Source organism: Micromonospora sp. WMMD712 (genome assembly GCF_029581295.1).
GTDB lineage: Bacteria > Actinomycetota > Actinomycetes > Mycobacteriales > Micromonosporaceae > Micromonospora > Micromonospora carbonacea.
This window is the reverse complement of the sequence record NZ_CP120743.1, coordinates 710,633-766,719: the sequence shown is the minus strand read 5'-3', so window position 1 is coordinate 766,719 and position 56,087 is coordinate 710,633. Positions and strand designations below refer to the sequence as shown.

Annotated in this window: 58 protein-coding genes, 1 tRNA gene and 1 riboswitch (2 of these 60 running past the window's edge); of the genes, 43 read left to right on the top strand and 16 right to left on the bottom strand. The window is 74.7% G+C overall.

The features are described from left to right. Together O7633_RS03045 and O7633_RS03040 are read left to right on the top strand one after the other, a co-directional pair. Positions 1 to 910, top strand: partial view of an S-(hydroxymethyl)mycothiol dehydrogenase gene (locus O7633_RS03045; RefSeq protein ID WP_074476366.1) — the 3' portion only. Its footprint begins 179 nt before the window's first position; only the last 910 of its 1,089 coding nucleotides appear in the window; its start codon lies beyond the left edge, outside the window; its stop codon occupies positions 908 to 910. Then, positions 907 to 1,536 carry an MBL fold metallo-hydrolase gene (locus O7633_RS03040; RefSeq protein WP_282325880.1) on the top strand — a complete coding sequence of 210 codons (630 nt, stop codon included), beginning with the start codon at positions 907 to 909 and terminating at the stop codon, positions 1,534 to 1,536. Before O7633_RS03045 ends, O7633_RS03040 begins: the two co-directional genes overlap by 4 nt. A 132-nt stretch (positions 1,537 to 1,668) precedes the next feature. Here the strand turns inward: O7633_RS03040 and O7633_RS03035 are convergent, their stop codons facing one another. Then, positions 1,669 to 3,084: an FGGY-family carbohydrate kinase gene (locus O7633_RS03035; protein WP_282325879.1), complete on the bottom strand. Its 1,416-nt coding sequence runs from the start codon at positions 3,082 to 3,084 to the stop codon at positions 1,669 to 1,671. 142 nt (positions 3,085 to 3,226) lie between these two features. On the opposite strand from O7633_RS03035, the gene O7633_RS03030 reads away from it, so the two are divergent. The 11 genes from O7633_RS03030 to O7633_RS02980 all read left to right on the top strand — a co-directional run bounded on the left by O7633_RS03030 (position 3,227) and on the right by O7633_RS02980 (position 14,831). Next, entirely contained in the window at positions 3,227 to 4,354 is a 1,128-nt protein-coding gene (locus O7633_RS03030) for a DUF3626 domain-containing protein (protein WP_282325878.1), read from the top strand. Between the two features lie 196 nt (positions 4,355 to 4,550). Then, a complete protein-coding gene (locus O7633_RS03025; protein ID WP_282325876.1) occupies positions 4,551 to 5,255 on the top strand; it encodes a hypothetical protein in 705 nt (234 codons plus the stop codon). Positions 5,256 to 5,350: 95 nt separating this feature from the next. Then, positions 5,351 to 5,659: a MazG-like family protein gene (locus O7633_RS03020; RefSeq protein ID WP_282325874.1), complete on the top strand. Its 309-nt coding sequence runs from the start codon at positions 5,351 to 5,353 to the stop codon at positions 5,657 to 5,659. A 119-nt stretch (positions 5,660 to 5,778) separates the two neighbouring features. After that, the gene (gene fdh / locus O7633_RS03015) at positions 5,779 to 9,117 is read left to right on the top strand and encodes a formate dehydrogenase (protein ID WP_282325872.1); all 3,339 of its coding nucleotides are present in this window, start codon (positions 5,779 to 5,781) and stop codon (positions 9,115 to 9,117) included. Continuing rightward, positions 9,110 to 10,042, top strand: coding sequence for a 4Fe-4S dicluster domain-containing protein (locus O7633_RS03010; protein ID WP_282325871.1), 933 nt, complete (start codon positions 9,110 to 9,112; stop codon positions 10,040 to 10,042). Before fdh ends, O7633_RS03010 begins: the two co-directional genes overlap by 8 nt. Then, positions 10,039 to 11,052 (top strand): NrfD/PsrC family molybdoenzyme membrane anchor subunit, encoded by a 1,014-nt coding sequence (gene nrfD / locus O7633_RS03005; RefSeq protein ID WP_282325870.1) that lies wholly within the window; start codon positions 10,039 to 10,041, stop codon positions 11,050 to 11,052. The genes O7633_RS03010 and nrfD overlap by 4 nt, the downstream gene beginning before the upstream one ends. Positions 11,053 to 11,098: 46 nt before the next feature. Continuing rightward, positions 11,099 to 11,194: transfer RNA gene (locus O7633_RS03000), tRNA-Sec, on the top strand. Positions 11,195 to 11,217: 23 nt separating this feature from the next. Further along, positions 11,218 to 12,516, top strand: a complete 1,299-nt coding sequence (gene selA, locus O7633_RS02995; RefSeq protein WP_282325869.1) for an L-seryl-tRNA(Sec) selenium transferase — start codon at positions 11,218 to 11,220, stop codon at positions 12,514 to 12,516. Between the two features lie 38 nt (positions 12,517 to 12,554). After that, positions 12,555 to 14,318 carry a selenocysteine-specific translation elongation factor gene (selB, locus tag O7633_RS02990; protein ID WP_282325867.1) on the top strand — a complete coding sequence of 588 codons (1,764 nt, stop codon included), beginning with the start codon at positions 12,555 to 12,557 and terminating at the stop codon, positions 14,316 to 14,318. A 59-nt stretch (positions 14,319 to 14,377) separates the two neighbouring features. Next, on the top strand, positions 14,378 to 14,575 hold the full coding sequence (locus tag O7633_RS02985; RefSeq protein ID WP_043969105.1) for a hypothetical protein: 198 nt from the start codon (positions 14,378 to 14,380) through the stop codon (positions 14,573 to 14,575). 70 nt (positions 14,576 to 14,645) lie between these two features. Further along, on the top strand, positions 14,646 to 14,831 hold the full coding sequence (locus O7633_RS02980) for a hypothetical protein (RefSeq protein WP_278136465.1): 186 nt from the start codon (positions 14,646 to 14,648) through the stop codon (positions 14,829 to 14,831). 24 nt (positions 14,832 to 14,855) lie between these two features. Here O7633_RS02980 and O7633_RS02975 read toward each other — a convergent pair whose 3' ends face one another. From O7633_RS02975 to O7633_RS02960, 4 genes are all read right to left on the bottom strand, one after another. After that, positions 14,856 to 15,506, bottom strand: a complete 651-nt coding sequence (locus tag O7633_RS02975) for a hypothetical protein (RefSeq protein ID WP_178065413.1) — start codon at positions 15,504 to 15,506, stop codon at positions 14,856 to 14,858. Positions 15,507 to 15,623: 117 nt separating this feature from the next. Then, positions 15,624 to 16,103, bottom strand: coding sequence for a hypothetical protein (locus tag O7633_RS02970; RefSeq protein WP_282325865.1), 480 nt, complete (start codon positions 16,101 to 16,103; stop codon positions 15,624 to 15,626). After that, entirely contained in the window at positions 16,100 to 16,309 is a 210-nt protein-coding gene (locus tag O7633_RS02965; RefSeq protein ID WP_178065415.1) for a phosphatidylethanolamine-binding protein, read from the bottom strand. Before O7633_RS02965 ends, O7633_RS02970 begins: the two co-directional genes overlap by 4 nt. Before the next feature lie 83 nt (positions 16,310 to 16,392). Beyond that, entirely contained in the window at positions 16,393 to 17,274 is an 882-nt protein-coding gene (locus O7633_RS02960; RefSeq protein WP_282325864.1) for a universal stress protein, read from the bottom strand. A 126-nt stretch (positions 17,275 to 17,400) separates the two neighbouring features. On the opposite strand from O7633_RS02960, the gene O7633_RS02955 reads away from it, so the two are divergent. The 17 genes from O7633_RS02955 to gcvP all read left to right on the top strand — a co-directional run bounded on the left by O7633_RS02955 (position 17,401) and on the right by gcvP (position 33,821). Further along, complete coding sequence (locus O7633_RS02955) at positions 17,401 to 18,147, top strand: SAM-dependent methyltransferase (RefSeq protein ID WP_282325863.1); 747 nt, start codon at positions 17,401 to 17,403, stop codon at positions 18,145 to 18,147. A 122-nt stretch (positions 18,148 to 18,269) separates the two neighbouring features. Continuing rightward, a complete protein-coding gene (locus tag O7633_RS02950; protein WP_074476382.1) occupies positions 18,270 to 19,457 on the top strand; it encodes a PP2C family protein-serine/threonine phosphatase in 1,188 nt (395 codons plus the stop codon). Positions 19,458 to 19,497: 40 nt separating this feature from the next. Then, positions 19,498 to 19,965: a MarR family transcriptional regulator gene (locus tag O7633_RS02945; protein WP_074476383.1), complete on the top strand. Its 468-nt coding sequence runs from the start codon at positions 19,498 to 19,500 to the stop codon at positions 19,963 to 19,965. Positions 19,966 to 20,320: 355 nt separating this feature from the next. After that, entirely contained in the window at positions 20,321 to 20,887 is a 567-nt protein-coding gene (locus tag O7633_RS02940) for a CDP-alcohol phosphatidyltransferase family protein (RefSeq protein ID WP_282328456.1), read from the top strand. Then, complete coding sequence (locus O7633_RS02935; RefSeq protein ID WP_282325861.1) at positions 20,884 to 21,852, top strand: DUF881 domain-containing protein; 969 nt, start codon at positions 20,884 to 20,886, stop codon at positions 21,850 to 21,852. Before O7633_RS02940 ends, O7633_RS02935 begins: the two co-directional genes overlap by 4 nt. Beyond that, the gene (locus O7633_RS02930) at positions 21,849 to 22,181 is read left to right on the top strand and encodes a small basic family protein (RefSeq protein WP_007071104.1); all 333 of its coding nucleotides are present in this window, start codon (positions 21,849 to 21,851) and stop codon (positions 22,179 to 22,181) included. Before O7633_RS02935 ends, O7633_RS02930 begins: the two co-directional genes overlap by 4 nt. A gap of 11 nt (positions 22,182 to 22,192) precedes the next feature. Further along, a complete protein-coding gene (locus tag O7633_RS02925) occupies positions 22,193 to 23,140 on the top strand; it encodes a DUF881 domain-containing protein (protein ID WP_282325860.1) in 948 nt (315 codons plus the stop codon). A 65-nt stretch (positions 23,141 to 23,205) separates the two neighbouring features. Then, positions 23,206 to 23,586 carry a glycine cleavage system protein GcvH gene (gene gcvH, locus O7633_RS02920; RefSeq protein WP_282325858.1) on the top strand — a complete coding sequence of 127 codons (381 nt, stop codon included), beginning with the start codon at positions 23,206 to 23,208 and terminating at the stop codon, positions 23,584 to 23,586. Positions 23,587 to 23,796: 210 nt separating this feature from the next. Further along, positions 23,797 to 24,249, top strand: a complete 453-nt coding sequence (locus tag O7633_RS02915) for an FHA domain-containing protein (RefSeq protein WP_007071101.1) — start codon at positions 23,797 to 23,799, stop codon at positions 24,247 to 24,249. A 50-nt stretch (positions 24,250 to 24,299) separates the two neighbouring features. Beyond that, complete coding sequence (locus tag O7633_RS02910; RefSeq protein ID WP_282328455.1) at positions 24,300 to 25,004, top strand: MerR family transcriptional regulator; 705 nt, start codon at positions 24,300 to 24,302, stop codon at positions 25,002 to 25,004. 224 nt (positions 25,005 to 25,228) lie between these two features. After that, positions 25,229 to 25,696 (top strand): bifunctional nuclease family protein, encoded by a 468-nt coding sequence (locus O7633_RS02905; RefSeq protein ID WP_074476389.1) that lies wholly within the window; start codon positions 25,229 to 25,231, stop codon positions 25,694 to 25,696. Positions 25,697 to 25,889: 193 nt separating this feature from the next. Next, the gene (locus O7633_RS02900) at positions 25,890 to 26,474 is read left to right on the top strand and encodes a MerR family transcriptional regulator (protein WP_178065420.1); all 585 of its coding nucleotides are present in this window, start codon (positions 25,890 to 25,892) and stop codon (positions 26,472 to 26,474) included. A gap of 352 nt (positions 26,475 to 26,826) precedes the next feature. Then, a complete protein-coding gene (locus tag O7633_RS02895) occupies positions 26,827 to 28,005 on the top strand; it encodes a nitric oxide synthase oxygenase (protein WP_282328454.1) in 1,179 nt (392 codons plus the stop codon). A 2-nt stretch (positions 28,006 to 28,007) separates the two neighbouring features. After that, positions 28,008 to 29,210, top strand: coding sequence for a globin domain-containing protein (locus tag O7633_RS02890; RefSeq protein ID WP_282325855.1), 1,203 nt, complete (start codon positions 28,008 to 28,010; stop codon positions 29,208 to 29,210). Beyond that, positions 29,207 to 29,827 carry a hypothetical protein gene (locus O7633_RS02885; protein WP_282325854.1) on the top strand — a complete coding sequence of 207 codons (621 nt, stop codon included), beginning with the start codon at positions 29,207 to 29,209 and terminating at the stop codon, positions 29,825 to 29,827. The genes O7633_RS02890 and O7633_RS02885 overlap by 4 nt, the downstream gene beginning before the upstream one ends. Before the next feature lie 53 nt (positions 29,828 to 29,880). Next, positions 29,881 to 30,765: an NAD-dependent protein deacetylase gene (locus tag O7633_RS02880; protein WP_282325852.1), complete on the top strand. Its 885-nt coding sequence runs from the start codon at positions 29,881 to 29,883 to the stop codon at positions 30,763 to 30,765. Between the two features lie 58 nt (positions 30,766 to 30,823). Next, positions 30,824 to 30,922, top strand: a riboswitch (glycine riboswitch). 76 nt (positions 30,923 to 30,998) lie between these two features. After that, positions 30,999 to 33,821 (top strand): aminomethyl-transferring glycine dehydrogenase, encoded by a 2,823-nt coding sequence (gene gcvP, locus O7633_RS02875; RefSeq protein WP_282325850.1) that lies wholly within the window; start codon positions 30,999 to 31,001, stop codon positions 33,819 to 33,821. 137 nt (positions 33,822 to 33,958) lie between these two features. On the opposite strand, the gene O7633_RS02870 is transcribed toward gcvP, so the two are convergent. Next, positions 33,959 to 34,159: a DUF5999 family protein gene (locus tag O7633_RS02870; RefSeq protein WP_043969126.1), complete on the bottom strand. Its 201-nt coding sequence runs from the start codon at positions 34,157 to 34,159 to the stop codon at positions 33,959 to 33,961. Between the two features lie 147 nt (positions 34,160 to 34,306). On the opposite strand from O7633_RS02870, the gene O7633_RS02865 reads away from it, so the two are divergent. Beyond that, positions 34,307 to 35,476 (top strand): chorismate-binding protein, encoded by a 1,170-nt coding sequence (locus O7633_RS02865; RefSeq protein ID WP_282325847.1) that lies wholly within the window; start codon positions 34,307 to 34,309, stop codon positions 35,474 to 35,476. A gap of 9 nt (positions 35,477 to 35,485) precedes the next feature. After that, positions 35,486 to 35,989, top strand: a complete 504-nt coding sequence (def, locus tag O7633_RS02860) for a peptide deformylase (RefSeq protein ID WP_282325846.1) — start codon at positions 35,486 to 35,488, stop codon at positions 35,987 to 35,989. Between the two features lie 44 nt (positions 35,990 to 36,033). On the opposite strand, the gene O7633_RS02855 is transcribed toward def, so the two are convergent. Both O7633_RS02855 and O7633_RS02850 read right to left on the bottom strand, forming a co-directional pair. Then, positions 36,034 to 36,852, bottom strand: a complete 819-nt coding sequence (locus O7633_RS02855) for a GNAT family N-acetyltransferase (RefSeq protein WP_282325844.1) — start codon at positions 36,850 to 36,852, stop codon at positions 36,034 to 36,036. Continuing rightward, a complete protein-coding gene (locus O7633_RS02850; protein ID WP_282325842.1) occupies positions 36,813 to 37,163 on the bottom strand; it encodes a helix-turn-helix domain-containing protein in 351 nt (116 codons plus the stop codon). Before O7633_RS02850 ends, O7633_RS02855 begins: the two co-directional genes overlap by 40 nt. Before the next feature lie 98 nt (positions 37,164 to 37,261). On the opposite strand from O7633_RS02850, the gene O7633_RS02845 reads away from it, so the two are divergent. Continuing rightward, positions 37,262 to 37,873 carry a malonic semialdehyde reductase gene (locus O7633_RS02845; RefSeq protein WP_282325841.1) on the top strand — a complete coding sequence of 204 codons (612 nt, stop codon included), beginning with the start codon at positions 37,262 to 37,264 and terminating at the stop codon, positions 37,871 to 37,873. Between the two features lie 174 nt (positions 37,874 to 38,047). Beyond that, on the top strand, positions 38,048 to 38,827 hold the full coding sequence (locus tag O7633_RS02840; protein ID WP_282325839.1) for an endonuclease/exonuclease/phosphatase family protein: 780 nt from the start codon (positions 38,048 to 38,050) through the stop codon (positions 38,825 to 38,827). On the opposite strand, the gene O7633_RS02835 is transcribed toward O7633_RS02840, so the two are convergent. Beyond that, positions 38,824 to 39,708: a tetrahydrofolate dehydrogenase/cyclohydrolase catalytic domain-containing protein gene (locus tag O7633_RS02835; protein ID WP_282325837.1), complete on the bottom strand. Its 885-nt coding sequence runs from the start codon at positions 39,706 to 39,708 to the stop codon at positions 38,824 to 38,826. The two genes, O7633_RS02840 and O7633_RS02835, sit on opposite strands and share 4 nt — an antisense overlap. 116 nt (positions 39,709 to 39,824) lie before the next feature. Beyond that, positions 39,825 to 40,832 (bottom strand): tyrosine-type recombinase/integrase, encoded by a 1,008-nt coding sequence (locus O7633_RS02830; protein WP_282325835.1) that lies wholly within the window; start codon positions 40,830 to 40,832, stop codon positions 39,825 to 39,827. 694 nt (positions 40,833 to 41,526) lie between these two features. Between O7633_RS02830 and O7633_RS02825 the strand changes: the two genes are divergently transcribed. Then, the gene (locus tag O7633_RS02825; RefSeq protein WP_282325833.1) at positions 41,527 to 41,856 is read left to right on the top strand and encodes a TraR/DksA C4-type zinc finger protein; all 330 of its coding nucleotides are present in this window, start codon (positions 41,527 to 41,529) and stop codon (positions 41,854 to 41,856) included. A gap of 74 nt (positions 41,857 to 41,930) precedes the next feature. On the opposite strand, the gene O7633_RS02820 is transcribed toward O7633_RS02825, so the two are convergent. Beyond that, complete coding sequence (locus O7633_RS02820) at positions 41,931 to 42,659, bottom strand: SDR family oxidoreductase (RefSeq protein WP_282325831.1); 729 nt, start codon at positions 42,657 to 42,659, stop codon at positions 41,931 to 41,933. A 114-nt stretch (positions 42,660 to 42,773) separates the two neighbouring features. Here O7633_RS02820 and O7633_RS02815 point away from each other — a divergent pair, with 114 nt between their 5' ends. Next, positions 42,774 to 43,235, top strand: coding sequence for a peroxiredoxin (locus O7633_RS02815; RefSeq protein WP_141723902.1), 462 nt, complete (start codon positions 42,774 to 42,776; stop codon positions 43,233 to 43,235). A gap of 66 nt (positions 43,236 to 43,301) precedes the next feature. Then, positions 43,302 to 44,015, top strand: coding sequence for a hypothetical protein (locus O7633_RS02810; RefSeq protein WP_282325830.1), 714 nt, complete (start codon positions 43,302 to 43,304; stop codon positions 44,013 to 44,015). A 103-nt stretch (positions 44,016 to 44,118) separates the two neighbouring features. On the opposite strand, the gene cydB is transcribed toward O7633_RS02810, so the two are convergent. Next, the gene (gene cydB, locus O7633_RS02805) at positions 44,119 to 45,117 is read right to left on the bottom strand and encodes a cytochrome d ubiquinol oxidase subunit II (protein WP_282325828.1); all 999 of its coding nucleotides are present in this window, start codon (positions 45,115 to 45,117) and stop codon (positions 44,119 to 44,121) included. A 14-nt stretch (positions 45,118 to 45,131) separates the two neighbouring features. Continuing rightward, on the bottom strand, positions 45,132 to 46,541 hold the full coding sequence (locus O7633_RS02800; RefSeq protein WP_282325826.1) for a cytochrome ubiquinol oxidase subunit I: 1,410 nt from the start codon (positions 46,539 to 46,541) through the stop codon (positions 45,132 to 45,134). Positions 46,542 to 46,732: 191 nt separating this feature from the next. Between O7633_RS02800 and O7633_RS02795 the strand changes: the two genes are divergently transcribed. The 5 genes from O7633_RS02795 to O7633_RS02775 all read left to right on the top strand — a co-directional run bounded on the left by O7633_RS02795 (position 46,733) and on the right by O7633_RS02775 (position 51,470). Next, positions 46,733 to 47,506, top strand: coding sequence for a lysophospholipid acyltransferase family protein (locus O7633_RS02795; protein ID WP_282325825.1), 774 nt, complete (start codon positions 46,733 to 46,735; stop codon positions 47,504 to 47,506). Between the two features lie 80 nt (positions 47,507 to 47,586). Beyond that, positions 47,587 to 48,354, top strand: coding sequence for a glycerophosphodiester phosphodiesterase (locus O7633_RS02790; RefSeq protein ID WP_282325824.1), 768 nt, complete (start codon positions 47,587 to 47,589; stop codon positions 48,352 to 48,354). A gap of 18 nt (positions 48,355 to 48,372) precedes the next feature. Further along, the gene (locus O7633_RS02785; RefSeq protein WP_282325823.1) at positions 48,373 to 49,761 is read left to right on the top strand and encodes an MFS transporter; all 1,389 of its coding nucleotides are present in this window, start codon (positions 48,373 to 48,375) and stop codon (positions 49,759 to 49,761) included. A gap of 166 nt (positions 49,762 to 49,927) precedes the next feature. After that, positions 49,928 to 50,536: a thymidine kinase gene (locus O7633_RS02780; RefSeq protein ID WP_282328453.1), complete on the top strand. Its 609-nt coding sequence runs from the start codon at positions 49,928 to 49,930 to the stop codon at positions 50,534 to 50,536. A gap of 136 nt (positions 50,537 to 50,672) precedes the next feature. Continuing rightward, on the top strand, positions 50,673 to 51,470 hold the full coding sequence (locus O7633_RS02775; protein WP_282325821.1) for an NPCBM/NEW2 domain-containing protein: 798 nt from the start codon (positions 50,673 to 50,675) through the stop codon (positions 51,468 to 51,470). A gap of 8 nt (positions 51,471 to 51,478) precedes the next feature. On the opposite strand, the gene O7633_RS02770 is transcribed toward O7633_RS02775, so the two are convergent. Further along, on the bottom strand, positions 51,479 to 51,937 hold the full coding sequence (locus O7633_RS02770) for a hypothetical protein (protein ID WP_282325819.1): 459 nt from the start codon (positions 51,935 to 51,937) through the stop codon (positions 51,479 to 51,481). Between the two features lie 120 nt (positions 51,938 to 52,057). Between O7633_RS02770 and O7633_RS02765 the strand changes: the two genes are divergently transcribed. Then, complete coding sequence (locus O7633_RS02765) at positions 52,058 to 53,764, top strand: acyl-CoA dehydrogenase family protein (protein ID WP_282325818.1); 1,707 nt, start codon at positions 52,058 to 52,060, stop codon at positions 53,762 to 53,764. Between the two features lie 4 nt (positions 53,765 to 53,768). Here O7633_RS02765 and O7633_RS02760 read toward each other — a convergent pair whose 3' ends face one another. Both O7633_RS02760 and O7633_RS02755 read right to left on the bottom strand, forming a co-directional pair. After that, positions 53,769 to 54,770 (bottom strand): tyrosine-type recombinase/integrase, encoded by a 1,002-nt coding sequence (locus tag O7633_RS02760; RefSeq protein ID WP_074476412.1) that lies wholly within the window; start codon positions 54,768 to 54,770, stop codon positions 53,769 to 53,771. Positions 54,771 to 54,783: 13 nt separating this feature from the next. Continuing rightward, positions 54,784 to 56,087, bottom strand: partial view of an ABC-F family ATP-binding cassette domain-containing protein gene (locus tag O7633_RS02755; protein ID WP_282325816.1) — the 3' portion only. It continues 388 nt past the right edge of the window; the window shows 1,304 of its 1,692 coding nt (coding positions 389-1,692); its start codon lies off the right edge, out of view — the gene reads right to left on this strand; its stop codon occupies positions 54,784 to 54,786.

Genomic DNA, 56,087 nt, shown 5'->3' with positions numbered 1-56,087 from the left:
GCTCGGCCACGAGGCCGCCGGGATCGTCGAGCAGGTCGGCGACGGCGTCACCGACGTCGCCCCCGGCGACTTCGTGGTGCTCAACTGGCGGGCCGTGTGCGGGGTATGCCGCGCCTGCCGCCGGGGCCGGCCGTGGTACTGCTTCGCCACCCACAACGCCGCGCAGAAGATGACGCTCGCCGACGGCACCGTCCTGTCGCCGGCGCTGGGCATCGGCGCGTTCGCCGAGAAGACCCTGGTGCACGCCGGGCAGTGCACGAAGGTCGACCCGGCGGCCCGGCCCGCCGCCGTGGGCCTGCTCGGCTGCGGGGTGATGGCGGGCCTGGGCGCGGCCATGAACACCGGCGGCGTCACCCGCGGCGACTCCGTGGCCGTCATCGGCTGCGGTGGGGTCGGTGACGCCGCCGTGGCCGGTGCGGCCCTGGCCGGGGCGACGACGATCGTCGCGGTGGACACCGACTCCCGCAAGCTCGACTGGGCCCGCAAGTTCGGCGCCACCCACACCGTCAACGCCTCCGAGGCCGACCCGGTGGAGGCGATCCGCGCCGCCACCGGCGGTTTCGGCGCGGACGTCGTCATCGACGCCGTCGGCCGCCCCGAGACGTGGAAGCAGGCGTTCTACGCCCGCGACCTCGCCGGCACGGTCGTGCTGGTCGGCGTGCCCACCCCGGAGATGACCGTGGAGCTGCCGCTGCTGGACGTCTTCGGCCGCGGTGGGGCCCTCAAGTCCAGCTGGTACGGCGACTGCCTGCCCAGCCGCGACTTCCCGCTGCTGGCCGAGCTGTACCTGCAGGGCCGGCTCGACCTGGACGCGTTCGTCACCGAGGAGATCGCCCTGGACCAGGTCGAGGAGGCGTTCACCCGGATGCACCACGGCGACGTGCTGCGTTCGGTGGTGGTCTTCCCGTGACCGCCCGCGTCGACCACACCGTCACCTCCGGCACGTTCTCCCTCGACGGGCAGACCTTCGACGTCGACAACAACGTGTGGGTGATCGGCGACGACAGCGAGTGCGTCGTCGTCGACGCCCCGCACGACGTCGACGCGATCCTGCGTACCGTCGGTGGCCGGCGGGTCGTGGCGATCCTGGCCACCCACGCCCACGACGACCACGTGCGGGTGGCCCCGCAGCTCGCCCGGGCCACCGGCGCGCCGGTGCTGCTGCACCCCGACGACCGGGTGCTGTGGGACATGGTGCACCCCGACGTGGCCCCCGACGGCGAGCTGCGCGACGGCGCGACCGTCGAGGTGGCGGGCACCGCGCTGCGGGTGCTGCACACCCCCGGCCACAGCCCCGGGGCGTGCAGCCTGCACGCCCCGCAGCTCGGCGTCGTCTTCACCGGCGACACCCTCTTCGCCGGTGGGCCGGGGGCGACGGGCCGCTCGTACAGCGACTTCGGCACCATCATCGAGTCGATCCGGACCCGGCTGTTCACCCTGCCCCCGGAGACGGTCGTGCACACCGGCCACGGCGACAGCACCACCATCGGCGCGGAGGCGCCGCACCTGGCGCAGTGGCTGGCCCGGGGCCACTGACGGTCACCTGACTCCTGCCGGCCGGTCATCCCGGCCGGCGGGAGTCAGCCCGTGTCGCTGCTGTCAGCCCGCGTCGGCCAGGCCGCCGCGCACCAGCTCCAGCAGCCGCGCCGGCCCGCGGCGGTGCCGCGCTCAGCCGGCGCGGTCGAGAACGTGCGCCCTGGCCGCCGCGTACCGTTCGCGGATCGCCGGCACGGCGTCGGCCTCGTGCGTCTCCACCTGCCCGATCGTCCACGGTGGCGGCTGTGGCCCACCGGAGAACATCCAGGCCGCCTGGCGGGCGGCGCCGTCGGCGACGTACTCCCCGGGTGGGGGGACGAGCACGGGGCGGCCGAAGACGGCGGGCGCGATCCGGCGTACCGCCTCCGAGCGGGCGCCGCCGCCGACCAGGATGACCCGGTCGACCGTCGTGCCCTGCGCGAGCATCGTGTCCAGCCCGTCGGCGAGCGCGCACAGCATGCCCTCCACCACCGCGCGGGCCAGGTGCGCGGGGGTGGCGGTCCGCAGGGTCAGGCCGTGCACGGCCCCGGTGGCGTGCGGGCGGTCCGGTGTGCGCTCGCCCTCCAGGTAGGGCACCAGGACCAGCCCGTCGGCGCCCGCCGGGGCGGACAGGGCCAGCGCCGACAACCCCGCGTGGTCCACCCGCAGCATGGCGGCGGCCGCGTCCAGCACCCGGGCGGCGTTGAGCGTGCACACCAGCGGCAGGAACCGGCCGGTCGCGTCGGCGAATCCGGCGACGGTCCCGCTCGGGTCGGCGGTCGGCACGGCGGAGACGGTGGACACGATGCCGGAGGTGCCGATCGACACGATCACGTCGCCCGGCCCGGCGCCGACACCCAGCGCCGCCGCGGCGCAGTCACCGGCGCCGGCGCCCAGCGGCGCGCCGGTGCGCAGCCGGCCGGCCCGCCCGGTCGGGGCGAGCACCTGTGGCAGCAGCACGTCGTCGCGGCCGAACGCCAACCCGAACAGGTCCCGGCGGTAGCCGCCGCTGGCGGCCGACCAGTATCCGGTCCCGCTGGCCTCGCTGCGGTCGGTGCGCAGCGCGTCGAGCCCCGGCGCGCCGGACAGCCGCCACGTCAGCCAGTCGTGCGGCAGGCACACCGCGGCGGTACGGGCGGCGTTGCGCGGCTCCGCCGAGGCCAGCCAGCGCAGCTTCGTGACGGTGAAGCTGGCCACCGGCACCAGGCCGACCGCCTCGGCCCAGGCCCGCCGGCCCGCCTCGCCGCCGCCGAGGTCGGCGATCAGGTCGACGGCGGCGTCGGCCGAGCGGGTGTCGTTCCACAGCACGGCGTCGCGGACCACCGCGCCGTCGGCGTCGAGGCACACCATGCCCTGCTGCTGCCCGGCGATCGAGGCGGCCGCCACGTCGTCCAGGCCGCCGGCCCGCGCGACGGCGTCGGCCAGCGCGGCCTCCCAGGCGGCCGGCGGCACCGCCGTGCCGGGCGGGTGCGGCGCGCGTCCCTCGCGCACCAGCTTCCCGGTCTCGGCGTCGCGGACGACGACCTTGCACGACTGGGTCGACGAGTCGACTCCGGCCACGAGCGGCACGGGCCCTCCTGCGCGGCTCGGGGACACGGGCGGGAATTTGTTCAGCAGATGAATTATTCGAATCGGGCCCGGTGCCTGTCAACCGGCCGGCGGCGCGAAATGCGCTTCAACCGCGGGCAGCGGCCCGGCACAATCGGCGCCTGTGCCCCGCCCATCCCGACCGGCGCGCCCCGCCGCCGGCCACCCACCGCTGACCCCGGCGCAGGCCGCCGCCCTGACCCACGTGCGCCGGTCGGCGCTGCGCCGACGCCCGGCGGCCCGCGCCGTGATCGCGCGGCACCTGGCCGCCTGCGGCGGCCACCAGCCGGAGGAGCTGACCGCGGCGGTCGGCGCGCACGGCCGGCTCACCGTGAACTTCCACCCCGACCGGCTGCTCGCCGACGGGCGGACGGTCGCCGACGCGCTGGCCGCGCAGGGCGTCTACCGCAGCCAGTTCGTCACGGGCATCTCCAACGGCGGCCTGACCGCGTTCCCCGGCGGCGACCGGGACCGCTGGGAGGAGGCGATGTTCGGTGGCGCGTACCAGGGGGTGGGCGTGCTCCCGGGCGACCGTCCGACGTACGGCGGGCTCAACCTGCTCGACCACCCCGACGGCGCGTGCCCCCGGTTCGGCTCCTGCCACCTGCGGCTGCGGCCGCAGGTGCTGGACCGCGCGACGTTCTGCTTCGGCGACAGCCACCTGGAGCCGCCGCACCTCGGCACCGTCGACGTGCCCGAGCCGGTGCTGGCCGAGCTGCTCGACGCCACCGCCGGCACGGGCGTCAGCCTCGGCGTCGCGGGGACGGACCCGGCCACCCTGGTCCGGGCCCTGCTGCGCGACGGGCGGGACGCCTGGCGCGCCGGCCCGAACGCCCGTGCGCTGGACGACTACGTCGAGGCGCAGATCCACGGTGAGGTCGTCCTCGGCCGCGACGTCGAGGCGTTCGTGCTCGACCCGTCGTTCGCGGGCACCCGGGTGGGGCGGGTGCTGACCGACCTGGCGGCCCGCCACGGGGTCGCGCTGCACTGGCACGCCGGCTTCGAGTTGCCGGTCGACGAGGTCGACGCCGGGTTCCGCGGGCCCGGCATCCCGCCGCTGGCCGCCCGGGTCCACGCCGAGTTCGCCCGCCCCGGTGAACCGGTCGACGCCGCGCTGATCGGCCGGGCCGCCGCCTCGGCGGTCACCGAGCCCGGCCGGTGGGCCGACCGGGGCCCCGTGGCGGTCACGCTCCAGGACCTCAAGATGCTCTGGCACGTGCTCGTCCGGTTCGGCAGACCGTGCGCCCGCTGACCGGTGTCGGCCGCCGGGTCCGGTTCCGGGCGTGACCGGGACCGCAACCGGGCCGCGGCCCACCGTATCCGGAATGACGGACACGTGAGCCTGGTTGTGTCCCCCGTACCGCCCGCCGGTAAACCCCACCGGCCGGGGCGGGTCCCGAGGGGCGCTCACCCCGGAGCGCGTCGTGACGACCGAAAGGGCAACCATCGTGAAGCCTGACTTCACTCGATGGCTCCCGGCCATCGCGAAGACCACGAACCGCAGGACCGTCCTGACCATCAGCGGCGTCGCCGTCCTCGGCGGCCTGGCGTTCGGCCCCACGGCCGTCGCCGCCCCCGTCACCACCGGCCCGCACACCGGTGCCGTCGCCGCCATCGACCTGGCCACCGGCAGGACCCGGGAGGCCGCCACCGCCGAGTCCGCCCTGACCACCGGCGAGGACACCGCCAAGCCGACCCCGTCGACGGGCAAGCCGAGCCGCGACGAGCTGATCCCGCACGGCGTCGAGGGCGCGCAGTCGCGCATCCCGCTCGACGACGCGCAGGTGGCCAACGCCAGGGCCATCGTCGAGGCCGCCAAGGAGAGCGGCGTCGGTGAGCGCGGCGCGGTGATCGGCGTGGCCACCTCGCTGCAGGAGTCGAAGCTGTACAACCTCGGCCACCTCGGCGCGTACAACGACCACGACTCGCAGGGCCTGTTCCAGCAGCGCCCGTCGTCCGGTTGGGGCTCGCCCGACCAGATCACCGACCCGGAGTACGCGTCCAAGGCGTTCTTCGGGGCGCTGAAGAACGTCGGCGGCTGGCGGGAGCTGCCGCTGACCGCCGCGGCGCAGACGGTGCAGGTGTCGGCGTACCCGTACGCGTACGCCCAGTGGGAGGAGCAGGCCGCGGACATCGTCGCGCAGCTGTGGTGACGTGACGACACCCGAACGCCCCCGTGCCGACCCGGCACGGGGGCGTTCGCCTCCCCGGGCGCGGCCCCGCGCCGCCGTCGGGGTTCACTGTCGCCATGGACGAGTCGATCTGGGATGCGGTGCGGGCGGCGCGCGGGTGGCTCGACGCCGCCAACGGCGCCGGGGACGCGGAGTTGACCTGCCGGATCCTCAAGTTGACCGAGGAGGCCGGTGAGGCCGCCGGGGCGTGGATCGGCGTTCTCGGGCAGAACCCCCGCAAAGGGGTCACCCACACCCGCGACGACGTGACCGCCGAGCTGGCCGACGTCGCGTTCACGGCGCTGGTGGCGATCGAGAGCCTCGGCGGCGACGCCCGGGCCGCGCTGCTGGCGTGCGCCGCGAAGGTCCGCTCCCGGCAGCGGTGAGCAGCGGTGAGCACCGCCCCCGGCGGCGGAAAAGATCCGCTGAGGGTCGCGGCGCGGCGGGCGCTGGCCTATGTTCAGAACAACGTCAGCTTCTGTCGCCGGGGAGGGGGTGCGCGCCGATGGGTCTGCGGACGTTCCTCGCGGGCTGGCCCGTCTACCGGCAGCTCACCGGCACCGACCCGCTCGGCCGGGGCGCGGCGGCCCAGTCGGCCCGCTCGGCGGCGCTGACGGCCCGCACCGAGACCGCCGACAGCGTGGCCCGCTCGGTCTGCCCCTACTGCGCGGTCGGCTGCGGTCAGCGGGTCTTCGTCACCGACGGCCGGGTCACCCAGATCGAGGGCGACCCGGACAGCCCGATCTCCCGGGGCCGGCTGTGCCCGAAGGGTTCGGCCAGCAAGAGCCTGGTCACCAGCCCGCTGCGGCAGACGACGGTGCGCTACCGCCGGCCGTACGCGACCGAGTGGGAGGACCTGGACCTCGACACCGCCGTCGACATGATCGCCGACCGGATCCTCGCCGCCCGCGAGGCCACCTGGGAGGACGTCGACGACGCGGGCCGGCCGCTGCACCGCACGCTGGGCATCTCCAGCCTCGGCGGGGCGACGCTGGACAACGAGGAGAACTACCTCATCAAGAAGCTGTTCACGGCGATGGGGGCGCTCCAGATCGAGAACCAGGCCCGCATTTGACACTCCGCCACCGTCCCCGGTCTGGGGACCAGCTTCGGTCGCGGCGGCGCGACGGACTTCCAACAGGACCTGGTCAACGCTGACGTCATCGTCATCCAGGGCTCCAACATGGCCGAGGCCCACCCGGTGGGTTTCCAGTGGGTGATGGAGGCCAAGCGGCGCGGGGCGAAGGTCTTCCACGTCGACCCCCGGTTCACCCGCACCAGCGCGGTCGCCGACTCCTACCTGCCGATCCGGGCGGGCACCGACATCGCGCTGCTCGGCGGCGTGGTGCGCCACATCCTGGAGAACGAGCTGGACTTCCGGGAGTACGTGCTGGCGTACACGAACGCGGCGACGATCGTCAGCGACCGGTTCGCCGACACCGAGGACCTCGACGGCCTGTTCTCCGGCTACCGCCCCGACACCGGCTCGTACGACACGTCGAGCTGGCAGTACGCCGGCCACGAGGGCCACGCCGAGATCACCGGCACCGGCAAGGAACGCGACAGCGCGGCCGGGCTGCGACACGAGTCGCACGGCATGCCGGTGCCCGCGCCGACCCAGCGCGACGAGACGCTGCAACACCCGCGCTGCGTCTACCAGATCCTGCGGCGGCACTTCGCCCGCTACACCCCGGAGATGGTGGAGCGGGTCTGCGGCATCCCGCAGGACAAGTTCCTGGAGCTGGCGAACGCGTGGGCGGCCAACTCGGGCCGGGAACGCACCGGCGCGCTGGTCTACTCGGTGGGTTGGACGCAGCACAGCGTCGGCGTGCAGTACATCCGCACCGGCGCGATCATCCAGACCCTGCTGGGCAACATGGGCCGCCCCGGCGGCGGCATCCTGGCGCTGCGCGGACACGCCAGCATCCAGGGCTCCACCGACATCCCCACGCTCTACAACCTGCTCCCCGGCTACCTGCCGATGCCGCACCACGCCGACCACGAGACGTTCGACGACTGGGTCGACAGCATCCGCCACCCGGGCCAGAAGGGTTTCTGGGGCAACTCGCGGGCGTACGCGGCGAGCCTGCTCAAGGCGTACTGGGGGGACGCGGCGACGCCGGAGAACGACTTCTGCTACGGCCACCTGCCCCGGATGACCGGCGACCACGGCACCTACCAGCAGGTCCTCAACATGATCGACGGGAAGATCCGGGGCTACTTCCTGCTCGGCCAGAACCCGGCGGTCGGCTCCGCGCACGGCCGCGCCCAGCGCCTCGGCATGGCCAACCTCGACTGGCTGGTCGTGCGCGACCTGTTCCTCATCGAGAGCGCCACGTTCTGGAAGAACAGCCCCGAGGTGGCCACCGGGGAGATCGTGCCGGAGCAGTGCCGCACCGAGGTGTTCTTCCTGCCGGCGGCCTCCCACGTGGAGAAGGAGGGCACGTTCACCCAGACCCAGCGGCTGTTGCAGTGGCGGGAGAAGGCCGTCGACCCGCCGGGCGACGCCCGCTCCGAGCTGTGGTTCTTCTACCACCTCGGCCGGCGGCTGCGGGAGAAGCTGGCCGCGTCGCCGCACCCGCGCGACCGGGCGCTGCTCGACCTGACCTGGGACTACCCGACGCACGGCCCGCACGCGGAGCCGAGCGCCGAGGCGGTGCTGCGGGAGATCAACGGGTACGAGGTGGCCACCGGCCGCCCACTGTCGGCGTTCGCGCAGGCCCGCGACGACGGCTCCACCGCGGTCGGCTGCTGGATCTACACCGGCGTCTACGCCGACGGCGTCAACCAGGCGGCCCGCCGCCGCTCCCGCCACGAGCAGGACTGGGTGGCGGCGCAGTGGGGCTGGGCGTGGCCGGCGAACCGCCGCACCCTCTACAACCGGGCCTCGGCCGACCCGCAGGGCCGCCCGTGGAGCGAGCGCAAGAAGTACGTGTGGTGGGACCCGGACGCCGGGGAGTGGACCGGCTACGACGTGCCGGACTTCGAGAAGACGAAGCCGCCCACCTACCGGCCACCGGAGGGCGCCTCCGGGGTGGAGGCCATCGCCGGCGACGACCCGTTCGTCATGCAGGGCGACGGCAAGGCCTGGCTGTTCGCGCCCAGCGGGGTGCTCGACGGCCCGCTGCCGGCGCACTACGAGCCGGCCGAGTCCCCGATGCGCAACCCCCTCTACGGGCAGCAGGCCAACCCGACCCGCAAGGTCTACGAGCATCCGGTCAACTCGGTCAACCCGAGCCCGCCGGAGGCGCACAGCGGCGTCTTCCCGTACGTGTTCACGGTCAGCCGGCTCACCGAGCACCACACGGCCGGCGGGATGAGCCGCACGGTGCGCCCGCTGGCCGAGTTGCAGCCGGAGATGTTCGTGGAGGTCTCCCCGGAGCTGGCCGCCGAGGCGGGCCTGACGCACCTGGGCTGGGCGCACCTGGTCAGCGGCCGAGCCGTGATCGAGGCGAGGGTGCTGGTCACCGAACGGCTCACCCCGTTGCGGGTCGACGGCCGGGTCATCCACCAGCTCTGGCTGCCGTACCATTTCGGCACCGAGGGGCTGGTCACCGGCGACTCGGCCAACGACCTGTTCGGCATCACCCTGGACCCGAACGTGCTCATCCAGGAGAGCAAGATCGGCACCTGCGACGTGCGGCCCGGCCGCCGGCCCACCGGGCCGGCCCTGCTCGACCTGGTCGCCGACTACCGGCGGCGGGCCGGGATGACCCCGCAGCGCCGGGTCCCGATCGTGACCACCGACGCGGCGGGCGGCGGCGACGCGGCCGGCAGCACCGACGAACGCTCGGCGGGCGCGTCGGCCGACGAGCACGAGCATGACGGGGGCGGGGATGCCTGACGCCGACAGCCGCCACGGGCCGCTGGACCCGGCCCCGGACGCCGGCTGGACCGACGCCCGGCCCCGGATGGGTTTTTTCACCGACACCAGCGTCTGCATCGGCTGCAAGGCGTGTGAGGTCGCCTGCAAGGAGTGGAACGACGTGCCCGGCTCCGGGCTGGACCTGCTCGGCATGTCCTACGACAACACCGGCGCGCTGACGGCGAACTCGTGGCGGCACGTGGCGTTCGTCGAGCAGCCCCGCCCCGCCGCCCCGGCCGTCGACGCGCCGGGCAGCAGCGCCGCCGCCGGCCCGCAGTTCCTCGGCATGCCCGGCGCGCGGCCGCCCGGCCGGGACACCGGCGCCCAGACCCGCTCCGACTTCCGCTGGCTGATGATGTCGGACGTGTGCAAGCACTGCACCCACGCCGCCTGCCTCGACGTGTGCCCCACCGGGTCGCTGTTCCGCACCGAGTTCGGCACGGTCGTGGTGCAGGAGGACATCTGCAACGGCTGCGGCTACTGCATCCCCGCCTGCCCGTACGGGGTGATCGACCAGCGCTCCGGCGACGGCCGGGCGTGGAAGTGCACGCTGTGCTACGACCGGCTCGGCGCGGGCCTGACCCCGGCCTGCGCGCAGGCGTGCCCCACCGAGTCCATCCAGTACGGCCCCCTCGACGAGCTGCGGGAACGGGCGGCGCACCGGGTCGCCACCCTGCACGAGCGCGGCGTGCCGCAGGCCCGGCTCTACGGCCACGACCCCACCGACGGCGTCGGCGGCGACGGCGCGTTCTTCCTGCTGCTCGACGAGCCCGAGGTGTACGGGCTGCCGCCCGACCCGGTGGTCACCACCCGGGACCTGCCCCGGATGTGGAAACGGGCCGGGCTGGCCGCCCTGGCCATGGCGGCGGCGGCCGTCGTCGCGTTCGTCGGAGGATCCTCGTGAGCGCACCGCACCGGCCGGTCGGCGACCGGTTCCGCCGCTACCGCACCGGACGCGGCGGCGGGGAACAGTTGGCCGTCCCGCCGGCCGAGTTCACCTCCTACTACGGCCGCCCGATCCTGAAGCCGCCGGTGTGGAAGTGGGACATCGCGGCGTACCTGTTCACCGGCGGGCTGGCCGCCGGGTCGTCGTTGCTGGCCGCCGGCGGGCAGCTCACCGGGCGGCCGGCGTTGCGCCGCGCCGGCCGGGTCACCTCGCTGGCGGCGGTCACCGCCAGCGCCTACTTCCTCGTCAACGACCTGGGCCGGCCGGCCCGCTTCCACCACATGCTGCGGGTGGCGAAGCCGACCTCCCCGATGTCGGTGGGCACCTGGATCCTCACCGTGTTCGGCCCCGCCGCCGGGGTCGCCGCCGTCGCCGAGGCCGCGCCGTGGCTGCCCGAACGGGGCGTGCTGGGGGTGGGGCGGCGGGTGCTGCCCGCCGCCGGGCGGGCCGCCGGCCTGGTCGCCGCCGCCACCGCGCCGGCCCTGGCCACGTACACGGGGGTGCTGCTCGCCGACACGGCGGTGCCGTCGTGGCACGAGGCGTACCCGGAACTGCCGGCCATCTTCGCGGGCAGCGCCCTGGCCAGCGGCGCCGGCGTGGGCCTGCTCGCCGCGCCCTGCGCCCAGGCCGGCCCGGCCCGGCGGATGGCCGTGGCCGGCGCGGCCCTGGAGCTGTGGGGCGCGCACCGGGTGGAGACCCGCCTCGGCCTGCTCAGCGAGCCCTACCGCACCGGCGTGCCCGGCCGGCTGCTGCGCGCCGGCCGGACGCTGACCGCCGCCGGGGTCCTCGGCGCGCTGGCCGGTCGCCGCAGCCGGCTGCTGTCCGGCCTGTCCGGCGCGGCGCTGCTCGCCGCGTCGGTCGCCACCCGGTTCGGCATCTTCCACGGCGGCGTCGCCTCCGCCCGCGACCCGAAGTACACGGTGGTGCCGCAGCGCGCACGCCTCGACCGTCGCGCCGCCGGGAGCTGACGCCCTCCCCGCACGCCGGGCGCGGCGCTGTGGTCAAATGGCCGGTGGAGGCGTTCAGGCGGCTGGTGCCCCTCCCGGTCTTCAAAACCGGTGTGGTCCGGGACCCGGGCCAGGCGGGTTCGATTCCCGTCCGTCTCCGCCAGGCACCTCCGTGGGAAGGACGCGATGCGCGACGCCGATCCCCGCCGGCGGGTCCCGCGCACCGACGTCCTGCTCGCCGACCCCCGGCTGGCCGCCGCCGCCGACCGGCTGGGCCGCGACCGGGTCAAGGCCGCGGTCGTCGCCGCGCAGGCCCGCGCCCGCGCCGGCGAGATCACCCCCGATCGGGTACGCGACGCCGCCCTCGCCGCCCTGCCCGCCGCCGGCCCGGCGGCGGTGCTCAACGCCACCGGCGTCGTCCTGCACACCAACCTGGGCCGGGCCCCGCTGTCGGCCGTCGCCGTGGCCGCCGTGGCCGCCGCCGCCGGGCACACCGACGTGGAGCTGGACCTGACCACCGGCCGGCGGGCCCGGCGGGGCCGCGACGCCCTCGCCGCGCTCGCCGCCGCCGTGCCCGACGCGGGGGCCGTGCACGTGGTCAACAACGGCGCGGCGGCCCTCGTCCTGGCCGCCACCGCCCTCGCGGCAGGGCGGGAGATCGTGGTCAGCCGCGGCGAGCTGGTGGAGATCGGCGACGGGTTCCGCCTGCCCGACCTGCTGGCCAGCACCGGCGCGCGGCTGCGGGAGGTGGGCACCACCAACCGCACCACCCTCGCCGACTACGCCGACGCGGTCGGCCCCGACACCGGGTTCGTGCTGAAGGTGCACCCGTCGAACTTCGTGGTCACCGGCTTCACCAGCGCCGTCGGCGTCGACCGGCTGGCCACCCTGGGCGTGCCGGTCGTCGCCGACATCGGCTCCGGGCTGCTCGCGCCCGACCCGCTGCTGCCCGCCGAGCCCGACGCGGCGGGCACGCTGCGCGCCGGCGCGCACCTGGTCACCGCCAGCGGCGACAAGCTGCTCGGCGGCCCGCAGGCCGGGCTGCTGCTCGGCGACGCGGGCCTGGTCGACCGGCTGCGCCGGCACCCCCTGGCCCGCGCCCTGCGGGTCGACAAGCTCACCCTCGCCGCGCTGGCGGCCACCCTGCACGGCCCCGACACCCCCACCCGGGCGGCCCTGCACGCCGACCCGGCCGCCCTGCGGCGGCGCACCGAACGCCTGCGCGACCGGCTGACCGCCGACGGCTGCAAGGCCGAGGTGGTGCCCACGGCCGCCGTGGTCGGCGGCGGGGGCGCGCCGGGCGTCGAGCTGGACTCGTGGGCCCTGGCCCTGCCCGAGCGGTACGCCGGGCCGCTGCGCCTCGGCGACCCGCCCGTGCTCGGCCGGGTCACCCGGGGCCGGCTGCTGCTGGACCTGCGCTGCGTCCCCGCCGCCGCCGACGACGCGCTGCGGGCCGCCGTGCTGGCCGTGCCGGCGGAGGACTGACGTGCCGGCGGAAGCCGACCTGCGGGTGGTGGACTGACGTGCGGGTGGTGGCCACCGCCGGGCACGTCGACCACGGCAAGTCCACCCTGGTGCGGGCGCTGACCGGGATGGAACCGGACCGGTGGGCCGAGGAACGCCGCCGGGGCATGACCATCGACCTCGGCTTCGCCTGGACCACGCTGCCCTCCGGCGGCACCATCGCGTTCGTCGACGTGCCCGGCCACGAACGGTTCGTGCCGAACATGCTCGCCGGTGTCGGCCCCGCGCCCGCCGCGCTGTTCGTCGTCGCCGCCGACGAGGGCTGGATGCCCCAGTCCGCCGAGCACCTGGCCGCGCTGCACGCGCTGGGCGTCGCGTACGGGCTGCTGGTGGTGACCCGCGCGGACCTGGCCGACCCGGGTCCGGCGCTGGCCCACGCCCGCACGCAGCTCGCCGCCACCTCGCTGGGCCACGTGGAGGCCGTCGCGGTCAGCGCCGTCACCGGGGCCGGCCTGCCCGAGCTGCGGGCGGCCCTGGACCGCCTGACGGCCCGGCTGCCCGACCCGCCGGCCGACGCGCCGGTGCGGCTGTGGGTGGACCGGTCGTTCACCATCACCGGCTCCGGCACCGTGGTCACCGGCACCCTCGGCGGCGGCCGGCTGACCGTCGGCGACCACCTGGAGCTGGCCGGCACCGGCGAGCAGGTACGCGTGCGGGGCCTGCACCGCCTCGGCGAAGCCCGCGACCGGGTCGACGCGGTGGCCCGGGTCGCCGTGAACCTGCGCAACGTGCCCCGCGACCGGCTCGGCCGCGGCGAGGCGCTGCTCACCCCCGGCCGCTTCGGCCGCGCCGACCTGCTCGACGTGCGCGTCACCGGGGAGCCGGTGGCCGACCTGCCGGCGACGCTCACCTTGCACGTCGGCTCCGCCGCCGTGCCCGCCCGGGTGCGTCCCCTCGGCGTCGACACCGCCCGGCTGCGGCTGGCCCGCCCGCTGCCGCTGCTCGTCGGCGACCGGGCGCTGCTGCGCGACCCCGGCCGGCACCTGATCGCCGGCGGGGTGACCGTGCTGGACGTGGCCCCGCCGCCGCTGGCCCGGCGTGGGGCCGCCGCCGCCCGCGCCCGGGTCCTCGCCGGCCTCGACGGCCGCCCCGACCTGGCGGGGGAGCTGCGCCGCCGCGCCCTGGCCCGGGCGGGGGAGCTGACCCGGATGGGGGTGCCCGTCACCGCCGCCCCCGTCGCCGGGGACTGGCTGGCCGACCCGGAGCACTGGGCGGCCCTCGCCGCCCGGCTGACCGCCGAGACCACCCGGTACGCCGCCGAGCACCCCCTGGAGGCGGGCGTCCCCGTGGACGTGCTGCGCCACCGCCTCGGCCTGCCCGACCGGGCCCTGGTGGAGGCCCTCGTGCGCCCGCCGCTGCGGGTGACCGCCGGGCGGGTCACCGCGTCGGCCGGCGACGCGCTGCCCGAGCCGGTGGCCCGCGCGGTGGCCCGCGTCCGCGCCGAGTACGCCGACCGGCCGTTCCGGGCCCCGGAGGCGCACCGCCTCGCCGAGTGGGGGCTCGGGCCCCGGGAACTCGGGGCGGCGGTGCGGGCCGGGGCGCTGCTGCGGCTGGCCGACAGCGTGGTGCTGCTGCCCGGCGCCGTGGACGCCGCCGCCCGGGTCCTCGCCGGGCTTCCGCAGCCGTTCACGCTCAGCGCCGCCCGGCAGGCCCTGGACACCACCCGCCGGGTGGCGGTGCCACTGCTGGAGCTGCTGGACCGGCGGGGCGTCACCCGCCGCCTGCCCGACGACGCCCGCAGCGTCGTGTCCCCGCCTCCCTGACGGGCAGGTTCGGCGGCAACGCCACCTGCGTGGTGGGGCGGTGGCCTAGCGTGGCGGTCATGGACCCTTCGGCGGTCTGGCGGGACAAGAGCCACCGGTGGCGGATCGAGGCGTACCGGGCGCCGGACCTGCGCTTCGCCATCTTCGCCACGAACGGCCCCACCGAGTCGGCCCCGCTGTGGCTGTTCGGGATGGCGGCGCTCGCCCGCTGGCTGATGACCCACGCCATCTCCCTCGACGACCTGGAGACCGACTGACCGACCCCGGTCGAGTGAAAAGACCGTTTCGCCGACTTCGGCGCGGGTGGGGCTCCGTACCGTGCGGGGGGTGAAGGACCGGGGAATGCGGACGGTCGTCGCGGTGCTCGCCGGCCTCGCGGTCATCTACTTCGGCAGCCGGGGCCGCAGCGCCGACGACGGCGGCGGCGTGTCCGGCGGCGTGGTGATCCTCGCGGTGCTGGCCGCCGCCCTGGCCTGGCACCTGACCAGGCCGGGCGACAACGCGGCCAAGTGACGCCCACCGCCCCCGGCTGCGGTCTCAGCGGGCGGCGGCGCGCGTGACGTCCCGCGCGCAGTCCTCGTCCAGGGCCACCCGGACCAGCGCCGAGGCGAGCCGGCCGAAGTCCGCCCCGTCGACCAGCCCACCCAGCCCGCGCGGGTCGGCCGGCAGCCCCAGCAGCCCGGCCCCGGCCAGGGCACGCCGGTCGGCGTACGGGCGCACGTCCGCCCAGACCGACTGCGCCTCGCGCAGGAAGATGTCCGCACCGGTAGGCCCGATCCCGGGGAACTCGGTGAGCAGCCGCCGCAGCGCCGCCGGTGACCCGCCGGACTCCCGGTGCAGGCGGCGCAGATCGCCGCGCCAGCGGTCCAGGCACAGCCGCGCCCCGTCGCCGAGCATGGTGGCGGTCCGCTCGTCGTAGCGGCGGTAGTGCCCGCGGCCCAGCGCGTCGACGCGCGCCTGCCAGCTCGCCGCCGCCATCGCCTGCGGGGTGCGGTAGCCGCAGGCGAACAGCTCCCGGGCCGCCGCCACCGCCACGCCCGCCCGGATCCGGGTGCTCAGCAGTGTGGCCAGCACCAGCAGCTGGTACAGCGGGCCCGGCCGGTCGGCGAGCCGGATGCCGGCCTCCTGCGCGTACGTGCGGCCCTGCTGTTCCAGCAGGACCCGCACGGTCCTCCGGTCGTCTGCCACGCCTGCGGGATACCCACGCTGCGCCGGCCCATCCGCACGGTCCGCGGTCCGCGGTCCGCGGTTAGGAGGGGACCCCTGTACAACAGAATCCGTTAACAAGGGGCCCTTCCTTGCGCGTCAGCCCCGCCGCGACGAGGGCCGCCGCAGGCGGTGCCAGGTGGTTGCCGCCGCCATCCCGTACGCCAGGTGCGGCACCGCGTCCGACAGCCAGTCCGTGCGGCTCCACCGGCGCGGGTCGGTCACGCCCAGCGCCGTCATCGACGCGTCGGAGGCGGCCATGACGCCCCCGCCCAGCAGCAGCACCGCCACCGGCAGGGACGGGGTGCGCCGACGCGCGGCCAGCACGGCGAACACGACGCCGGCGGCGATGCCCAGCCCGTACCCGAGCAGGGGCCCGAGGCCCGCGCGGCGGTTGGCCGCCCGGTCCTCGGGCCCGAGGTCGACGTGCGCCAGCCCGGCCACGTGCCGGGCGGTCTCCTCGGGGGTGCTGCTCGCCGGTCGGGCGCGCAGCACCATGTCGACGTAGCTGACGACGTTGAGCGCGACGCTGCCGACCGCGCCGGCGACGGCCCCGTCGACCAGTGGCGTCCGGTTCACTTCGGGTCGCCCGGTTCGCGTTCGCCCTTCGGACCGTACGTCCGTTCGCCCCGCACGACGCCGCGTTGTCCCCGGTCGTCCTGCAGGATCCGGTTGGCCGCCCGGTTCGCCTCGGCGTCGGCCGCCCGTCCGGAGTTCTCGATCAGGTCGCGCAGCCGCGCCCGCTGCTTGTCGTACGCGTTGCTGCCCGGTCGTGGTCCTGGCATCGCCGCCTCCTGCGGTGGTGGGGCCGTTGGCGCAGGTCGTCTACCCGTCTGCGCCGCAGCCAACCGCCCCCGGCGGCCGCCGCTCAGGCCGGGGCGCGCACCACGGCGACGGGGCAGTCGGCGCGGTGCAGCACGGCGTGGCTGACCGAGCCGAGGAGCAAACCGGTGAGCTCGCCGTGGCCGCGCCCGCCGACCACCAGCAGTTGGGCGTCGCGGGAGGCGTCGGTGAGCGCGGCGACGGGCCGCCTGTGGGCCACCACCGCCTCGACGGGCACCTGCGGCCAGCGGTCGCCGACCCCGGCGAGGGAGTCGGCCAGCACCCGCTGCTCCTCGCCGCGCAGCCGGTCCTCGTCGTAGACGAGGGGTTGCATGTCGCCGGGCCCGGCGGAGGCGGGGTGCCGGTAGGCGTGCACCGCGCGCAGCGCGACGCCACGCGCCGCCGCGGCCTCGGCGGCGAACTCCACGGCCGCCCGCGACAGCGCCGAGCCGTCCACCCCGACCACGACCGGCCCGTCCGGGCGCGCCGCGCCGCGGGCCACCAGCACGGGACAGTCGGCGTACGCGGCGACCTGCACCGCCACGGAGCCGAGCACCAGCGCCCCGAACCCGCCCAGCCCCCGGTCGCCGACGACGACCAGCACGGCGGTGGGGGACTCGCCGACCAGCACGGCGGCCGCCTCCCCGTCGATGATCTCCCCGGTGACCCGCAGGCCCGGCGCGGCCTGCTCCGCCTCGGCGACGGCGTCGGCCACGAGTTGCCCCGCCTGCTCGCGCAGCCCGGCCCCGGGCGGGGCGCCGGCCGCCGGGCCGAGCGGCACCCGCAGCAGCGGCCAGATGAAGCCGTGCACCACCCGCAGCGGCCGGTCCCGGCGGGCCGCCTCCGCGGCGGCGAGCCGCACGGCCCGCAGGGACGACGGCGAGCCGTCCACGCCGACCACCACCGCCGCGCCGCTGGCCGCGTTCACCGCCGTACCTCCTCCGCCGTGCGTCCGCGGTCAGTATCGCGGCCCGCCGGGCGTCGCCGGGGCGATACCGCGCAGGCCCCCGAGCCGATACGGTGACCGGACATCTCGGACAGGAGAAGGACGCCGATGGACGACGCCGCGCAGCCCAGCACCGCCCGCATGATCGACTTCTGGCTCGGTGGGGAGCACCACTTCCCGGTCGACGTGGCGGCGGCCCGGGCCTTCGAGGGGGCGTACGGGCCGTGCGCCCCGCTGTTTCGCGACCTGCGGGCGTTCCTCGGCCGGGCCGTGCGGACGATCGCCGCCGCTGGGGTCGACGCCTTCCTGGTCTTCGGCGCGGGCGTGCCCACCCGCGGCAACGTGCACGAGGCGGCGCCGGAGGCGACGGTGCTCTACACCGACGTGGACCCGGTCACCGTCGGCCTCGGGCAGCGGATCCTGGCCGGCAGCGACCGGGCCGGCTACGGCTTCGGCGACGCCACCGATCTCGCCACGGTCGACCCCGCGCTGCTGCGCCGGTTCGTGCCGGGGTGGGGCCACCGCCCCGTCGGCGTGGTCTTCCTCGGCCTGGCGGCGTTCCTCGACGACGCGACGCTGCGGCGCACCCTCGACGACCTGTACGCGGCCACCGCCCCCGGCAGTTTCCTCGCCGTGGACTTCGACAGCGAGGAGTTGGCGGCGTATCCGCAGGCCCTGGCGATGATGGGCCCGACGTTCCGGATGCGGCCGCCCGGGGCGTTCGGTCCGCTGCTCGGCCGGTGGACGCCGACGCCGGAGGGCATCGTGCCGGTGACCCGGTGGCGTCCCGACGGCCCGCCGGCGGACCTGCCGGACGCCTTCCACGGCGGGCTCGCCGTCCGGCAGGCGGCCTGAGACGCGGCTCCCGCAGCGCCCGGTGACGCGCCCGACGGGGTTCGGGGTGACCGGGCCCGTCGGCGGGCCGGAGCCCCTCCGTATGATGCTTGCCCTACAGCAAGAGTTGTCGGAGGGTGATCATGCCGGAGGCGTCCGGAACGGTGTCCCGCGCGCTGCGCGAGGCGCCGCCCGACCGGTTGGCGGAGGCCGCCGACCGGGCCATCCGCGCTGCTCTCGGCGCGTCCCGGACCGACGTGTTCGTCGCCGACTACCGCATCAGCGGCCTGTGGCCGGTGCTGGACCCGGACCTGCCCGACGCCGGGTTCCTCGCCTGTCACGGCGTGGCGCAGCGCTGCTTCAGCAGCCAGCAGCCGGTCCTCGACAGCGGGGACGACGGCCGCTGCCGGGTCTACCTGCCGTTGACGGTGTGGGGCGAGCGCCTCGGCGTGCTCCTGGTCGAACTGCCGGCCGCCCCGGCCGCGTCGACCGTGGAGGCGGCCCGGGACATCGCCGGCGAGCTGGCGCTGGCGCTGCGCGCGGCCGACCGGGGGACCGACCGGTACCGGCGGGCCCGCCGCCGCGAGCGGCTGAGCATGGCCGCCGAGATGCAGTGGGACCTGCTGCCGGGGCGCAGCGTCACCCACGGCGCGTTCCTGCTGGCCGGGCAGCTGGAGCCGGCGTACACGGTGGGCGGCGACCATTTCGACTGGTCCGTCGACGGGGACCGGCTCGCGCTGACCGTGCTCAACGGCGCGGGCACCGGCCTGTCGGCGTCGCTGCTGACGGCGGTGGCGGTCAACGCGATGCGCAACGCCCGCCGCTCCGGCGGCGGCCTGGTCGAGCAGGCCGAACTGGCCTCGGACACGGTCTTCTTCCAGCACCGCGGCGAGCGGCACGTGGCGACGCTGCTGCTGGAGCTGGACGCCACCGACGGCCGGGTCCGGGCCGTGGACGCGGGCTCGCCCCACGTGCTGCGGCTGCGGGGCGGTTCGGTGCAGCGGGTGCCGCTGGAGCAGCAGCTGCCGCTGGGCATGTTCGCCGAGACCCGCTACGAGGTGCAGGAGTTCACCGTCGAACCGGGCGACAGACTCTTCGTGGTCAGCGACGGCGTGTACGCGGCGGCGCCGGGCGGCGGTGAACCGTACGGCGAGCGGGCCATGGCGCGCTCGATGCGCGCGACGCGCTTGCAGCCGGCGACGGAGGCAGTTGGTACGGTGATGCGCGGGCTGCAGTCCTATCACGCCGACGCCGATCTGCGTGACGACGCGGTGGTCGTCTGCCTCGACTGGCGCGGCCGGGCCGGTGGTCCGGGCGGCGGGGCGCGGTGACGGGGCGGTAGCGGGACACGGACATCGCAGGGGACGTCGGGTGGAGCAACCGGATCTCGCCGCGGCGATCGACGCCGCAGCCGAGGCGCTCGTGCGCGTGCTCGACCCCACGGGCTCCCGGCACCAGATGACGGTGTCCCCCACGCAGCTGCGGGTGCTGTCGCTGCTCAGCGCCCGTCCCCGCACCAACGTGAACCGCCTCGCCGAGCTGCTCGACGTGGTGCCGTCGTCGGCGAGCCGGCTGTGCGACCGGCTGGAGGCGATCGGGCTGCTGCGCCGAGTGGCCGACCCACGGGACCGGCGGGAGGTGCGGCTGGTGCCCACGGCGGCGGCCGAGGCGCTGCTGCGGGAGCTCACCGAGCGCCGGCACCGGGCGGTCCGCGCGGTGCTGGAGCGGATGCCGTCGCGTACCCAGCACGAGCTGCTGTTGTCGCTGCTGGCATTCGGTCAGGCGGCGGCCCCGACGCCGGCGGCGGTCCAGCCGGAGCCGGGCACCCGGACGGCCTGAGCGCGCCGCCACCCGCGACGATCGCCGCGACGTGAGCTGAGCCACAGTGACGTGACCACCCCGGCGAGGCGAACGCGGGCCGGCGGGGGCCGGAGCCAGGCCCGATATAGTGGCAGCGCAACTCACCGGCCCCTGATCCCGCGATCGGGGGCCGCACCAGGGGAGGTCCCAGCCCGGGATCCGAAGGCGCCGGCGGGGGCCGGCCCGGCAACGCGCACGTCCCTCCGCAGCGCCCGTTCGGGCGCCGGACCGTGCTGCGAGGGGAGGTTCGGTGTCGCGTCGGCCGGCGGGGGCCCCGCCCCCGGATGAGACCCGCGGCCCGGGTGCCGCGCCGACCGGGGACCGCGTCCTCACCCTGCCCAACCTGATCAGCCTCGTCCGGCTGCTCGGCGTGCCGCTCTTCCTCTACCTGCTGCTGGTCGCCCGCGCCGACGTGGCCGCGCTGGTGGTCCTGGCGCTGGGGGGCACGACGGACTGGGTCGACGGCTGGATCGCCCGCCGCCTGCGGCAGGTCAGCCGGCTGGGCGAGCTGCTCGACCCGTTGGCCGACCGGCTCTACATCCTGGCGACCCTGCTGGCGTTCACCGCCCGCGAGGTGGTGCCGTGGCAGTTCACCCTGGCGCTGCTGGCCCGGGAGCTGCTGCTGCTGGCCTCGCTGGGGGTGCTGCGCCGGCACGGGTACGGGCCGCCGCCGGTGCACTACGTCGGCAAGACCGCCACGTTCCTGCTGCTGGCCGCCTTCCCGATCCTGCTGCTGGCGCACGCCACGTCGGCGGCCACGGCGACGGTGGCCGGCGCGGTCGGCTGGGGGCTGGCCTGGTGGGGGCTGGTGCTGTACTGGGCGGCCGGCGCGCTCTACGTGGTGCAGGCGGCGCGGCTGGTGCGGGCGGTGCGCTCCCCGGCGGCGGGGGCGGCGGCGTGACCGGCCCGCTGCGGAGCCGGCCCGACGCCCCGCAAGGCGACAGCCCGGCGTCCCGGGTGTACGCGCCGGACTTCCTCACCGAGCTGTTCCGCAATCCGCTCGACCCGGGCTACGCCGACGCGGCGGCCCGTCGTCGGGACACGCCGCCGTCGGGGTGGCGCGGCCGGTCGGCGCGGTCGGTCAGCGTGGTGGTGCTCGTGGCGCTGGGGTTCCTGTTCGCGGTGGCGTACCGGCAGACGATGGCGGAGGAGCCGGGGCGCAGCAAGGCGCGGGCGGACCTGGTGGCGCAGATCAAGGAACGCGAGGCGGAGACCGACGAGATGGCGGCCCGGGCCGACCGGCTGCGGGAGGAGGTCGGCCGGCAGCGGGACGCCGCGCTCAGCGGCTCGCAGGCGTCGCGGTTGCGGCGGCTGGAGGCGGGCACCGGCCTGGGGCGGGTGCGCGGGGACGGCGTGGTGGTCCGGCTGGCGGACGCGCCGCCGAAGGGCGACGGGTCGGTGACCGGCTCCGAGGGCGGGCCGCCGCGGGTGCTGTACACGGACCTGCAGAAGGTGGCCAACGACCTGTGGGCGGCCGGCGCCGAGGCGGTGGCGATCAACGGCCAGCGGTTGACGGCGACGTCGACGATCCGGTCGGCGGGCGCGGCGATCCTGGTGGACTTCCGGCCGGTGACCGGGCCGTACGAGGTGTCGGCGATCGGGCCGGGCTCGCTGCGCGACCGGTTCGACGACAGCCGGGCGGCGTTCCTGATGCGGGAGCTGGTGAACTCGGTGGGGCTGTCGTTCCAGGTCCGGGAGGTGGAGGACCTCACCCTGCCGGCGGCGCCGGAGCCACGGCTACGCTACGCCGAGCCTTCGGTCAGTCCGAGCCCGTCCGCGTCGGGTTCCGGCGGCGTCGAGGGTTCGTCCGGTCCTGAGCCGTCCGGCTCTGCTTCGTCTCCCAGTCCTTCCGGAGGTGGCCGATGATCGCGGTGCTGGCGTTGCTCGCCGGGGTGGTGCTCGGGGTGTACCTCGATCCCACGGTTCCCGCGGCGTTGCAGCCGTATCTGCCGATCGCGGTGGTGGCGGCCCTGGACGCGGTGTTCGGCGGGGTGCGGGCGAAGTTGGACCGGATCTTCGACGACAAGCAGTTCGTGGTGTCGTTCATCTCGAACGTGCTCGTGGCGGGTCTGATCGTCTACCTGGGTGACCAGCTGGGCGTGGGTGGGCAGTTGTCCACCGGCGTGGTGGTGGTGCTCGGGGTGCGCATCTTCGGCAACGTGGCGGCGATCCGTCGCCACCTGTTCCGGGCGTAGGCTCGACGGCGATGAGCGAGGAGCAGACCGAGACGGGCACGGGGTGGCCGCAGCCTGCGGTGCCGGGCCGGCGCACGGGGCCGGATCCACGGCCGGGCGCGCCGGACTCCGACGAGACGTCGCCGCTGAGCCCGCAGGGCGAGCCCCCGGGCCGGGAGTCGCCGCCGCCGGGGGACCCGGAGTCCGGCGACACGGCGACGGTGGACCTGTCGTCGGTGACCCCTCCGGCCGCTGCGACGCCCGCCGCGCCGGCCGCCGTGGCGCGCCGCTTCACGTCGGCGGGGGCGATGATCGCCCTGCTGCTGGGCCTGCTGGGGTTCACCCTGGTGGTGCAGCTGCGCACGACGTCGACGGATCCGACGTCGGCGGCGACGCGGCAGGAGGACCTGGTGCGGATCTTCTCGGACCTGGATTCGCGGGAGAAGCGGCTGCGCCAGGACATCGAGGCGTTGGAGGAGAGCCAGCGGCAGTTGCGCTCCGGTGAGCAGGGCCGGCAGGCGGCGTTGCAGGAGGCGACGCGGCGGGCCGACGAGCTGGGCATCCTGGCGGGGACGCTGCCGGCGCGGGGCCCCGGGTTGAGCGTGCGTTTCGAGGCCGGGGCGAAGCCGATCTCGGCGTACCGGGTGCTGGACGCGGTGCAGGAGCTGCGGGGCGCGGGCGCGGAGGCGATGCAGATCGCCGGTGGCGACGGCTCGGCGGTGCGGATCATCGCGTCGACGTACTTCCTGGACGGATCGGGTGGGGATCTGGTGGTCGACGGGCGTCGGCTGTCGGGTCCGTTCACGATCACGGTGATCGGTGATCCGACGACGATGGCGACGGCCTTGAAGATTCCGGGCGGGGTGGCCGCGTCGGTCGCCGGTGACGGCGGTAACGTGATCGTCGAGGATCGTGAGGTGGCCGACGTGTCGGCGCTGCACGCGCCCGTGAAGTTGGAGCACGCCCGTCCGGTCTCCTGACCGGTGCGGCCCGCGCCGGTCCGCCGGCGCACCACTGGTCGGCACGACGATGAAGGACGCGTCTGGTGATTCCCGAGGATCTGCGGTATACCGCTGAGCACGAGTGGGTGGCGGGTGACGGTTCGGGCGCGGTCCGGGTCGGCATCACGCACTTCGCACAGGACGCCCTGGGTGACATCGTCTTCGTCCAGTTGCCCGAGGAGGGCGCGGAGGTGGCCGCGGGCGACTCGTTGGGTGAGATCGAGTCGACCAAGAGCGTGTCCGAGATCTACGCCCCCGTCAGCGGGGTGGTGGTGGCGCGGAACGACGCGTTGGTGGACACTCCGGAGGTGATCAACTCCGACCCGTACGGTGCGGGTTGGCTGGTGGAGATCACGCCGGGTGATCCGGCGGCGGTGGACGGGCTGCTGACCGCCGGGGCCTACCGCGAGCTCACCGAGAGCTGAGTGCCCGTTGGGCGTGTGGTGTTCGTGCCGCGCGTCCGGTTGCCCTGCATTTCGGCGCTGGCTAGGCTCGCCCAGTCGACCGAGAACCCATAAGTTGAGCGTTGCGGAATTGCCTTTCCGGGCACGGGGAGCCAGCCGCCGGGTGTGCTGCCCGGCGGCCAGACCCGAATCACCCGACGCCGACGCGAAACAGATCCGTGAGGTGGTCCCATGACGCGGCCAGACGACGAGTTCCCCCCACTCGACGTCACTTCGACGCTCAATCTCGGTTCGCTCGACGAAGTGCTGGAGGGGCCGGACACCGATGTGGTGCCGAGCCGGATGTCCGGTTCGTTGCCGCCGGGAATGGCGCTGCTGGTGGTTCGTCGGGGCCCGAACGCGGGCGCCCGGTTCCTGCTGGACCACGACGTGACGACGAGTGGCCGGCACCCGGACAGCGACATCTTCCTCGACGATGTGACCGTGTCGCGTCGGCACGCGGAGTTCCACCGGGACGGCGGGACGTTCACGGTGCGGGACGTGGGCAGCCTGAACGGCACCTACGTCAACCGGGAGCGGGTCGAGGCGGCCACGTTGAGCAATGGTGACGAGGTGCAGATCGGCAAGTTCCGGGTGGTGTTCATCGCCGGTCCGCGCCCGGAGGAGGAGGCCGGCCGGGGGTGAACGAGCCTGCGGCCTCGACGCCGCCCGGGGCGGCCCGCGCGCAACCGCTGATGAGCATCGGCGAGGTGCTGGGGCAGTTGCGGGTGGAGTTTCCCGACGTCACGATTTCGAAGTTGCGGTTCCTGGAGGCCGAGGGCCTCGTCGAGCCGCAGCGCACCGCTGCGGGCTACCGGAAGTACAGCTGGGACGACGTGGCGCGGTTGCGGTTCGTGCTGACCGCGCAGCGTGACCAGTACCTCCCGCTGCGGGTGATCCGTGAGCAGCTGGCGCAGTGGGACGCGGACGACGGGCCCGCGCCGGCGCGGCCGACGCTGGTGGCGGTGGGCCCGGGCGGTGAGGTGCCGGGTCGTTCCGCGCCGGCGGATCAGCCGGTGGATGCGGCCCAGGTGCGGTTGGGTCGGTCCGACCTGGTCGCGCGCAGCGGGATCGACGAGTCGACGTTGGGCGAGTTGGAGCGGCTCGGGGTGTTGGTGTCCGATCCGCCGGGTTGGTACGACGGCGACGCATTGATCATCGCGCGGGCGGTGGCGGGTCTGGCGGCGTACGGGCTGGAGCCCCGGCACCTGCGGGGTTACCGGACGGCGGCGGACCGGGAGGTGGGTTTGTTCGCGCAGTTGGTGGCGCCGTTGGTGCGGCAGAGCGACCCGGCGGCGCGGGCGCGGGCGGCGGAGACGGCCCGGGAACTGGTGGCGTTGTCCCAGCAGTTGCACGCGGCGTTGGTGCGGGTGGGGCTGCGGTCGACGTTGGGCCGGTGATCGTGGTGGTGTGCGCGCGGCCCGGGCGTCGGCCCGGGCCGCGCGGCGTCTGGCGGGCGCGATGGGCGGGGCCGGCTTCCGGGGGCGTGTCGTAGGCTTGCCGGGGTAACCCCTTCTCTGGCGCGGGGCGTGCGGGTAGCGCATGGGATGCGCGTGTCGCGGCCCGTGTACCGTGCAGGGAAGGTCGCGGTACGGGCGTAGGTGACAACGACACGGAGGCGGCGGTGCGCGAGCTGAGCGTGGTCGGGGTTCGGGTGGAGCTGCCCAGCAACCAGCCGATCGTCCTGCTGCGGGAGGTCGAGGGGGATCGCTACCTGCCGATCTGGATCGGTGCGGTGGAGGCGACGGCGATCGCGTACGAGCAGCAGGGGGTCAAGCCGGCCCGGCCGTTGACGCACGATCTGCTGCGGGACGTGCTGGCGGCGTTGCAGGCGCCGTTGCGGGCGGTGGAGATCACCGAGTTGAAGGAGAACGTCTTCTACGCCGACCTGCTGATCGGTGACAACGGGGTGCGGGTGTCGGCGCGGCCGAGTGATTCGATCGCCCTGGCGTTGCGGGTCGGCGCGCCGATTCGTTGTGCCGAGCAGGTCCTCTCCGAGGCGGGGATCGTGATCCCGGACGAGCAGGAGGACGAGGTGGAGAAGTTCCGCGAGTTCCTGGAGCAGGTGCGTCCGGAGGACTTCGCGGGCTGACCCCGTTTCCCGACCCACCGGCGTGCTCACTGAGGGTGACCGGCCGGAGCGTCGGTGATCTTTGCCGTGGCTGCGCGGCGTGTCGCAACCGTTCCTGCGCGGTAACTCCTCAAGGGCGCTATAGGGTTGCCGTGTCGAGGGGTGCACGTCCCGGATGCGACGTGTCACCGCACTGGCGGGGAGGTTGGTCCGGATGCACGAGCCGCGAGATCCCGAGCCTGGCACGCAAGCGCAGGAGACGGGTGTGGTGCCGGCGGGGCCGGCGACTGAGGGTGACGGTGCGGTGGGCTACCGGGGTGTGACCGCGTGCCACGCGGTCGGCATCACCTACCGGCAGCTGGACTACTGGGCGCGCACGACGCTGGTGGTGCCGAGCGTGCGGGACGCGTCGGGTTCGGGGACGTCCCGGTTGTACTCGTTCCGCGACCTGGTGGTGTTGAAGGTCGTGAAGCGTCTGCTGGACGCCGGGGTGTCGTTGCAGAACATCCGCAAGGCGATCGAGGCGCTGCGCTCGCGCGGCGTGGCCGACCTGGCGGGGATCACGCTGATCTCGGACGGCACGACGGTCTACGAGTGCCGGTCGCCGGAGGAGGTGGTCGACCTGTTGCAGGGCGGCCAGGGCGTGTTCGGCATCGCCATCGGCGGCGCGTTCAAGGAGATCGAGGGCTCGTTGTCGCACCTGCCCGCGGAGCCGGCAGAGCCGGCGGCCGGGGCGGCGGGCGACGACGCCGTGCAGGACGAGTTGGCGGCGCGCCGGGCGCGCCGCCGGGCGGGCTGACCCTCCGGCGGCCGGCGGCGCTGGTCGGGCACTGTCCCGGGCGGTCCGGTTTGGTGGGGACCGTCGTGTGTGTGTGCTCACGGGACATGTCGGGTCGGGTTGACAGCTTTTGGGTTGCCAGGAATCCTATGGGGCGGCCTTTGCGGCTCGCTGCGGGCACGTCACCGTCGGTGAGTGCGGTGGCGAGCCGCGGCCGGTGGACGGGACGACCCAGGGTGTGGCGACGGCGCCGCCCGACGATCGGATTTGAACCGAAGTGCAGACTGACAGTCAGGCCGGCGTGACCCTGGTGGACGTCGGCGGACCTGCCCTGGGCGGCTCCGGGTGCCCGGTGGCGCACGCGCCCGGCCCGCTGCCGTCGCCACCGCCCGCGCCGGCCGGCGACGTGCTGGCGGAGGCGACGGAGTTCCTGCACCTGTTCCACGCGGAGCGGCGGCTGCCCGGGGTGGCCGCGCGGATCGCGCAGGTGCGGGAGGAGATCGCCGTGACCGGCACGTACCGGCACACCCGGGAGGAGCTGACGCACGGCGCGAAGGTGGCGTGGCGGCAGTCGGTGCGCTGCGTGGGCCGGGTGCGGTGGGCGGGCCTGCGGGTGCGTGACCGCCGGGACGTGACGACGGTGGCGGGGATCGCGCAGGAGCTGGCGCGGCACCTGGCGGCGGCGGACAACGGTGGCCGGATCCAGTCGGTGATGACGGTGTTCGCCGCGGACCGGCCGGGGGTGGGGCCGCGGGCGCGGATCTGGAACGACCAGCTGATCCGCTACTGCGGCCACCGGGTTGCCGACGGGTCGGTGCTGGGCGATCCCGCCCAGCTGCCCATGACGGACGCGGCGCTGGCCCTGGGGTGGCGGCCGCCGCCGGCGCCGGGCCGGTTCGACCTGTTGCCGTGGGTGATCGAGACGGCGTACGAGGATCCGACGCTGGTGCGGGTGCCCCGGGACCTGGTGCGGGAGGTCGCGCTGACGCACCCGGCGTACCCGTGGTTCGCCGGGTTGCGGCTGCGGTGGCACGCGGTGCCGGTGATCAGCAACATGCGGTTGCGCGTCGGCGGGGTCGACTACAGCTGCGCGCCGTTCAACGGCCACTATCTCAGCGACGAGATCGGCACCCGCAACATGGGCGACCGGGACCGCTACGACCAGCTGCTGCCGGTGGCCCGGGGGCTGGGGCTGGACACGTCGCGGGAGGACACGCTGTGGCGGGAACACGCCGCGTTGGTGATCAACCAGGCGGTGTTGCACTCGTTCCGTCTGGCGGGGGTGCGGGTGTCCGATCCGCACACCGAGTCGGAGCTGTTCCTGCGGTTCTGCGCGCAGGAGGAGCGGGCGGGGCGGCCGGTGCACGGCGACTGGTCGTGGCTCAACGGCAGCGTCGGCTGGGCGGCCCTGCACGCGGTGCACCACCGCTACTACGACCCGGGGGTGCCGAACCCGAACCTGTGGCCGACGCCGCGGGCGTACGGAGCGGCCGGCGCGCCGGAGGCGACCCTGCGGGCGCGTCACGACGCGGCCCGCTGGCGGGAGGACTGAGAATGGACGTCGCGGCATTGCGGCAGAGCTGGGCGCAGTTGCGGGTGGCGGGTCCGGAGGCGGCGAAGTACTTCTACGCGACGCTGTTCACCATCGCGCCGGAGGTGCGGTCGATGTTCCCGACGAACATGCGCTACCAGGAGGACAAGCTGCTGGCGGCGTTGGGGCACATCGTCAGCCACGTCGACGACGAGCGGGAGCTGGCGGGCTTCGCCCGCCGGCTGGGCGCCGACCACCGCCGGTTCCGGGGCGAGGACCCGCAGGGCCGGACGGTGCCGCTGGGCCAGGGGCACTACCACTGGGTGGGCCAGGCGTTGCTGGCCACGTTGGAACGGTTCCTCGGGCCGCAGTGGACGCCGGGGCTGCGGGCGGACTGGGCGACGGCGTACGAGGTGGTGTCGGGGTTGATGCTGGCCGGCGCGGCGGACGCGGACCGGTCGTCGCCGCCGCTGTGGGAGGCGCAGGTCCTCGCGGTGCAGCGACGCCGCGCGGACCTGTGCGTGTTCACGGTGCGCCCCAACTACCTGTGCGAGTACCTCCCGGGGCAGTCGCTGCCGGTGCAGGTGCCGCAGTTGCGGCTGTGGCGGTACCTGTCGCCGGCCAACGCGCCCCGCCCCGACGGCACCATCGAGTTCCACGTGCGCGCGGTGGGCCGCTTCTCGACGCACCTGGTGCGCCGCCTGCGGGTGGGGGACCAGGTGCTGCTGGGCTCGCCGACGGGCGCCGCGCTGGCGGCCTACGACCGGTCGCCGCAGCTGCCGTTGCTGCTGGTGGCGGGCGGGACGGGGCTGGCGCCGTTGCGGGCGGTGGTGGAGGCGTTGCGGGCGGGCCCGGGGCGGCCCACGACGCTGGTGGTGGGCGGCCGGACCCCGGAGGACCTCTACGACGACGCGTCCGTGCGGGAGCTGGCGGACGCGACGGGCTGGCTGCGGTACGTGCCGACGGTGCAGACCGGTTGGGGCTGGTCGGGCGCCGTGGGCACGGCCGGCGACACGGCGGTGCGGCTGGGGCCGTGGGAGGAGGCCGAGGTGCTGGTGTGCGGCAGCCCGGAGATGACGCGCCAGACGATCGGGGCGCTGCTCGGGGCGGGGGTGGCCCCGCACCGGATCCTCGCCGAGGCCTACGACCACTGCCAGTACCCGCCGCTGGCCGGCGGGACCGCCGCGGCGGCGGTGCGGGACTTCAGCGCGACGGGGGCCCGATGAGCGTCGACGCGGGTGACCACGGCGGCACGGCCCGGGTGGTGGGCACGTTGGCGGCCCGCCGGTTCCGGGGCGGCGACTGGCTGCCGGTCGACCAGGTCGCCGACGTGGCCCGGTCGGCCGACGAGCGGATCGGGTTGCTGCACGGTGAGCTGGAGCGGCTGCGCCGGGAGAACGAGGCGCTGGTGCGGCAGGTGGAGATGCTGCGTCACGGCGCGCTGCCGAGCGCGGCCCCGCAGGGCCCGGACCCGATGGTGATCGAGTTGGCGGTGCGGGCGCAGGAGGAGGCGAACCGGACGATCGAGGACGCCGGCGCGGAAGGCGCGGAGATCATCGCGGACGCGCGGCGGCAGGCCGAGGAGATCGTCGCCGAGGCGCACCGGCGGGCGGGCGCGCTGCTCGGCACCCGCCCGGACGCGGCGGACGCCCGCGCCGAGGAGCTGCGGCTGCTGGGGCGGGTGCGTGAGCTGGAGGGCCGGCAGGCGGCGCTGGCGGCCGCGGCGCAGCAGCAACTGAGCCGGTGGCAGGCCTTCCTGGCGGGGCAGGCCGAGCAGGTACGGGCGCAGGCGGAGCACACCGCCGAGGCCGACCGGCAGTTGCGTCAGGTCCTCGGCGGGTAGGCGAGCAGCGTCACGCGCCCGGTGGTCGCCGACACCGGGCACGCCGGGGCAGCATGGACGCCGTGACGCAGACGATCGATGCGGTGGCGGGCCTGCTCGCCGAGGGTGGTGTCGTGGTTCTCAGCGGCGCCGGCCTGTCGACGGAGTCGGGCATCCCCGACTACCGGGGGCCCAGCGGCGTGGCGCGCCGGCACACCCCGATGACGTTCCAGGCGTTCACGCAGGACCCGGTGGCGCGGCGGCGCTACTGGGCGCGCAGCCACCTGGGGTGGCGCACGATCGCCCGCGCCGCGCCCAACGACGGGCACGCCGCGGTGGCCCGGTTGCAGCGCGGCGGCCTCGTCGACGCCGTGATCACCCAGAACGTCGACGGCCTGCACACGGCCGCCGGGTCGACGCCGGTGGTGGAGCTGCACGGGAGCCTCGACGCGGTGGTGTGCCTCGACTGCGGCGACCGCACCACCCGCGAGGAGCTGGACCGGCGGCTGCGGGACGCGAACCCGGGGTTCTCGGCGGCGGTGTCGGCGGTCAACCCGGACGGCGACGTCGACCTGCCCGACGCCCAGGTGGCCCGGTTCCGGCCGGTGGACTGTGCCGGGTGTCACACCGGCATGCTGAAGCCGGACGTGGTGTTCTTCGGGGAGACGGTGCCGCCGGCGCGGGTCGCGACGTGCTTCGACCTGGTGCGACGGGCCCGGGCGTTGCTGGTGCTCGGCTCGTCGTTGACGGTGATGTCGGGACGCCGGTTCGTGATCCGGGCGGCGAAACAGGGCATTCCGGTGGCGATCGTCAACCAGGGGCCCACCCGCGGCGACGGCTACGCCACCGTCCGCGTCGACGCCCCGCTGGGCGTGGTGCTGCCGGAACTGGCCGACCGCCTCGCCCCCCGCGCGTCGCCGGCCGCGCCGCGCGCCGACGCGGCGGTGACGCGCGGGTGATCCGCTGCGGGGACGACATCCGCCGGTAACAGCCGCGCTGGTAGCGTGGTCGGTGCCGGTACCCCGCGTGGGAGAGACCGCCCGAGGTGTTCGGGGCGGCGCCGAAGGGGCAGCTTCCTCCCCGGAACCTCTCAGGCAGAAGGACCACGTGGGCAGGCACTGTGGAGCGCCCTGCCCGGGGTGCGACTCAGGGGGAGGCCGACCTGTCGACCTCACCCCGGGGAGCGCCGCCCATGACCACAGAGCAGTTCGCCGCCCGCCACATCGGCCCCGACGCCGACGCCGAGCGCCGCATGCTCGACGTCGTCGGCTACGACTCGATCGACGAGCTGATGGACGCGGCGATCCCCGAGGTGATCCGCTGGCACGGCGCCCTGGACCTGCCGGAGCCGGCCAGCGAACACGACGCCCTCGCCGAGCTGCGCGAGATCGCCGGCCGCAACACCGTCGCCGTGTCCATGATCGGGTTGGGTTACCACGGCACGCACACCCCGGCGGTGATCCGCCGCAACGTGCTGGAGAACCCGGCCTGGTACACGGCGTACACGCCGTACCAGCCGGAGATCAGCCAGGGCCGGCTGGAGGCGCTGCTGAACTTCCAGACGATGGTCACGGACCTGACGGGGCTGGCCACGGCGAACGCGTCGATGCTCGACGAGGCCACGGCCGCGGCGGAGGCGATGACCCTGGCCCGGCGGGCGTCGAAGTCCCGCAGCAGGGTGTACGTGGTCGACGCCGACGCGTTGCCGCAGACCATCGCCGTGATCGCCAGCCGGGCGCAGCCGCTGGGCATCGAGGTGCGCGTGGTGGACCTGGACGTCGACGAGCTGCCGGGGGAGTTCTTCGGCCTGCACCTGCAGTACCCGGGAGCCTCGGGGGCCGTACGCGACCACACGCCGCTGGTCGACGCGGCCCACGCGGCCGGGGCGCTCGTGACGGTGGCGGCGGACCTGCTGGCGTTGACGCTGCTGCGCGCGCCGGGGGATATCGGCGCGGACATCGCCGCCGGCACCACCCAGCGCTTCGGGGTGCCGATGGGCTTCGGCGGCCCGCACGCCGGCTACCTGGCGGTGCGCGCCGGCCTGGAGCGGATGCTGCCCGGCCGGCTCGTCGGGGTGTCCCGCGACGCCGCCGGCAACCCGGCGTACCGGCTGGCGTTGCAGACCCGTGAGCAGCACATCCGGCGGGAGAAGGCGACCAGCAACATCTGCACCGCGCAGGTGCTGCTGGCGGTGATGGCCGGCATGTACGCCGTCTACCACGGCCCCGACGGGCTGCGGGCGATCGCGCGGCGTACCCGTGCGATGGCGGCGCGGCTCGCGGCCGGGCTGCGCGCGGGCGGGGTGAGCGTCGCCGACGCCGCGTTCTTCGACACGGTCCTCGCGACCGTGCCGGGCCGCGCCGCTCAGGTGGTCGCCGACGCGCAGCGGCGCGGGGTGAACCTGCGGCTGGTCGACGCCGACCGGGTGGGGGTGTCCTGCGACGAGACGACCACCCCGGCGCACCTGGCCGCGGTGTGGGCGGCGTTCGGGGTGCCCACGTTCGACGGCGACGTCGACCCGGCGTGGCCGGCGGGGCTGGCGCGCACGTCGGCGTTCCTGACCCACCCGGTGTTCGGCGCGCACCGCTCCGAGACGGCGATGCTGCGCTACCTGCGGCGGCTGGCGGACTTCGACTACGCCCTGGACCGGGGCATGATCCCGCTGGGCTCGTGCACGATGAAACTGAACGCGACCACCGAGATGGAGCCGGTGAGCTGGGCGGAGTTCGCCCACGTGCACCCGTTCGCGCCGCCGTCGCAGACCGCCGGCTACCGGGAGCTGATCGCCCAGCTGGAGGCGTGGCTGGCGGAGGTGACCGGCTACGACGCGGTCAGCGTGCAGCCCAACGCCGGGTCGCAGGGGGAGCTGGCGGGGCTGCTGGCGATCCGCGCCTACCACGCCGACCGGGGTGAGGCGCACCGGGACGTGTGCCTGATCCCGTCGTCGGCCCACGGCACCAACGCCGCGTCGGCGGTGATGGCGGGGATGCGGGTGGTCGTCGTGGGCTGCGACGACGACGGCAACGTCGACCTGGTCGACCTCGACGCGAAGATCGACAAGCACCGGGACGCGCTCGCGGCGATCATGGTGACGTACCCGTCGACGCACGGGGTGTACGAGACGGGCATCGCGCAGTTGTGCGCGCGGGTCCACGACGCCGGCGGCCAGGTCTACGTCGACGGGGCGAACCTCAACGCCCTGGTCGGCTTCGCCAAGCCGGGCCGCTTCGGCGCGGACGTGTCGCACCTCAACCTGCACAAGACGTTCTGCATTCCGCACGGCGGCGGCGGGCCGGGGGTGGGCCCGGTGGCGGTGCGGGCGCACCTGGCCCCGTTCCTGCCGGGTGACCCGTGCGGCGACGGCGGCGACGGCCGGCCGGTGATCTCGGCGGCCCGGCACGGGTCGGCGGGGATCCTGCCGATCCCGTGGGCGTACCTGCGGATGATGGGCGCGGCGGGCCTGTCCCGGGCCACGGGGGTGGCGGTGCTCGCCGCGAACTACGTGGCGGCGCGGCTGCGGGAGCACTTCCCGGTGCTGTACGCGGGCAACAAGGGCCTGGTGGCGCACGAGTGCATCCTGGACCTGCGGCCGGTGACGAAGGCCACGGGGGTCACCGTCGACGACGTCGCCAAGCGGCTCGTCGACTACGGGTTCCACGCGCCGACGATGTCGTTCCCGGTGGCGGGGACGCTGATGGTGGAGCCGACCGAGAGCGAGGACCTCGCCGAGCTGGACCGGTTCTGCGCCGCGATGATCGCCATCCGCGCGGAGATCGACGCGGTGGCCTCGGGCCGGTGGCCGGCCGGCGACAACCCGCTGGCCAACGCGCCGCACACGGCGGCGATGGTGTCGGCCGACGAGTGGCCGCACCCCTATCCGCGGTCGGTGGGGGGTTATCCGGCGGGCGTGGACCGGGCCGGGAAGTACTGGCCGCCGGTGCGGCGCGTCGACGGCGCCTACGGCGACCGGAACCTGGTCTGCTCGTGCCCCGCGCCGGAGGCGTTCGAGGACTGAGCGCGGGGGACCGGCGCGCGACGCCGGGGCGGTGCACGTGGCCGCCCCGGCCGGTCCGTCGACCTGGGGAGGGCGGCCCCGACAGCGGGGACTAGCCTGAGGTCGACGTGTGCGTCAGGTTGACGCTGGGTGAACGGTCAGGCCACGAGGGCGTGTCGGGCGGGGCCACGGTGGGGGGCGATGGTGCTGCCGTCGGGAAGGAGCTCGCCGGTGTCCTCGAAGACGATGACACCGTTGCAGAGCAGGCTCCAGCCCTGCTCAGGGAAGCAGGCGATGATCCGGGCGGCTTCCCGGTCGGTCGCTTCGGCGGAAGGGCAGGTGGGTTGGTGCTGGCACATCGGGTTCTCCGGACTGTGGGGGCACTGTGTCATGGTTCACATGACCAGTGACGCACAGTACCAAGCGACAGCGAGCCGCATCGAGCAGGTTCACGCCATGTTGCGGGGAAATCCACTGAACGGACGAGGCGGAATGGGCCGGACGGCGTGGAAGCGCTCCCACTAAGACGGGTCGACGCCCCCGCCGCCCCCACCCGCTGCCGCGACCGCCTCGCCGAACGCGACCGCCTCGAGTGGCGGCTCACCGACGGCGGCGACCCCGCCGCCCTCGCCCAGGACTTCCTCACCGCCCACGGCCTCGGCGTCGACGACCTCACCCGCCCCGCCACCCACCGCCCCGACGGCCCCTGCGGCGCCGCCCTCTACCTCTCCGCCGCCGCAGCCGCCACCATGACCGCCGCCGCACCCGGCGCACCCACCCCCGCCCCCGCCCTGCCCGACCTCGCCGTCGTCGTCTACGACCACACCGCCACCGGCCCCACCCCGCCACCACCACCCGACACCACCTGGTGGGTCGGCGACTGGACCCCCAGCTGGACCCCCCACCAGCACGCCGCCGCCGTCACCGCCGTCCGCGCCGCCATCGCCCGCGGCGACGTCTACCAGACCAACCTCGTCGGCCACGCCGCCGCCCCCTACACTGGCAACCCCCACCCCGCCCTCGCCCGACTCGCCCGCCTGCCCGGCGCCCGCTACGGCGGCACCCTGCACGGCCCCGGCTGGGCCATCGGCTGCGCCTCCCCGGAAACCCTCATCGCCCTCGAAGCCGGCCGCCTCGTCACCCGCCCCATCAAGGGCACCCGACCCGCCACCGCCGCCGGCCGCACCGAGCTGCTCACCTCCACCAAGGAACGCGCCGAACACATCATGATCGTCGACCTGGAACGCAACGACCTCGCCCGCGTCGCCGCCACCGGCACCGTCACCGTCGACGAACTGTTCGCCGTACGCCGCTGGTGCGACCTGTGGCAGGCCGAATCCACCGTCTCCGCCGCCCCCGCCGACGGCCTCGGCCTCGCCGACCTGCTCCACGCGCTCTGCCCCGGCGGCTCCGTCACCGGCGCACCCAAACGCGCCGCCTGCGACGTCATCGCCGCCTACGAACCCGTCGGCCGCGGCGCCGCCATGGGCGCCCTCGGCTGGATCGCCCCCGGCCACCTCGACCTCGGCCTCACCATCCGCACCGCCGCCGCCGACGCCCACCACCTGCACACCTGGGCCGGCGGCGGCATCACCTGGGACAGCGACCCCGCCGCCGAAGTCGCCGAAGCCGCTGCCAAGGCCCGCCCCGTCCGCGCCGCCCTCACCAACCGATAACCTCAACACATGACGATGCGCCCCATCCGGATCATCGGCGACCCGGTGCTACGCGCCGCCTGCGACCCGGTCACCACCTTCGACGCCGAACTGCGCGCCCTGGTCACCGACCTCATGGACACCCTCCTCGGCGCCCCCGGCCGCGCCGGCGTCGCCGCCAACCAGATCGGCGTGCCCGCCCAGGTCTTCGTCTACGACGCCGACGGCCACCGCGGCCACATGATCAACCCCACCCTCGAACTGTCCGACGAGACCCAGTACGACGACGAGGGCTGCCTGTCCATCCCCGGCCTCTACTTCCCGACCCCCCGCGCCCTGCACGCCACCGCACACGGCTTCGACCAGCACGGCGAACCCCTCACCATCTCCGGCAGCGGATTCCTCGCCCGCGCCCTGCAACACGAGACCGACCACCTGCACGGCCGCCTCTACGTCGACACCCTGCACGGCGACACCCGACGCAGAGCCCTCCGCGAGATCCGCGCCGGCCGCTTCGACGCACCCCGCCGCTGACCCGCCGCCACCCCCGGCCACCACGCCGGGCCCCGCCGCGTCCCTCAGCCCGACCGGGCCGTCAACGTGTACTCCCCGTACTCGGCCACCGCCGTGAAACCCAACCCCCGGTACAGCCGCAACGCCGCCACGTTGTCGCCCCGCACGTTCAACGTCACGTGCTCCACCTCACCGACCAACCGCCCACACAACGCCGCCACCACCGCCGCACCCAACCCCCGACGACGAAACCCCGGATGCGTCGTCACGTTCCCCAACGCCGCCACCCCCCACGTCGGCGAATACACGTGCACCCCCGCCACCGCGACCAGCGCCCCACCCCGACGCACCCCCACGTACCGGCCCGTGTCCAGCATCCGCGCGTCGAACCAGTTCCCCGGATACGCCGCCGCGTACAGACCCCGCAACTCCGGCAGATCCGCCGCCGACAACGCCCGCCCCTCGGCCACCACCCCCGCCAACCGGGCTCGATCCGTCAACGCCATCTTCACGTGCCCCACCCCGGCACCGACGTCGAACCCGCCAGCCACCGCCCCCACCAGACCCGGCGACAGATGCGCGTGCAGCCGCGCCGGCAACACCGGCGTCAGATCCGCCAGCAACCCCGCCAACTCCGCCCGCCCACCCGCGCCGGCGAACGCCAGCAACGTCGGCGGCACCGCACCGTGATACAGCAACGCCACCTGCCCACCACGACGAAACCACGACGTGTACGGCCAGAAGAAGTCGTCGAGATCACCCAACTCGTACGCGTGCAACGCCGGATCCCGACCCAGCAGCCGACCCAACAACCCCCGGTCGTGCTCGGCGCGCGCCAACCCGCTCAGCGGCACCCCTCGGCCGGCAGGTTCTCGTGCGCCCACCGCGCCACCGCGTCCAACGCCGGCAACACCGCCGCACCCCGCTCCGTCAGCTCGTAACTGACCCCCACCGGCGGGCCCTCCCGCACCGTCCGGCTGACCAACCCCACCCGCACCAACTCACCCAACCGGTCCGACAACACCGACTCGCTGATCCCCGGCAACGCCCGCGCCAACTCCGCGAACCCCGCCGGCCCCAGCCCCAGCGTCCCCAGCAACACCCCGTTCCACCGCTTGCCCAGAAACGCGAACGCCCGCGTCAGGCCCCGGTCACACACACGGGGAGCCTCGTCGGCAGGGGAGCGCGGCGTCATGACCCCAGGATACGTGGCACCCGCCACGACGCAGCAGCTTCGAAAAAGCTAGCTGCTACCGTAGGCGCAGCAACAAACCCACGAACCCGGAGGACACCATGACCGACACGACCACGCCCCTGATCACCCTCCACCCCGACGCCCAAGCCCAACTCTTCACCGACGCCCGCACCGCCAACACCTTCACCGACGAACCCGTCACCGACGAACACCTGCGCGCCATCTACGACCTCGCCAAGTACCCACCCACCGCCGCCAACACCCAACCCCTCCGCGTCCTCTACATCCGCCCCGGCGACGCCCGCGACCGCCTCCTCACCCACATGGCCGAAGGCAACCGCACCAAGACCGCCGCCGCCCCCGTCGTCGCCGTCCTCGCCGCCGACACCGACTTCCACGACCACATCCCCCGCATCTTCCCCATCCGCCCCGAACTGCGCGACGGCCTCGCCGCCGACCCCGCCGCCCGCGACACCATGGCCCGCTTCAACGCCACCCTCCAGATCGCCTACTGGCTCCTCGCCGTCCGCGCCGCCGGCCTCGCCGCCGGCCCCATGGGCGGCTTCGACGCCGCCGGCATCGACCGCGAATTCTTCACCGACAGCAGCTGGCGCTCCCTGCTCGTCGTCAACATCGGCAAGCCAGGCCCCGACGCCTGGTACCCCCGCCTGCCCCGCCTCGACTACGACGACGTCGTCCGCCACGCCTGACCACCCCGCCGGGCCGGCGCGCGCCCACCGCACGCCGGCCCGGCACCACCCTCACAACCCCCGCCGCCGCCGCAACCACACACCCACCCAACCCACCACCACGAACACCACCATCGAACACACCAACACCCTCAGCACCCCACCACCTCCCATCACCCACGTAGGCTGCACAGAGTGCGCCTGGCCACCTTCAACCTGCTCCACGGCCGGTCCCTCACCGACGGACTCGTCGACCCCCACCGACTCACCGCCGCCGTCGCCGCCCTCGACGCCGACGTCCTCGCCCTGCAAGAAGTCGACCGCGACCAGACCCGCAGCGGCAACCACGACCTCACCACCATCGCCGCCCACGCCCTCCACGCACCCCACCACCGCTTCGCCGCCGCCCTCGTCGGCACCCCCGGCGAACACTTCCGCCCCCTGCGCCACGACGACGACGGACACGGCGAACCCCGCTACGGCATCGGCCTCATCACCCGCCACCCCGTACGCACCTGGCAGGTCACCCGCCTCAAACCCGCCCCCGTCCGCTCACCCGTCTACATCCCCGGCCCCGACGGCGGCCTCCTCCTCCTACAGGACGAACCCCGCGTCATCCTCGCCGCCGTCCTCGACACCCCCCACGGCGACATCACCGTCGCCGCCACCCACCTCTCCTTCGTCCCCGGCTGGAACGCCCACCAACTCCGCCAGACCGTCCGCGCCCTGCGCGCCCTACCCGCCCCCCGCATCCTCCTCGGCGACCTCAACCTCCCCGCCACCGCCGCCCGACTCATCTCCGGCTGGACCCCCCTCGCCCGCCGCCCCACCTACCCCACCACCCACCCCCGCATCCAACTCGACCACATCCTCGCCGACCGCCACCACCGCCACCGACTACCACCCGTCACCTCCACCGCCACCCCCGCCTCCACCATCTCCGACCACCGCCCCCTCGTCGTCGACCTCGGCTAACCACCCACCACCCGCCGCGCCGCCCCCACCGCATTCCGGAACAACATCGCCACCGTCGTCGGACCCACCCCACCCACCCGCGGCGTGATCGCCCCCGCCACCCGCGCACACGACGGATCCACATCCGGCAACAACCGCCGCCCCGCATACCGCACCCCACCACCCACCACCACCGCGCCCGGCCGCACATGCTCCGGCCGCACCATCCCCGGCACCCCCACCGCCGCCACCAACACCTCCGCCCGACGCGCGAACCGCGGCCAATCCGCCACCCCCGTGTGCACCACCGTCACCGCCGCATTCGCCGTCGCCCGCTTCTGCGCCAACAACATCGCCAACGGCCGCCCCAACGTCGCACCCCGACCCAGCACCACCACCTCCCGACCCGCCACCGACACCCCGTGAAACGCCAACAACGCCTCGATCCCCGCCGGCGTACACGGCACCGGCCCCGGCAACCCCAACGCCAACCGACCCAGATTCACCGGATGCATCCCATCCACATCCTTGTCCGGATCCAACACCTGCAACGCCCGCCCGTAGTCCAACCCACCCGGCACCGGATGCTGCACCAACACCCCGTGCACCCCACGGTCGGCATTGAGATCCTCGATCACCCGATGCAGATCCGCCTGCGACGCCGACGCCGGCAGCCGCACGTGCGGCGACGCGAACCCCAACTCCGCCGCCTGCCGCTGCTTGATCCGGATGTACCCGACGCTCGCCTCGTCGTCACCGACCAGCACCGTCGCCAACGACGGCGTCACCCCCGCCGCCCGCAACGCGACGACCTCCGCCGCCACCTCACCCAACACCCGATCCGCCACCGGCCCACCCGGCAACAACCGAGCCCCACCCACGGAATCCACCGAAGAGGACACGACAACCACCCCGCTCGCAGGAGCCCAGGCGGACGACCCCCACAACGAGCTCCCCGATGGTCAAACCCATCCCCGGTGCCGCCAGTCGCGTACCACCATCCTGCCGCACCCACCCCTCACCCCGCGTCCCCCCGCGCCGACACCAACCCACCCAACACCCGATTCGTACGGTTCGACCGCACCGCCGCCCGCTGCTGACCCGCCGTCACCTCGATGTACGTCTGCGACGACGCCAACGACGCATGCCCCAACAACCGCATGATCTCCGCCGCGCTCGCCCCGTCCTCCGCCAACCGCGTCGCGAACGTGTGCCGCAACGCGTGCAACCGCGCCCCCCGCGGCACCCGGTCGACCACCCCCGCCCGCCGATAACAGGACTCCACCAGATACTGCAACCCACCCCGCCGCAACGGCTCACCGCGCCGATCCACCAGCAACGGCGACTCCGGCCGCACCGACCGCGCCCCGAACCGCCGCGCCCGACTGTCCAGATACGCCACCAGCACCCCGTCCAGCTCCGGCTCGATCGGCACCACCCGCGGCCGGCCCCCCTTGCCCGCCACCTCCACCCGCCGCTCACCCGGCCGCCCCGCCAGCGACGCCACCCGCAGCGCCAGCAGCTCCGCCAGGCGCAACCCCGCACACAGCGCCAGCGCCAGCACCGCCACGTCCCGCTCCGGCCACGGGTCACGCTGCCGACCGTCCTCCCGGGACACCGCCGCGAGCAGCTGCTCCGGGGTGTCCTCGCCGCGCAGCGGCTTGGGCTGGGGGAGCGGGGCGCGGGGGCGGCCCACCGCCGGCATCGGGTTGCCCGCCACCACCTGCTCGGCCACGAGGAAGGAGAAGAAGCTGTTCCACGTCGACCAGGCACGGTGCACCGACGCCACGGCGCGGGGCGCGGCGAACCTGGCGAACGCCGCCCGCATGACCCTGGGGGAGAGGGCCGCGACCGGCAGTGCCTCGGGCGGCAGGGCCGGGGTGGCGACCTCCGCCGCCAGCGTCGCCACCGCCCGCAGGTCCCGCCGGTACGCCGCGAGGGTGTGCGGCGACGGCTTGCGGGTGGCCAGGGCGGTCAGGAACTCCTCGACGAGGCTGATAACCGATTCGTCCCGTTTGTCATGCATAAGGGACATTATGCATGATTCTCGGATTCTCGGCGACCCGCGGGAGAGGGGAGCGGGCGCGCCCGAACCGTCGACGCGAGAGGGGGCGCCGGCCGGCTGGCGCGGAACCCCGGCGCGGCGCGCCACGACGAGGCGGGGTGCAGATGCCGGCGGGCGTGAGCCGGGCGGCGCGCCCGCGTCGCCGCGGTGGCGGCAGGCCGTTCCGAGCCGGGCTGCCGCCGGTCGCCGTCAGCGTGCGCGGCCGGTAGGCACGGCGACCGGGCGGCCCCGTGGCCCGTGCGGCCGTTGCTGCGCCGCCAGCCGGCGCGCCGGCTGGCGGCGACCGGCGCCCCTTCCGGAGGAGGCCCGAAGCAGTCGACTTGACATAATGTGCATTATCGAATCGCCACGGAGACGTGACGATTACCGCTGGCTTCCCCCTGATGATCAACCTATGCTGGTCCGATGTACCCGCTGTCGACCTGTCCGCCCGCCGTCACGTCGGTGACGCGGGCGCGTGTCGCGCGCGGTGCGTTCGCCCCGGTCGGTTCGGTCGTCGTCGGCCGGGCGAGCGCCGTGGCGACCTACGGGCTGCCGAGCCCGACCGGCCGTGGCCCTCCGGCGGCGGTCCTCTCCCCGAAACGACCGCCAGGGCGAAGCCGTAGAGCTTCGGCCCTTTTTCTTTTTCCCGGGTTTCTGATCGGAAGGATTGATCATGAGTTTGGATCATCGCGCCGTCGACCAGCGGTGGCTGGCGGAGCTACGCGCGTCCCTGGCGGACGAGTTCGCCACGCAGACGGCTCGGCTCAGGGAACTGACCGAGCTCAACGCCGACACGGGCGACCCGGGCGAGGCGCACACCCGGGCGGCGCTGGTGGTGGCCGCGCGGCGCGGCGTGGAGCAGGTCGCCGACGCGTTGCGGCGCATCGACGAGGGTGGGTACGGCGTGTGTGAGAGGTGCGAGCGGCCCATTCCGGTGCCGCGGTTGGAGGTGGTGCCGTACGCCCGGTTCTGCGTGCCGTGCCAGGAGAAGTCGGCCGGCTGACGGGTGTGTGGTGGGCCGCCGCCCCCGGTCGGGGTGGCGGCCCGCGTCGTGCGGGTGGTGGCGGGGTGTGGTGGTCAGAGGCCGCCGGAGACGCGCAGGACGGTGCCGGTGGCGTAGCTGGCGTCGGGGCTGAGCAGCCAGGCGATGGCGGCGGCGATCTCGTCGGGTTCGCCGGCGCGGCCGAGGGGGATGCGGTCGGCGGCGGTGTCGGCGCGGTCGGGTGCGCCGGAGATGGCGTGCAGGTCGGTGCGGATGATGCCGGGGGCGACGCCGTTGACGCGGATGCCGTGGGGGGCGAGTTCCTTGGCGAGGCCGATGGTGAGGGTGTCGGTGGCGGCTTTGGCGGCGGCGTAGTGGACGTACTCCCCTGGGCTGCCGAGGGTGGCGGCGGCGGAGGAGACGTTGACGATGGCGCCGCCTCGGGTGAGGCGGCGGGCGGCTTGTTGGGCGCAGAGGACGTACCCGATGAGGTTGACGTCGACGACGTGGCGTAGGTCTTCGGCGCGCAGGTCGGCCAGGGGGCCGATGGGGCTGGTGACGCCGGCGTTGTTGACCAGGCCGGTGAGGGGGCCGAGGGTGGCGGCGGTGTCGAAGAGGTGGGTGACGGCGGCGGGGTCGGTGGTGTCGGCTTGGACGGCGAGGGCGGTTCGGCCGGTGGCGTGGATGTCGGCGACGACGGTGGTGGCGGCGGTGTGGTCGCGGCGGTAGGCGATGGCGACGTGGTGGCCGGCGTGGGCGAGGCGGCGGGCGGTGGCGGCGCCGATGCCGCGGCTGCCGCCGGTGACGATGGTGACGGGTGGCATCGGGTGGTCCTCCCCCGGGTGTGTGGTGGTGACGTTACCGGTGGCGTCGTGGGGGCGGTGGCGGGTGTGATCGCTTACGCTGCCGGCGTCGGTTCGTGCAGAGGGGTGGTCGTGGTGGCGGGTGTGCGGGTCGGTGACCTGGTCGAGGATTTCGAGTTGCCGGACGAGACGGGTGCGCCGCGGCGGTTGTCGGAGTTTCTGGCGTCGGGGCCGGTGGTGTTGTTCTTCTATCCGGCGGCGATGACGCGGGGGTGCACGGCGGAGAGTTGTCATTTCCGGGATCTGGCGGCGGAGTTCGCGGCGGTGGGTGCGTCTCGGGTGGGGATCAGTCGGGACGTGGTGGAGCGGCAGGCGGAGTTCTCGCGGTTGCACGGGTTCGACTATCCGTTGTTGTCGGATGTCGACGGTGTGGTGGCGCGGCGGTTCGGGGTGTTGCGGCGGTTGCCGTTGGGGCCGTTGAGCACGCGGCGGATGACGTTCGTGATCGGGGTGGATCGGCGGGTGGTGGAGGTGGTGCACAGCGAGTTGGGGATGAACGAGCATGCGGATCGGGCGTTGCGGGCGTTGGGGGGTTGATCTTCTCGGTGTCGGGGTGGGCTGGTATCAAGGCAGGATCAGACAGGTGTACGGAAGAGGGTTGTGATGGTTGCCGCGGGCCAGGGGTTGTCCACTGACGAGGTGCAGAGCATCCGGGAGGCGTTGGCGGCGGGCCGGAAGCCGAGGGTGGTGTTCACGTCGTCGGCTGGTCAGATCGCCGGTCAGGTGGGTCAGGTGGTGGAGTTGACGGATCCGGCGGTGTCGGACGAGTTCGTGGTGGTGCGGTTCGGGCGTGACGAGTTGCCGTTCTCCCCTGCCGATGTGGCGGTGGCGCCGCGGGGGGCGGGTCGGAAGGCGGCTGTTGTGGCGGCGGAGGCGCAGCCGGAGCCGGATCCTGGGCCGGTGGCGGTGGAGCCGGAGTTCGTGTTGGACACGCCGCGGGTGCCGGCGCAGCGGCGGGAGGAGCCGAGGGTGGAGGAGCAGGAGTTGGCGGAGGCGAAGCCGGCGCGTCGGCCGGTGAAGGCGGCGAAGGTGGTGAAGCCGAAGGGGCCGGCGGGGTTGACGGTGACGTTGGCGTATGCGGAGGGTGAGTGGACGGTGGCGGCGCAGCAGGGTGCGAAGGCGTTGGCGAAGCCGTATGTGGTGAAGCCGGCGGAGGCGTTGCGGATGGTGGCGTTGGTGGATGTTCCGGGGGTGCAGGAGGCGGTGGAGCAGATTCTGGCGGCGGAGCGGGCGGAGGCGGAGCAGCAGGCGGAGAAGTTGCGGGCGGAGTTGGCGGAGATCGAGGCGCGGTTGGCGGAGTTGCGCGAGGCGGGTTGATGGTGCCTCTCCCCCGTGTCCGCCCCCGTCGCTGTCGCGGCGGGGGCGGTGTGGTGTGTGGGGGCCGGCGCGTGGGGGGTCGCGCCGGTCCCGGGGTGGGTGGTCAGTGGGTGGGGATGTGGGTGACGCCGATGCGCTTGCGGAAGACCCAGTAGGTCCAGCCTTGGTAGGCCAGGACGATGGGGGTGAAGATGACCGCCACCCAGGTCATGATCTTGAGGGTGTAGGGGGTGGAGGCGGCGTTGGTGGCGGTGAGGGTGCCGGCGGGGTCCAGCGTGGAGGGCATGACGTTGGGGAACAGGGCGGTGAAGAGGGTGGCGACGGCGAGGGCGATGGCGAGGGCTGTGCCGGTGAAGGCCCAGCCTTCGCGGCGGGCGCGGGCGGCGGCGAGGCCGCCGAGGAGGGCGATGGCGGCGCCGGCGGCGAGGGTGATGGCGGCGGTGTTGGCGCGGATGGTGAGGGTCCAGGTGAGGAAGGCGACGGCGGCGACGGCGGTGCCGACGCCGAGTTTGACGGCGAGGGCGCGGGCGCGGTGGCGGATGTCGCCGGTGGTCTTGAGGGCGAGGAAGACGGCGCCGTGGGTGAGGAAGAGGCCGAGGGTGGTCAGGCCGCCGAGCAGGGCGTAGGGGTGGAGCAGGTCGAGTAGGCCGCCGACGTATTCGTGGTCGGCGTCCAGGGGTACGCCGCGGAAGATGTTGGCGAAGGCGACGCCCCACAGGAGGGCGGGGATGGCGGAGCCCCAGAAGATGGCGTGGTCCCAGCGGCGTTTCCAGGTGGGTTCGGGGCGCTTGTGGCGGTATTCGAAGGCGACGCCGCGGGCGATGAGGGCGAGCAGGATGAGCAGCAGGGGCAGGTAGAAGCCGGAGAAGAGGGTGGCGTACCACTCGGGGAAGGCGGCGAACATGGCGCCGCCGGCGGTGATGAGCCAGACCTCGTTGCCGTCCCAGACGGGGCCGATGGTGTTGATGAGGACTCGGCGTTCGCGGTCGTCGCGGCCGAGGACGGGTAGGAGCATGCCGACGCCGAAGTCGAAGCCTTCGAGGATGAAGTAGCCGGTGAAGAGCACGGCGACGAGGAGAAACCAGATGGTGGTGAGTTCCACGGTGGGGCTCCGGGTCAGTAGGCGAAGGCGAGCGGGCGCTCGGTGTCGTCGTCGGTGGGTTCGGGTTCGGGGGTGGGTTCGGGTACGCCGGCTTTGGCGTAGCGCAGGAGGAGTTTGAATTCGATGACGGCGAGGGTGGCGTAGATGAGGGTGAAGGCGGTGAAGGAGGTGAGGACTTCGGTGAGGGAGACGGTGCGGGAGACGCCGTTGCGGGTGAGCATTTCGCCGAAGACGATCCAGGGTTGGCGGCCCATCTCGGTGAAGATCCAGCCGAAGGAGTTGGCGAGCAGGGGCAGGGCGGGCATGGCGAGGGTGGCGCGCAGGAGCCAGCGGCTGGTGGGGGTGCGGTTCTTGCGTTGGCTCCAGAGCACGAGCAGGGCGATGGCGGCGGCGGCGAGGCCGAGGCCGATCATGAAGCGGAAGCTCCAGTAGGTGACGGGGATGATGGGGGCGTAGTCGCCGGGGCCGTACTGGGTGGCGTATTGGGCCTGGAGGTCGTTGATGCCCTGGACGGTGCCGTGGGGGTCGCCGGTGCCGAGGAACGACAGCAGGTAGGGGATCTTGAGGGCGAAGATCTCGCGGCTGCCGTCGAGGCTGCCGACGGTGAGCACGGAGAACGAGGCGGGGCTTTCGGTGGTGTAGAGGCCTTCGGCGGCGGCCATCTTCATGGGCTGCACCTCGGTCATGATCTTGCCTTGGATGTCGCCGGTGAGCAGGACGAGCGCCGAGGAGACCAGGACCACCCAGGAGCCGAACTTGGTGGCGAAGCGGTAGGCGCCGGTGTCGGCGCTGTCGCGGTTGCGCATGACGTGCCAGAGGCCGACGGTGACGACGAGGGAGCCGGCGACGAGGAAGGATCCGGCGAGGGTGTGGGGGAAGGTGACGAGGGCGACCTTGTTGGTGAGGACGGCGAGGAAGTCGGTGAGTTCGGCGCGGCCGGTGTCGGGGTTGATGCGGTAGCCGACGGGGTTCTGCATGAACGAGTTGGCGGCGAGGATGAAGTAGGCCGACAGGTTGGTGCCGATGGCGGCGGCCCAGATCGCGGCGAGGTGGAGGCGTTTGGGCAGGCGGTCCCAGCCGAAGATCCACAGGCCGATGAAGGTGGATTCGAGGAAGAAGGCGACGAGGGCTTCGATGGCCAGGGGTGCGCCGAAGATGTCGCCGACGAAGCGGGAGTAGTCGCTCCAGTTCATGCCGAACTGGAATTCCTGGACGATGCCGGTGACGACGCCCATGGCGAAGTTGATGAGGAAGAGTTTTCCGTAGAATTTGGTGAGTTTGAGGTAGCGCTCGTTGCCGGTGCGGTGCCACATGGTCTGGAGGATGGCGACGAGCACGGACAGGCCGATGGTCAGCGGCACGAACAGGAAGTGGTAGACGGTGGTGACACCGAACTGCCAGCGGGCGACGTCCAACGCGTCCACCTGGAACCCCCCAGCCTTTCATACTACGAGACGTAGTAGATACTACTCGTCGTCGTAGACGATTCGGCAGGGGCGGAGGTCCCGGACCGACCCGGGACCAATGACCTTGATCACCTCGGCCGGGCGGCCCTGCGGGAGTCGCGCTCCCCTCTCCCCCGCCCCTGGCGCGGGCGTGCGACCATCGACCGCTGATGGACACGCCCACCGCCCGCTGGCAGCCGCCCCTGATCTGGCGCGGCGCCCAACTGCTCGCCCGCGCCGTCGTCGGCGCCCTGGCCCGCCTGGAGGTCACCGGCGACGTGCCCGACGGGCTGCGCCGGGGGCCGCTGATCCTGGCGGCCAACCACCTGAGCCCCTTCGACCCGCTCGTGCTGGCCGCCGCGTGCCGCGCCCGCGGCGTCTCCCCCCGGATCATGGCCACCGGCGGGCTGTTCCGCGCCCCACTGCTGGGGGCGGCGATGCGGCACGCCGGGCACCTGCGCGTCGACCGGGGCACCGCGGCAGTGCACCGGGCCCTGGACGACGCGGCGCGCGCCGTGGCGGCCGGGTCGGTGATCCTGGTGTACCCGGAGGGCCGCATCGGGCTGGACCCGGGCCTGTGGCCCGAGCGCGGCAAGACGGGCACCGCCCGGCTCGCCCTGGCCAGCGGCGCGACGGTCGTGCCCGTGGCGCAGTGGGGCTCGCACGAGGTGCTGCCGTACCGGGCGCCGAAGGGCATGCTGCGCGCCGTGGCTCGGGCGGTGTGCCGGCGGCCGGTGGTGCGGGTGCGTTTCGGCGACCCGGTCGTGCTGGGCGACGTGGCCGCCGACGCGCCGGGGGCGGCCCGGCGGGTCACCGACCGGATCATCGACGCGATCACCGACACGCTGGTGCCGCTGCGCCCCGACGAGCCCGACGTGCCGCGCCACGTCGACCCGGGCCGGCCTGTCGACACCTCCCGGGCGCACCGCCGCCGGCTGCCCTGACGCCTCCCGAGGTGTCGGCGTGGCCCGCCGGTCACCTGCCGGCCATCCGGCGTGGGCCCCGGCGGGGCATACTGCCGGGCGTGCCCTCGCCCGCCGCCTATCTCGACGCGCCCGCGCCGCTGGCGTTCGCCCACCGCGGCGGCGCGGCCCACGGCGACGAGAACACCGCCGAGGCGTTCGCCCGTGCCGTCGGCCTCGGCTACCGGTACGTCGAGACCGACGTGCACGCCACCGCCGACGGGGTGGCCGTGGTGTTCCACGACGCGACCCTGCGGCGGGTCACCGGGCAGCCGGGGCGCGTCGCGGACCTGCGTTGGGCGGACCTGGCGTCGGTGCGTGTCGGCGGGGCGGCCGTGGTGCCGCGCCTCGACGACGTGCTCGGCGCCTGGCCGCAGGTGCGGTTCAACGTCGACGTGAAGGCCGACGGGGCGGTCGCGCCGACCGTCGCCGCGCTGGGGCGAGCGGCCGCCGCCGACCGGGTGCTGCTGGCCTCGTTCAGCGACGCCCGGCTGGCCCGGCTGCGGGCGGCCACGCACGGGCGGGTCGCCACGGGGCTGGGCGCGCGCGGGGTGGCCCGGCTGCGGGTGGCGTCGCTGCACGGGCGGCCGGTGCGGCTGCACCCGTCGGTGGTGGCGGCGCAGGTGCCGCCCCGCTTCGGCCGGGTGCCCGTGGTCGACCGCCGGTTCCTCGCGTACGCGCACGGGCTGGGGTTGCACGTGCACGTCTGGACGATCGACGAACCTGCCGAGATGCACGAGTTACTTGATCTTGGGGTGGATGGCATCATGACCGATCACGTCGGCGTGCTGCGCGACGTCTACCGCAGCCGCGGCCACTGGGCCGCCTGAGATCGGCGGAGGAAACCGATGGCCGAGACGGTCACCCCCGACGTGGCGTCCCCGCCGCCTGCCAGCACCGCCCGTGAGCGGCGCGGCTGGTACCTCTACGACTGGGCGAACTCGGCGTTCCAGACGACCGTGATCACCGTGTTCCTCGGCCCGTTCCTGACCACCGTCACCGAGCTGGCCGCCGGCTGCGAGCTGGGCGCCGACACCTGCGACGGGTACGTGCACCCGCTGGGCATCCGGGTCGCCGCCGGCTCCTACTACCCGTACCTGATCTCCCTGTCGGTGTTCCTGACCGTGTTCGTGCTGCCGGTGGTCGGCGCGGTCGCCGACCGGTCGGCGCACAAGAAGCGGCTGCTGGGCGCGGCGGCGTTCACCGGCGCGGGGGCGACGATCGCGTTCGCGTTCGTCACCGGCGAGCGGTACCTGCTCGGCGGGGTGCTGTTCCTGGTGGCCAACATCGCCTTCGGGGCGGCCGTGGTGGTCTACAACTCGTTCCTGCCGCAGCTGGGCGGCCCCGACGAACGCGACGGCATCTCCAGCCGCGGCTGGGCCATCGGCTACCTCGGCGGCGGCCTGCTGCTGGCCGCGAACCTCGTCGCGGTGACCATGCTCGCCGAGGAGGGCGACCCGCAGCGCACCCTGGACCTGGCCCGCTGGTCGATCGTGTCGGCCGGGGTGTGGTGGGCGGTGTTCACCCTCGTGCCGCTGCGCTGGCTGCGCGAGCGCTCCGCCGCCGCCGCGTCCGCCGGCGGCGGCAACGTGCTCACCGACGGGTTCCGGCAGCTCGGCCGCACCCTGCGCGAGGTCAAGGCGTACCCGTTGACGCTGTTCTTCCTGCTGGCGTTCCTGGTCTACAACGACGGCATCCAGACCGTGATCACCCTGGCCAGCCAGTACGGCACCGAGGAGCTGCGGCTGGGGCAGAGCACCCTGATCACCACCATCCTGCTGGTGCAGTTCCTCGCCTTCGGCGGGGCGCTGGCCCTGGGCGCGCTGGCCCGGCGCATCGGGGCGTGGAAGACGGTGCTGCTCAGCCTCGTGCTGTGGACCGGGGTGATCGTCGCCGCGTTCCGGCTGCCCGCCGAGGCGCCGCTGCCGTTCATGATCCTCGGCGGGGCCATCGGGCTGGTCCTCGGCGGCAGCCAGGCGTTGAGCCGGTCGCTGTTCAGCCAGCTCATCCCCGCCGGCAAGGAAGGCGAGTACTACGGCTTCTACGAGATCAGCGACAAGGGCACCAGCTGGCTCGGGCCCCTGGCGTTCGGGCTGGTGTTCCAGCTCACCGCCTCCTACCGGGTGGGCCTGGTCTCCCTGCTGATCTTCTTCGTGGTCGGGTTCGTGTTGCTGGCCGCCGTGCCGATCCGCCGGGCGATCGTCGCCGCGGGCAACACCCCGCCGCGGGTGCTGTAGGGCGGCACGCGCGCCGGGCCGATCGGCGGCGCTCGATCGGCTAGGCTGCCCCGACGTGACCGACGACGCCGCTGCCGCCCCGATCTGCCTGGCCCGGCCCCTCCCGGGCCCGGACGACGACCCCCGCCGCGGCTGCGCGGCCACCCGGGGCGTCGACGGCCGTCCGCTGCACGCCGCCGCCCTGCGGTTCTTCTGGGGGCCGATGGACTGCGGCAAGTCCACGATGGCCCTGCAGATGAACCACAACCACGCCCGGCAGGGCCGCCGCGGCCTGGTCACCACCCGCATCGACCGGTCCCTGGGGCCGCAGGTCACCACCCGCATCGGCCTGGCCCACGCCGCGATCGAGGTCACCGACGGCCTCGACCTGCGCGACCTGGTCAACGACGCCTGGGCCGAGGGGGTGCGCGTGGACTACCTCATCTGCGACGAGGCGTCCTTCTACGACCTCGAACACGTCGAGCAGATGGCCGACCTCGTCGACAACTACGACGTCGACGTGTACGCGTTCGGCCTGGCCACCGACTTCCGGTCCTGCCTGTTCCCCGCCGCCCGGCGGCTGTTCGAACTCGCCGACTCCGTCGCCCGCATCCAGGTCGAGGTGCTGTGCTGGTGCGGCCGCGAGGGGCTGCTCAACGCCCGCGTCATCGACGGCCGGGTCGTGCGCGAGGGCGAACAGGTCGTCATCGGCGACACCGTGGACACCGCCGAGGTGCGCTACCAGGTGCTGTGCCGGCGGCACTACCGCGCCGGCGAGCTGGGCCCCCGCGACTGAAGTCGGATGCGCGACAGCCCGCCCGGCTGTCCTGCCGATCGCCGGCCTCGCCGTCGTGGCGGCACCCCGGCACGGCGTGGACTTTGGTAGAACTGCCCCGGTCCGATACGCGAAGCCGACCGGTGAGGAGATTCGCATGACGACCGCGACGACGGGCGACGCCACGTCCACGCCCCGGTCCCGGCTGCTGCCACAGGGCGTCGGCGTGGCCGCCGACGTGGCGGCGGTGGCCGCGCTGCTGGCCGGCGGCGGCAGACCGATCGTCTGGGCAGGCAGCCTGGGTGCCGTCCTGGCCGGCAGCTATCTGCTGGTGCGGCGGCTGGGCCAGCCGGTCGACCGTACGGCGGTGATGGGCCTGGCCGTCGCCGTCGTCGGCGCGGGGATCTTCGGGTACGCCCTGCGGCCGTCCCCACCAGCCGGCCCGGCACAGCAGACGACGGCCGCGTCCCACCCGGCCGGCCCGACGACGGCCGCGTCCCCCTCGACCGGCCCGACGACGAACAGCCCCACCCCGGGCGCGCCGACAGCCGACACCCCGGTGGAGACCTGGCTGGCCGACCTGGCAGCCGTCGACGGCGGCCGTGGTTGGCGGCACGGCGCGGCCACCGTCGACGGCACACCGCACCCGCGTAGCGTCATCGGCTCCACCTGCTCGTCGACGGACGATCCGACCGAGTCGTTCCATCTCGGCAGGCGTTACTCGCGGTTGCGGTCCACCATCGGCCTGCCCGACGACGCCCCGGACGACGCGCACACCCGCTTCCGGGTGCTCGTCGACCGCAAGGTGCTGTTCCAGCGCGACCTGCGTCTCGGTGAGACCGCCACGGTGGATGTCGGCGTCAGCAACGGGCTACGGCTGACGCTGGAGGTCGACAGCATCGGCATCACCCCCTGTGGTGACACGGCGGTGTGGGGCGAGGCGGTCCTGCGGTAGACGGTCGGTCAGAACGGGTCGCCGCAGACCCGCCAGTCGCCGTCCTCCTGCGCCATCGGCACCGTGCGTTCCTCGCCCGCGCCGCCGTCGCGGGTCAGCCGGGCGCGCACCGTCCCGGTCGGCCGGCCCCCCTTGGTGCGCACCGACACGTCGACGACCTCGTAGCCGGTGACCACCGGCGGCGTGCGCACCCAGGCGGCGAACCCGGCCGCGCTCCACCGGCTGCGCGACGGCGCGCACAGCCGCTCGTAGGCCCGCTCCGCGTCGCCCGCGGCGACCTCCCGCAGAAACCCGTCGGCGCTGTCGCGGACCTGGTCGCCGGCCCCGGCCAGCATCTGCACGTTCCACGCGCCCAGCCCGGCCACCCCCACCAGGCACAGCCCCAGCCCCGCGCCGGCGGCCAGCAGCCCGGTGCGCGCCGGCCGGCCCCGCCGCGCCGGCCGCGTCCACTGCTGGCCACCGCCCATCACGTCGACCGTAGGCCCATCCGCCGCCACCGCGCAGGCACTCGCCCCGGGTCGCCCCGCCCGGCCGCATCGTCTACGGTCGGCGGCACACGGACACGACCCTGCGGAGGCGAGGCGACGATGACCCGTTACGTGCAGCCGGTGCCCACCCCCGACGACCCGTACACCGGCGATGCGCTGCTGCGGTCCTGGCTGCGCCGCCTGCTCGGCCCGGCCGGGCACGACGCCGCGCAGCCCCGGCTGGTCGACCTGGCCGCCGACGTGGCCGGGCCGCTGCGCGCCGCGCACGCCGACGCCGAGGCCCACCCGCCGGTCCTGGTCCGCTACGACCCGTGGGGCGCGCGCGTCGACCGCATCGACACCTCCGCCGGGTGGCAGGCCCAACGGGCCGCCGCCGCCCGGCACGCCGTGGTCGCCCTGCCCTACCAGGCGTCCGCGCGGCAGCGGTGGGGGGCCGGCGCGCGGGTCGTCCAACACGCCCTGCTGCACCTGTACGGGCCGGAGTCGGCCACGTTCTCCTGCCCGGTGGCCATGGCCGACGGGGCGGCGGCGCTGCTGAGCCTGCCCGACGTCGACGCGGGCGTGCGCGACGCGTGGCTGCCCCGGCTGACCTCCACCGACCCCGGCACGGCGATCGTGTCCGGGCAGTGGATGACCGAGTCGCAGGGCGGCTCCGACCTGTCCGGGTCCAGCACCATCGGCCGGCCCGCCGCCGACGGGTCGTGGCGGCTGACCGGGCAGAAGTGGTTCTGCTCCGCCGCCGACGCGCCGATGGCGGTGGCCCTGGCCCGACCCGAGGGGGCCGGGCGGGGCAGCCGGGTGCTCGCCCCGTTCCTGGTGCCCCGCTACGCCGCCGACTCGCCCCTGTCCGGGGTCACCGTCGCCGCCGACTCGCCCGCCCCCGGCGTCACCGTGCACCGGCTCAAGGACAAGCTGGGTACGTGGGCGCTGCCGACCGCCGAGATCGGCCTGACCGACGCGTACGCGCTGCCGCTGGGTGACCCGGACGTGCCCGGCCTGGCCCGGGTGATGACCCTGGTGGTGGTGACCCGGGTGCACAACGCCGCCGCCGCGGCCGGCGGGATCCGCCGGGGCCTCGACTACGCCCGCGCCTACGCCACCGCCCGCGCCGTCGCCGGGGGACGCCTCGCCGACAGTCCGCTGCACCGGGCCACCCTCGGCGCGCTCGCCGTCGACGCCGCCGCCGCGTTCGCCCTGGCCGGGCACGCGTTCGCGCTGCTGGGCCGCGTCGAGGTCGACGCCGACGTGGACGCCGCCGCCGAGCTGCGGGTCGTCGCGCCCCTGGCGAAGCTCGCCACCGGCCGCCTCGCCGTGGCCTGCGCCAGCGAGTACGTGGAGGCGTTCGGCGGCGCCGGGTACGTCGAGGACACCGGCGTGCCCCGGCTGCTGCGCGACGCGCAGGTCCTGCCCATCTGGGAGGGCACCACCAACGTCCTCGCCCTGGACGTGCTGCGCGCCGTCGCCCGCGAGAACGCCGACGCGCCCCTGCTGCGCCGCCTCGCCGCCGCCGTCGACCTGGCCCGGCCGCTGTCACCCGTCCTGGCTGACACCCTCGCCGACGTCACCGGGGAGCTGACCGCCGCCCTCGCCGCCGTCGTCGCCGACCCGCGCGCCACCGGCGTCGTCGCCGGCGCCCGCGCGTTGGCGTTGCGCCTGGCGGCGGCGACGACCTGCGCCCTGCTCGTCGAACACGCCGCGTGGGGCGACGAGCAGGCCCGCGTCGCCGCCGAGCTGTGGGCGCGGCGGCGGCTGCGCCACGACGACATCTCCGCCGACGCCCACCGCCACTTCGACCTGCTCTGCTGACGCGTCAGGCGCGCCGCCGGGCCCGCGCCGCCCAGATCGCGTACGCCGGGTCGCGGTCCAGGTTGTGCCGGTCCCGGTCGTAGCGGCGGGTGGTGCGCGGGTCGGCGTGGCCCATCGCGTCCTGCACGTCCTCCAACGGCACCCCCTCCGCGCGGGCCGTCGTGGCGAACGCGTGCCGCAGCGAGTGCGGCGACAGCTTCTCCCACGCCGGAATGCCCGCCACCCGGGCCAGCCGCCGCACCAGCCGGAACACCGAGTGCCGGTCCAGCCGCGCGCCGGTCGCGGTGACCAGCAGCGGCCCGGTCACCTCGTGGACGCCCACCCCCCGCGCCGCCGCCCGCTGCGCGAGGTAGGCGTCCACCTCGTACGCCGTCGACGGGGTCAGCGCCCGCCGCCGCGGCTTGCCGCCCTTGCCGACGAACCGGACACTGCGGTGCCCCCGCTCCGCGCCCAGGTCCGACACGTCCAGCGACACCAGCTCCCCCACCCGCAACCCGAGGTCGGCCAGCAGCGCCACCGCCGCCCGGTTACGGGCCGCCGTCGGCCCCGTCTCGGCCTGCGCGGCGGCCAGCAGCGCGTCCACCTCCTGCGGGGTCAACCCGACCGTCGAGGAGTGGTCCCGGTCGACGCGGGGCCGGTCGGCGGCCGTCACCGGGTTCGCCTCCACCGCCCGCAGCTTGACCAGGAAGTCGTACCAGCTCGACAGGGCCGACAGCTTGCGGGCCACCGTCGCCGGGGTCAACGGCCGGCCGCTGCGCGCCGCCGGGGTCGCCTCCAGCTCCCGGCCGTAGGCGTTGACGTCGAGGAAGTTCGCCCGCAGCGGGTCCAGCTCCCGCGCCCGGCACCACGCCAGCCATCCCGACACGTCCCGCCGGTACGCGTCGCGGGTGTGTTCGGACAACCGGCGGTTACGCAGCCACGCCTCGGTGAAGTCACCCGGACCGGCCCCGCGCAGGGCCGGTCGGGCCACGCCACGCGGCAGCACCGGGAACTCGGGACGAAGCATGGGTGAAAGGTTCTCAGCCTCCGTGCGTGTCGGCGGTGAGGCGCGCCCGAGGGGTTTCCCGACCCGGCCGCCCGCCGCCGTCCGCCGGTTGCTCGTCGACCCCGCCGCCGCCGACCCGCCACCGCCGGTCGTAGCCGACCGCGTCGGCGAACCACACGTCGTGGGTCACCAGCACCACCGTGCCCCGGTACGCGCGCAGCGCCTCCTGCACCACGTCCAGGGAGTCGAAGTCGAGGAAGTTCGTGGGCTCGTCGAGCAGCAGCACCCGCGCCGGGCCGTTCACCATGACCGCCAGCACCAGCCGGCGCAGCTCCCCGGCCGACAGCAGCCGCAGCGGCTGGTCCCACTGCTCCGGGCCGAACAGGTGCGCGTCGAGCAGCCGTTCGGCCTCGTCGACGTACACGGGCACCTGGGAGCGGAACCACGTCAGCACCGCGACGTCGGTGCGCAGCGCGTCGTGGGTCTGCGGCAGCAGCGCCACCGGCGCGCCGCGGTCGACCCGGCCGGCGTCGGGGTCGCGCAGGCCGGCGAGGATGCGCAGCAGCGTGGTCTTGCCGGCCCCGTTGTCGCCGGTGAGCAGCACCCGGTCGCCGGCGCGCAGCCGCAGGTCCACGCCCGCGAACAGGGACCGGTCGCCGGCGCGGGCGCCCACGCCCCGCGCGGCGAGCACGTCCCGGCCGTCGTCGCCGGCCGGGTCGGGCAACGTCAGGGTCAGCGTCGGGCGGGTCTGCGGCTGCGCCAGCCACCGCAGCGAATCCATCTGCCGGCGTAGCCGCCGCTGCCGCGCCGTGGCCTTGCGCGCGACCTTCTTCGCGTAACGGCGCGCCTGGTCGGCGCCGAGGCCGCGGCGCACCGTCAGCTCCACCCCGCGCGCGTGTTCCCTGGTGCGGGCGATGTCGGCCAGCAGCCGCTGGTGGGTCTTCTCCTGTGCCTCGTAGTCCAGCAGCAGCCGCTGCCAGCGGCGGGTCTTCTCCGCCCGGTAGGCGGTGTACCCGCCGGTGTACGTCTGCGGTGTGTCGTGGATGCCGTCGAGTTCTACGATGCGGGTGACGGTGCGGTCGAGGAACGCCCGGTCGTGGCTGACCACCAGCACGCCGCCGTCGAACGCGGCGAGCCAGCCGCCGAGCCAGGCGATGCCGTCGGCGTCGAGGTGGTTGGTCGGTTCGTCGAGGATCAGCAGGTCCGGGGTGTCCAGGAGCACCCGGGCCAGGGTCAGCCGGGCCTGCTCGCCGCCGCTGACGTGGTGCAGCGGCGCGTCGTCGGGCAGGTCGGCCACGTCGAGGCGCTGGCGGGCCTCGGCCAGCCGGGCCTGCGCCC

Bases quoted from the DNA above. Each gene is read 5' to 3' on its own strand.
- O7633_RS03020 (WP_282325874.1), top strand. From the start codon at position 5,351: ATGGACGAGTCGATCTGGGATGCGGTGCGGGCGGCGCGCGGGTGGCTC.
- O7633_RS03010 (WP_282325871.1), top strand. From the start codon at position 9,110: ATGCCTGACGCCGACAGCCGCCACGGGCCGCTGGACCCGGCCCCGGAC.
- selA (WP_282325869.1), top strand. From the start codon at position 11,218: ATGCGCGACGCCGATCCCCGCCGGCGGGTCCCGCGCACCGACGTCCTG.
- O7633_RS02985 (WP_043969105.1), top strand. From the start codon at position 14,378: ATGGACCCTTCGGCGGTCTGGCGGGACAAGAGCCACCGGTGGCGGATC.
- O7633_RS02965 (WP_178065415.1), bottom strand. From the start codon at position 16,309: ATGCCAGGACCACGACCGGGCAGCAACGCGTACGACAAGCAGCGGGCG.
- O7633_RS02955 (WP_282325863.1), top strand. From the start codon at position 17,401: ATGGACGACGCCGCGCAGCCCAGCACCGCCCGCATGATCGACTTCTGG.
- O7633_RS02950 (WP_074476382.1), top strand. From the start codon at position 18,270: ATGCCGGAGGCGTCCGGAACGGTGTCCCGCGCGCTGCGCGAGGCGCCG.
- O7633_RS02930 (WP_007071104.1), top strand. From the start codon at position 21,849: ATGATCGCGGTGCTGGCGTTGCTCGCCGGGGTGGTGCTCGGGGTGTAC.
- O7633_RS02925 (WP_282325860.1), top strand. From the start codon at position 22,193: ATGAGCGAGGAGCAGACCGAGACGGGCACGGGGTGGCCGCAGCCTGCG.
- O7633_RS02915 (WP_007071101.1), top strand. From the start codon at position 23,797: ATGACGCGGCCAGACGACGAGTTCCCCCCACTCGACGTCACTTCGACG.
- O7633_RS02910 (WP_282328455.1), top strand. From the start codon at position 24,300: ATGAGCATCGGCGAGGTGCTGGGGCAGTTGCGGGTGGAGTTTCCCGAC.
- O7633_RS02900 (WP_178065420.1), top strand. From the start codon at position 25,890: ATGCACGAGCCGCGAGATCCCGAGCCTGGCACGCAAGCGCAGGAGACG.
- O7633_RS02890 (WP_282325855.1), top strand. From the start codon at position 28,008: ATGGACGTCGCGGCATTGCGGCAGAGCTGGGCGCAGTTGCGGGTGGCG.
- O7633_RS02885 (WP_282325854.1), top strand. From the start codon at position 29,207: ATGAGCGTCGACGCGGGTGACCACGGCGGCACGGCCCGGGTGGTGGGC.
- O7633_RS02880 (WP_282325852.1), top strand. From the start codon at position 29,881: ATGGACGCCGTGACGCAGACGATCGATGCGGTGGCGGGCCTGCTCGCC.
- gcvP (WP_282325850.1), top strand. From the start codon at position 30,999: ATGACCACAGAGCAGTTCGCCGCCCGCCACATCGGCCCCGACGCCGAC.
- O7633_RS02870 (WP_043969126.1), bottom strand. From the start codon at position 34,159: ATGTGCCAGCACCAACCCACCTGCCCTTCCGCCGAAGCGACCGACCGG.
- def (WP_282325846.1), top strand. From the start codon at position 35,486: ATGACGATGCGCCCCATCCGGATCATCGGCGACCCGGTGCTACGCGCC.
- O7633_RS02850 (WP_282325842.1), bottom strand. From the start codon at position 37,163: ATGACGCCGCGCTCCCCTGCCGACGAGGCTCCCCGTGTGTGTGACCGG.
- O7633_RS02845 (WP_282325841.1), top strand. From the start codon at position 37,262: ATGACCGACACGACCACGCCCCTGATCACCCTCCACCCCGACGCCCAA.
- O7633_RS02830 (WP_282325835.1), bottom strand. From the start codon at position 40,832: ATGCATGACAAACGGGACGAATCGGTTATCAGCCTCGTCGAGGAGTTC.
- O7633_RS02825 (WP_282325833.1), top strand. From the start codon at position 41,527: ATGAGTTTGGATCATCGCGCCGTCGACCAGCGGTGGCTGGCGGAGCTA.
- O7633_RS02820 (WP_282325831.1), bottom strand. From the start codon at position 42,659: ATGCCACCCGTCACCATCGTCACCGGCGGCAGCCGCGGCATCGGCGCC.
- O7633_RS02810 (WP_282325830.1), top strand. From the start codon at position 43,302: ATGGTTGCCGCGGGCCAGGGGTTGTCCACTGACGAGGTGCAGAGCATC.
- O7633_RS02795 (WP_282325825.1), top strand. From the start codon at position 46,733: ATGGACACGCCCACCGCCCGCTGGCAGCCGCCCCTGATCTGGCGCGGC.
- O7633_RS02785 (WP_282325823.1), top strand. From the start codon at position 48,373: ATGGCCGAGACGGTCACCCCCGACGTGGCGTCCCCGCCGCCTGCCAGC.
- O7633_RS02775 (WP_282325821.1), top strand. From the start codon at position 50,673: ATGACGACCGCGACGACGGGCGACGCCACGTCCACGCCCCGGTCCCGG.
- O7633_RS02770 (WP_282325819.1), bottom strand. From the start codon at position 51,937: ATGGGCGGTGGCCAGCAGTGGACGCGGCCGGCGCGGCGGGGCCGGCCG.
- O7633_RS02765 (WP_282325818.1), top strand. From the start codon at position 52,058: ATGACCCGTTACGTGCAGCCGGTGCCCACCCCCGACGACCCGTACACC.
- O7633_RS02760 (WP_074476412.1), bottom strand. From the start codon at position 54,770: ATGCTTCGTCCCGAGTTCCCGGTGCTGCCGCGTGGCGTGGCCCGACCG.